The 55,573-nt window shown below is 62.1% G+C and carries 55 protein-coding genes and 7 tRNA genes (2 of these 62 only partly in view); 43 read left to right on the forward strand and 19 right to left on the reverse strand.

The genetic code is table 11. The features are described 5' to 3' along the window. The 4 genes from glp to ABDB81_RS02110 all read right to left on the reverse strand — a co-directional run. Positions 1–162 carry the beginning of a gephyrin-like molybdotransferase Glp gene (gene glp, locus ABDB81_RS02095; protein ID WP_160472723.1) on the reverse strand. 1,125 nt of this gene lie to the left of the window's left edge, so 162 of the gene's 1,287 nt are visible here — the first part of the coding sequence; the start codon lies at positions 160–162; its stop codon lies off the left edge, out of view. Between the two features lie 28 nt (positions 163–190). Then, positions 191–820, reverse strand: a complete 630-nt coding sequence (mobA, locus tag ABDB81_RS02100) for a molybdenum cofactor guanylyltransferase MobA (RefSeq protein WP_137923113.1) — start codon at positions 818–820, stop codon at positions 191–193. Between the two features lie 8 nt (positions 821–828). Then, positions 829–1,953, reverse strand: a complete 1,125-nt coding sequence (gene moaA, locus ABDB81_RS02105) for a GTP 3',8-cyclase MoaA (protein ID WP_346809566.1) — start codon at positions 1,951–1,953, stop codon at positions 829–831. Between the two features lie 227 nt (positions 1,954–2,180). After that, positions 2,181–5,294, reverse strand: coding sequence for an Rne/Rng family ribonuclease (locus ABDB81_RS02110; RefSeq protein ID WP_137923233.1), 3,114 nt, complete (start codon positions 5,292–5,294; stop codon positions 2,181–2,183). 979 nt (positions 5,295–6,273) lie between these two features. On the opposite strand from ABDB81_RS02110, the gene ABDB81_RS02115 reads away from it, so the two are divergent. Genes ABDB81_RS02115 through ABDB81_RS02130 form a run of 4 tightly spaced genes read left to right on the forward strand, consistent with a single transcriptional unit; the run spans position 6,274 to position 9,592 of the window. Beyond that, complete coding sequence (locus ABDB81_RS02115; RefSeq protein WP_346809685.1) at positions 6,274–7,275, forward strand: RluA family pseudouridine synthase; 1,002 nt, start codon at positions 6,274–6,276, stop codon at positions 7,273–7,275. A gap of 60 nt (positions 7,276–7,335) precedes the next feature. Continuing rightward, positions 7,336–7,995 carry an HAD-IA family hydrolase gene (locus ABDB81_RS02120; RefSeq protein WP_137923111.1) on the forward strand — a complete coding sequence of 220 codons (660 nt, stop codon included), beginning with the start codon at positions 7,336–7,338 and terminating at the stop codon, positions 7,993–7,995. Next, the gene (locus tag ABDB81_RS02125; RefSeq protein WP_137923110.1) at positions 7,988–8,371 is read left to right on the forward strand and encodes a Rieske 2Fe-2S domain-containing protein; all 384 of its coding nucleotides are present in this window, start codon (positions 7,988–7,990) and stop codon (positions 8,369–8,371) included. The genes ABDB81_RS02120 and ABDB81_RS02125 overlap by 8 nt, the downstream gene beginning before the upstream one ends. A 39-nt stretch (positions 8,372–8,410) precedes the next feature. Further along, positions 8,411–9,592, forward strand: coding sequence for a S49 family peptidase (locus ABDB81_RS02130; RefSeq protein ID WP_137923109.1), 1,182 nt, complete (start codon positions 8,411–8,413; stop codon positions 9,590–9,592). Positions 9,593–9,640: 48 nt separating this feature from the next. Here the strand turns inward: ABDB81_RS02130 and ABDB81_RS02135 are convergent, their stop codons facing one another. Continuing rightward, positions 9,641–10,372, reverse strand: coding sequence for an SAM-dependent methyltransferase (locus ABDB81_RS02135; RefSeq protein WP_137923108.1), 732 nt, complete (start codon positions 10,370–10,372; stop codon positions 9,641–9,643). 3 nt (positions 10,373–10,375) lie between these two features. Beyond that, on the reverse strand, positions 10,376–10,975 hold the full coding sequence (locus tag ABDB81_RS02140) for a Maf-like protein (RefSeq protein ID WP_137923107.1): 600 nt from the start codon (positions 10,973–10,975) through the stop codon (positions 10,376–10,378). Between the two features lie 165 nt (positions 10,976–11,140). Between ABDB81_RS02140 and ABDB81_RS02145 the strand changes: the two genes are divergently transcribed. The 21 genes from ABDB81_RS02145 to nagZ all read left to right on the forward strand — a co-directional run bounded on the left by ABDB81_RS02145 (position 11,141) and on the right by nagZ (position 30,642). Further along, complete coding sequence (locus ABDB81_RS02145) at positions 11,141–11,755, forward strand: DUF177 domain-containing protein (RefSeq protein ID WP_137923106.1); 615 nt, start codon at positions 11,141–11,143, stop codon at positions 11,753–11,755. A 121-nt stretch (positions 11,756–11,876) separates the two neighbouring features. Further along, positions 11,877–12,056 carry a 50S ribosomal protein L32 gene (gene rpmF, locus ABDB81_RS02150; RefSeq protein WP_008644820.1) on the forward strand — a complete coding sequence of 60 codons (180 nt, stop codon included), beginning with the start codon at positions 11,877–11,879 and terminating at the stop codon, positions 12,054–12,056. A 189-nt stretch (positions 12,057–12,245) separates the two neighbouring features. Then, positions 12,246–13,325 (forward strand): phosphate acyltransferase PlsX, encoded by a 1,080-nt coding sequence (plsX, locus tag ABDB81_RS02155; protein ID WP_346809569.1) that lies wholly within the window; start codon positions 12,246–12,248, stop codon positions 13,323–13,325. A 52-nt stretch (positions 13,326–13,377) separates the two neighbouring features. Then, positions 13,378–14,358: a beta-ketoacyl-ACP synthase III gene (locus tag ABDB81_RS02160; RefSeq protein WP_137923104.1), complete on the forward strand. Its 981-nt coding sequence runs from the start codon at positions 13,378–13,380 to the stop codon at positions 14,356–14,358. A gap of 73 nt (positions 14,359–14,431) precedes the next feature. Beyond that, positions 14,432–15,367 (forward strand): ACP S-malonyltransferase, encoded by a 936-nt coding sequence (gene fabD / locus ABDB81_RS02165; RefSeq protein WP_137923103.1) that lies wholly within the window; start codon positions 14,432–14,434, stop codon positions 15,365–15,367. Positions 15,368–15,387: 20 nt separating this feature from the next. Next, positions 15,388–16,137, forward strand: coding sequence for a 3-oxoacyl-ACP reductase FabG (gene fabG / locus ABDB81_RS02170; protein ID WP_346809571.1), 750 nt, complete (start codon positions 15,388–15,390; stop codon positions 16,135–16,137). Positions 16,138–16,305: 168 nt separating this feature from the next. Continuing rightward, positions 16,306–16,545, forward strand: coding sequence for an acyl carrier protein (gene acpP, locus ABDB81_RS02175; RefSeq protein WP_008644813.1), 240 nt, complete (start codon positions 16,306–16,308; stop codon positions 16,543–16,545). A gap of 217 nt (positions 16,546–16,762) precedes the next feature. Beyond that, positions 16,763–17,995 carry a beta-ketoacyl-ACP synthase II gene (gene fabF, locus ABDB81_RS02180; RefSeq protein ID WP_137923101.1) on the forward strand — a complete coding sequence of 411 codons (1,233 nt, stop codon included), beginning with the start codon at positions 16,763–16,765 and terminating at the stop codon, positions 17,993–17,995. 255 nt (positions 17,996–18,250) lie between these two features. Next, positions 18,251–18,850: an RNA polymerase sigma factor RpoE gene (gene rpoE / locus ABDB81_RS02185; protein WP_137923100.1), complete on the forward strand. Its 600-nt coding sequence runs from the start codon at positions 18,251–18,253 to the stop codon at positions 18,848–18,850. A 104-nt stretch (positions 18,851–18,954) separates the two neighbouring features. After that, the gene (locus ABDB81_RS02190) at positions 18,955–19,608 is read left to right on the forward strand and encodes an RseA family anti-sigma factor (RefSeq protein WP_137923099.1); all 654 of its coding nucleotides are present in this window, start codon (positions 18,955–18,957) and stop codon (positions 19,606–19,608) included. Positions 19,609–19,616: 8 nt separating this feature from the next. Beyond that, entirely contained in the window at positions 19,617–20,693 is a 1,077-nt protein-coding gene (locus ABDB81_RS02195; RefSeq protein ID WP_137923098.1) for a MucB/RseB C-terminal domain-containing protein, read from the forward strand. Between the two features lie 134 nt (positions 20,694–20,827). Continuing rightward, positions 20,828–22,315 (forward strand): DegQ family serine endoprotease, encoded by a 1,488-nt coding sequence (locus ABDB81_RS02200; protein ID WP_346809574.1) that lies wholly within the window; start codon positions 20,828–20,830, stop codon positions 22,313–22,315. A 249-nt stretch (positions 22,316–22,564) separates the two neighbouring features. Next, positions 22,565–24,358: a translation elongation factor 4 gene (gene lepA, locus ABDB81_RS02205; protein WP_137923096.1), complete on the forward strand. Its 1,794-nt coding sequence runs from the start codon at positions 22,565–22,567 to the stop codon at positions 24,356–24,358. A gap of 48 nt (positions 24,359–24,406) precedes the next feature. Beyond that, a complete protein-coding gene (lepB, locus tag ABDB81_RS02210; RefSeq protein ID WP_137923095.1) occupies positions 24,407–25,303 on the forward strand; it encodes a signal peptidase I in 897 nt (298 codons plus the stop codon). 51 nt (positions 25,304–25,354) lie between these two features. Further along, positions 25,355–25,753 (forward strand): DUF4845 domain-containing protein, encoded by a 399-nt coding sequence (locus ABDB81_RS02215; protein WP_346809577.1) that lies wholly within the window; start codon positions 25,355–25,357, stop codon positions 25,751–25,753. Between the two features lie 4 nt (positions 25,754–25,757). Continuing rightward, positions 25,758–26,528: a ribonuclease III gene (rnc, locus tag ABDB81_RS02220; RefSeq protein WP_137923094.1), complete on the forward strand. Its 771-nt coding sequence runs from the start codon at positions 25,758–25,760 to the stop codon at positions 26,526–26,528. Further along, on the forward strand, positions 26,525–27,463 hold the full coding sequence (gene era, locus ABDB81_RS02225; protein ID WP_137923093.1) for a GTPase Era: 939 nt from the start codon (positions 26,525–26,527) through the stop codon (positions 27,461–27,463). The genes rnc and era overlap by 4 nt, the downstream gene beginning before the upstream one ends. 5 nt (positions 27,464–27,468) lie before the next feature. Further along, a complete protein-coding gene (recO, locus tag ABDB81_RS02230; RefSeq protein WP_160472714.1) occupies positions 27,469–28,353 on the forward strand; it encodes a DNA repair protein RecO in 885 nt (294 codons plus the stop codon). 25 nt (positions 28,354–28,378) lie between these two features. Continuing rightward, entirely contained in the window at positions 28,379–29,161 is a 783-nt protein-coding gene (gene pdxJ / locus ABDB81_RS02235; protein WP_137923091.1) for a pyridoxine 5'-phosphate synthase, read from the forward strand. Continuing rightward, on the forward strand, positions 29,158–29,586 hold the full coding sequence (gene acpS, locus ABDB81_RS02240) for a holo-ACP synthase (RefSeq protein WP_137923090.1): 429 nt from the start codon (positions 29,158–29,160) through the stop codon (positions 29,584–29,586). The genes pdxJ and acpS overlap by 4 nt, the downstream gene beginning before the upstream one ends. A gap of 6 nt (positions 29,587–29,592) precedes the next feature. Beyond that, positions 29,593–30,642 carry a beta-N-acetylhexosaminidase gene (gene nagZ, locus ABDB81_RS02245; RefSeq protein ID WP_137923089.1) on the forward strand — a complete coding sequence of 350 codons (1,050 nt, stop codon included), beginning with the start codon at positions 29,593–29,595 and terminating at the stop codon, positions 30,640–30,642. Between the two features lie 78 nt (positions 30,643–30,720). Here the strand turns inward: nagZ and efp are convergent, their stop codons facing one another. Then, the gene (efp, locus tag ABDB81_RS02250) at positions 30,721–31,281 is read right to left on the reverse strand and encodes an elongation factor P (RefSeq protein WP_137923088.1); all 561 of its coding nucleotides are present in this window, start codon (positions 31,279–31,281) and stop codon (positions 30,721–30,723) included. A 129-nt stretch (positions 31,282–31,410) separates the two neighbouring features. Next, a complete protein-coding gene (gene earP, locus ABDB81_RS02255) occupies positions 31,411–32,565 on the reverse strand; it encodes an elongation factor P maturation arginine rhamnosyltransferase EarP (protein ID WP_137923230.1) in 1,155 nt (384 codons plus the stop codon). Positions 32,566–32,709: 144 nt separating this feature from the next. Between earP and uvrC the strand changes: the two genes are divergently transcribed. The 7 genes from uvrC to ABDB81_RS02290 all read left to right on the forward strand — a co-directional run bounded on the left by uvrC (position 32,710) and on the right by ABDB81_RS02290 (position 36,391). Further along, positions 32,710–34,761, forward strand: a complete 2,052-nt coding sequence (gene uvrC, locus ABDB81_RS02260) for an excinuclease ABC subunit UvrC (RefSeq protein ID WP_171020302.1) — start codon at positions 32,710–32,712, stop codon at positions 34,759–34,761. A gap of 138 nt (positions 34,762–34,899) precedes the next feature. Continuing rightward, positions 34,900–35,499 (forward strand): CDP-diacylglycerol--glycerol-3-phosphate 3-phosphatidyltransferase, encoded by a 600-nt coding sequence (gene pgsA, locus ABDB81_RS02265; RefSeq protein WP_137923087.1) that lies wholly within the window; start codon positions 34,900–34,902, stop codon positions 35,497–35,499. A 180-nt stretch (positions 35,500–35,679) separates the two neighbouring features. Further along, positions 35,680–35,755 (forward strand) — tRNA-Gly (locus tag ABDB81_RS02270). A gap of 77 nt (positions 35,756–35,832) precedes the next feature. Continuing rightward, positions 35,833–35,908 (forward strand) — tRNA-Gly (locus ABDB81_RS02275). Between the two features lie 77 nt (positions 35,909–35,985). Continuing rightward, positions 35,986–36,061, forward strand: a tRNA-Gly gene (locus ABDB81_RS02280). A gap of 77 nt (positions 36,062–36,138) precedes the next feature. Continuing rightward, positions 36,139–36,214 (forward strand) — tRNA-Gly (locus ABDB81_RS02285). Between the two features lie 103 nt (positions 36,215–36,317). Beyond that, positions 36,318–36,391 (forward strand) — tRNA-Cys (locus ABDB81_RS02290). A 71-nt stretch (positions 36,392–36,462) separates the two neighbouring features. Here ABDB81_RS02290 and ABDB81_RS02295 read toward each other — a convergent pair. Further along, entirely contained in the window at positions 36,463–37,380 is a 918-nt protein-coding gene (locus ABDB81_RS02295; RefSeq protein WP_346809580.1) for a LysR family transcriptional regulator, read from the reverse strand. 102 nt (positions 37,381–37,482) lie between these two features. Between ABDB81_RS02295 and ABDB81_RS02300 the strand changes: the two genes are divergently transcribed. Continuing rightward, the gene (locus tag ABDB81_RS02300) at positions 37,483–38,574 is read left to right on the forward strand and encodes a putative sulfate exporter family transporter (protein ID WP_137923085.1); all 1,092 of its coding nucleotides are present in this window, start codon (positions 37,483–37,485) and stop codon (positions 38,572–38,574) included. A gap of 29 nt (positions 38,575–38,603) precedes the next feature. On the opposite strand, the gene ABDB81_RS02305 is transcribed toward ABDB81_RS02300, so the two are convergent. Then, positions 38,604–38,690 (reverse strand) — tRNA-Leu (locus ABDB81_RS02305). A gap of 195 nt (positions 38,691–38,885) precedes the next feature. Between ABDB81_RS02305 and ABDB81_RS02310 the strand changes: the two genes are divergently transcribed. From ABDB81_RS02310 to ABDB81_RS02325, 4 genes are all read left to right on the forward strand, one after another. Then, entirely contained in the window at positions 38,886–39,245 is a 360-nt protein-coding gene (locus ABDB81_RS02310; RefSeq protein WP_160472713.1) for a hypothetical protein, read from the forward strand. Continuing rightward, positions 39,226–39,423: a hypothetical protein gene (locus tag ABDB81_RS02315; protein WP_137923083.1), complete on the forward strand. Its 198-nt coding sequence runs from the start codon at positions 39,226–39,228 to the stop codon at positions 39,421–39,423. The genes ABDB81_RS02310 and ABDB81_RS02315 overlap by 20 nt, the downstream gene beginning before the upstream one ends. Before the next feature lie 142 nt (positions 39,424–39,565). Then, positions 39,566–39,796 (forward strand): hypothetical protein, encoded by a 231-nt coding sequence (locus tag ABDB81_RS02320; RefSeq protein ID WP_137923082.1) that lies wholly within the window; start codon positions 39,566–39,568, stop codon positions 39,794–39,796. Between the two features lie 180 nt (positions 39,797–39,976). Next, the gene (locus ABDB81_RS02325) at positions 39,977–40,384 is read left to right on the forward strand and encodes a heme-binding protein (protein WP_137923081.1); all 408 of its coding nucleotides are present in this window, start codon (positions 39,977–39,979) and stop codon (positions 40,382–40,384) included. A gap of 234 nt (positions 40,385–40,618) precedes the next feature. On the opposite strand, the gene ABDB81_RS02330 is transcribed toward ABDB81_RS02325, so the two are convergent. The 4 genes from ABDB81_RS02330 to ABDB81_RS02345 all read right to left on the reverse strand — a co-directional run bounded on the left by ABDB81_RS02330 (position 40,619) and on the right by ABDB81_RS02345 (position 43,084). After that, positions 40,619–40,942 carry a hemin uptake protein HemP gene (locus ABDB81_RS02330; protein ID WP_346809583.1) on the reverse strand — a complete coding sequence of 108 codons (324 nt, stop codon included), beginning with the start codon at positions 40,940–40,942 and terminating at the stop codon, positions 40,619–40,621. 255 nt (positions 40,943–41,197) lie between these two features. Continuing rightward, entirely contained in the window at positions 41,198–41,611 is a 414-nt protein-coding gene (locus ABDB81_RS02335; protein WP_137923079.1) for a biopolymer transporter ExbD, read from the reverse strand. Positions 41,612–41,637: 26 nt separating this feature from the next. Continuing rightward, positions 41,638–42,375, reverse strand: a complete 738-nt coding sequence (locus tag ABDB81_RS02340) for a MotA/TolQ/ExbB proton channel family protein (RefSeq protein WP_137923078.1) — start codon at positions 42,373–42,375, stop codon at positions 41,638–41,640. Between the two features lie 52 nt (positions 42,376–42,427). Continuing rightward, positions 42,428–43,084, reverse strand: a complete 657-nt coding sequence (locus tag ABDB81_RS02345) for an energy transducer TonB (protein WP_160472712.1) — start codon at positions 43,082–43,084, stop codon at positions 42,428–42,430. 490 nt (positions 43,085–43,574) lie between these two features. On the opposite strand from ABDB81_RS02345, the gene ABDB81_RS02350 reads away from it, so the two are divergent. Continuing rightward, positions 43,575–45,854: an ATP-binding protein gene (locus ABDB81_RS02350; RefSeq protein WP_237380311.1), complete on the forward strand. Its 2,280-nt coding sequence runs from the start codon at positions 43,575–43,577 to the stop codon at positions 45,852–45,854. Positions 45,855–45,858: 4 nt separating this feature from the next. Here the strand turns inward: ABDB81_RS02350 and murI are convergent, their stop codons facing one another. The 3 genes from murI to ABDB81_RS02365 all read right to left on the reverse strand — a co-directional run bounded on the left by murI (position 45,859) and on the right by ABDB81_RS02365 (position 49,102). Beyond that, on the reverse strand, positions 45,859–46,674 hold the full coding sequence (murI, locus tag ABDB81_RS02355) for a glutamate racemase (RefSeq protein ID WP_346809586.1): 816 nt from the start codon (positions 46,672–46,674) through the stop codon (positions 45,859–45,861). 163 nt (positions 46,675–46,837) lie between these two features. Then, positions 46,838–48,361: a fumarate hydratase gene (locus ABDB81_RS02360; protein WP_346809587.1), complete on the reverse strand. Its 1,524-nt coding sequence runs from the start codon at positions 48,359–48,361 to the stop codon at positions 46,838–46,840. 144 nt (positions 48,362–48,505) lie between these two features. After that, the gene (locus tag ABDB81_RS02365; RefSeq protein ID WP_346809589.1) at positions 48,506–49,102 is read right to left on the reverse strand and encodes a TIGR00645 family protein; all 597 of its coding nucleotides are present in this window, start codon (positions 49,100–49,102) and stop codon (positions 48,506–48,508) included. A 356-nt stretch (positions 49,103–49,458) separates the two neighbouring features. On the opposite strand from ABDB81_RS02365, the gene acs reads away from it, so the two are divergent. The 4 genes from acs (at position 49,459) to ABDB81_RS02385 (ending at position 54,269) form a co-directional block, all read left to right on the forward strand. Further along, complete coding sequence (acs, locus tag ABDB81_RS02370) at positions 49,459–51,441, forward strand: acetate--CoA ligase (RefSeq protein ID WP_346809591.1); 1,983 nt, start codon at positions 49,459–49,461, stop codon at positions 51,439–51,441. A gap of 109 nt (positions 51,442–51,550) precedes the next feature. Continuing rightward, positions 51,551–53,602, forward strand: a complete 2,052-nt coding sequence (locus ABDB81_RS02375; RefSeq protein WP_160472706.1) for a sodium:solute symporter family protein — start codon at positions 51,551–51,553, stop codon at positions 53,600–53,602. A gap of 51 nt (positions 53,603–53,653) precedes the next feature. Further along, positions 53,654–53,744, forward strand: a tRNA-Ser gene (locus ABDB81_RS02380). 321 nt (positions 53,745–54,065) lie between these two features. Then, on the forward strand, positions 54,066–54,269 hold the full coding sequence (locus ABDB81_RS02385) for a hypothetical protein (protein ID WP_137927867.1): 204 nt from the start codon (positions 54,066–54,068) through the stop codon (positions 54,267–54,269). Positions 54,270–54,283: 14 nt separating this feature from the next. Here ABDB81_RS02385 and ABDB81_RS02390 read toward each other — a convergent pair whose 3' ends face one another. Continuing rightward, positions 54,284–54,838, reverse strand: a complete 555-nt coding sequence (locus ABDB81_RS02390; protein ID WP_137927866.1) for a hypothetical protein — start codon at positions 54,836–54,838, stop codon at positions 54,284–54,286. 154 nt (positions 54,839–54,992) lie between these two features. On the opposite strand from ABDB81_RS02390, the gene ABDB81_RS02395 reads away from it, so the two are divergent. Further along, the gene (locus ABDB81_RS02395; protein ID WP_255459328.1) at positions 54,993–55,118 is read left to right on the forward strand and encodes a hypothetical protein; all 126 of its coding nucleotides are present in this window, start codon (positions 54,993–54,995) and stop codon (positions 55,116–55,118) included. A 14-nt stretch (positions 55,119–55,132) separates the two neighbouring features. Here ABDB81_RS02395 and ABDB81_RS02400 read toward each other — a convergent pair whose 3' ends face one another. After that, positions 55,133–55,573, reverse strand: partial view of a GGDEF domain-containing protein gene (locus tag ABDB81_RS02400; protein ID WP_137927875.1) — the 3' portion only. 273 nt of this gene lie beyond the right edge of the window; 441 of the gene's 714 nt are visible here — the last part of the coding sequence; its start codon lies off the right edge, out of view; its stop codon occupies positions 55,133–55,135.

A 55,573-nucleotide genomic window follows, 5' to 3' on the forward strand; every position in this document is an offset into this window, starting at 1 on the left:
GTCGTTGGCCAGCACACGCGACAACGCCGAGCGGATCGGCAATTGCTCGATGCCGCGCACGGGCTCGATCACATCCGCAATGATGGCGTTGGCCTGGGTGACGGGTAGCGCCGTGGGGTCGTAGTCAGACTGGCAAGAGATGACGGATTGCAGGGAAGGCATGGTGGATGGCGTAGATTTGCGCCGCGGCTCAGGGCCGGGGCGCCGGCTCGCGAGGGCGGCTTGAGGTTTCGTGCGCGCGCAGTTCGTCGAGTGTGTTGATGTTCGCGAACGCAGATGCGTCCTCGAACGGCACCTGCGCCAGATGCTGCGCGGTCAACCACGTTTCTATCTTGCGATGTCCCGCATCGACATAGGTGCGCAGACTGGCGGCGGCGCTCACTGGCATCAGGCAGAACACAGGCTGCAGACGGTGGCGGCCATCGGCTTCCTTGACCAAGGGGATCGCCATGTCGGCGCCTTCCATGTCAATGGCACGGGCCAGGCGCTCGACCAGATCAAGCGGCAGGAACGGGGTATCGCACGGTGCGGTGACCATCCAGCCCGTCTTGCATTGGGCCAGGGCGGCGAGCATGCCGGCCAGCGGCCCGGGAAAATCCGGGATGTCGTCTTGGATCACCGGAATGCCGAACGTCGCATAGATCTCGGCATTGCGGTTCGCGCTGATCAATTGCGCACCTGTTTGCGGCGCCAGCCGTGCGATCGTGTGCCGGACCATCGGTCGGCCGAGGAATGGCTGCAGTCCCTTGTCCGTGCCGCCCATGCGGCTGCCGCGCCCACCGGCGAGGATCAGGCCCGTGATGTCATCCCGCTCGATCATCCGCCGACTCATCCACCGATGTACGACATTTCGATCTTCCGCTCGGCCCGCGCAGCACGTACTGCGGGGTTGCTGCGTTGTTCTGAATAGTTGTCGGTGCGCCCCTGCCAGACCTGGGCGATGGCGTTGCCGATTTCGAGGTCGCTGTGTCCGCCGCGCAGCAACGCGCGCAGGTCATAGCCCTCGGTCGCAAACAGGCAGAGATACAGCCGGCCTTCGGTGGACAAGCGAATGCGGCTGCAATCGCCGCAAAACGCATGTGTAACGCTCGAAATCACGCCGATCTCGCCGCCGCCATCGCGATAGCGCCAGCGCTCGGCCGTCTCGCCCGAGTAGTTGGCCGTCAGGGCTTCAAGCGGAAAGACCTCGTCGATCCGGCGCACGATCTCGGCGGAGGGCAGGACCTCGTCCATCTGCCAGTGATTGCTGGCGCCTACATCCATGAATTCGATGAATCGGACGATGATGCCGCTGTTTCGGAAATGGCGCGCAATTGGCACGATCTCCTGATCGTTGGTGCCGCGCTTGACCACCATGTTGACCTTGATCGGCGCGAGTCCAACGGACTGCGCCACCTCGATGCCGTGCAACACATCGCGCACGGCGAAGTCCACATCGTTCATCTTGCGGAACGTGGTGTCGTCGATGGCGTCAAGGCTGACCGTGACACGGCTCAGGCCCGCGTCTCGCAACGACTGCGCCTTGCGCGCGAGCAGCGAGGCATTGGTGGTCAGCGTCAGGTCCAGCGGCTTGCCGGAGGGCGTCTCGATGCGCGCGAGCATCTCCACAAGACGCTCGATGTTCTTGCGCAGCAGCGGCTCGCCGCCAGTCAGCCGGATCTTCTCGACACCCTGGGCGACAAACAGCCGTGCGGCGCGCTCGATTTCCTCGAAGCTCAGTAGTTCGGAATGCGGCAGGAAGGTGTAGTCCTTGTCGAACACTTCCTTCGGCATACAGTAGACGCAACGAAAATTGCAGCGATCTGTCACCGAGATACGCAGGTCATGCAGTGGCCGGCCACGCGTATCCGCGACGAGCCCGGTCGGTGCAGACAGGCGCAAAGGGATGCTCGGCACCATCGACTTGTATCGGTGGTCGCGCATGTCGAAAATCGGAATGACAGTGTCGGTCATGGCTGGTCTGGCCGCTGCCGTCAGGGAGTGGGGACCCGGCTGGTTGCGGTGCGGCGTCTGCCGCCATTCTAGCCGCAAGCCGAAGGACGACGCGCGCGCTTGTCTCATCTGCAATACAGTTTGCAGGTGGGCATGGGGATACAGCGCCGGGATGCCGCCCATCACCTGGGTCACCAACGAAAAAGGGGACGGCATTGCCGTCCCCTCGTCACAACGTGCGCCGCAGCTTATTGCTGTTGCTGCTGTTGTTGCTGCGCCGTATCGCGTTGCTGGCCGCCGGTTTCCACCAGGACCATCGGACCTTCCGGCAGCGGCGGCAGCGGCTTGCGCTCGCGCACCACCCGTGCAGCCGGGGCGACGCGTGCGGCGGCTTCCTGCGCTGCAGCATGTTTGCTGGAGTCCGTTTCGACCCACTGCAGGCCTGCAGCCTCAAGCATCGGCTCCAGTGCGACATCCGTCTTCGGCGTTGCCTGAACTGCTGCAGGTGCTGCAGCGGCCACCACGGCGGCTTCCACAGCCGGAACCGGGGCAGGCGCCACATCAGCCGTCACGATGACTTGCTCAGGGACGACCGGTGCCGTAGCAACCGCCGGAGCCTCGACTGCCGGAGCCGCTACCGGTGCGGGTGCAACATACGCCGGCGCAGGCGGCACCACGGCTTCCGCCTGGGGCGTTGCAACGGCTGCGAACACGGGCTCGGCAACCGGCGCCTGGACAACTGGCTCGGCGCGAGCCACGGGAGCGGACTCTACGTGCTGGGTCGGCGAGGCAACCTGAGGTGCCGGGGCTGCCGCCGATGCCGGCGTTGTCACCGGCTCCGAATCGGACTCCGATTCCGTCACGCCGCTGCTGACTTCCGCCAGATTGGCCTCATTGACTTCAAGGTTCTGCGCGCCATCTTCGCGTTCGCGACGATAACGATTGCGACCACGACGGTTACGGCGACGACGTTCTTCGCCTTCCGTACCTTCCGCACCTTCGAATGCTGCCTCGGTGCCCTCGGCACCTGCCGGGATGTCGGTTGCAGCGCTGTCGGTATTGACGGCGTAGGCCGGCGCAGCCTGGGCGGCTTCGAACGCGGTCTGCTGTGCAGCCTGGCCTTCGGTCAGCGTTTCGTCGGTCTCGCGACCTTCGGCCCGTTCACGCTGGCGTTCGCGCTGGCGCTCGCGGCGTTCCTGGTTGCGTTCGCGACGACCTTCCTGACGGCCTTCGGTGCGCTCGCCCTGAACCACGGCCGGAGTGGCCTGGCCTTCACGCGGTGCGCGCGGCTGGCGTTCGCCACGCGGTTCGCGCGGTTCACGGGCCTCGCGCGGCTCACGTGCTTCACGCGGTTCGCGTTGTTCACGTGACTCGCGTTGCTCGCGCTGTTCACCGCGCTGCTGATCGGAGCGCTCGCCACGCTGGCCGCGACCCTGGCGTTCGCCACGCTCGCCTCGGTCACCGCGCTCGCCGCGCTGTTCACCACCGCGCTCGCCACGGGCCTGGCGGCCTTCGCCGCGCTCACCACGCTGGCCACGGCCTTGACGGCCTTCGCCGCGTGCCGGCGATTCAACTGCCGGTTTGACCGGCTCTGCCACGGGAGCAGGTGCCGGCGTTGCGCCGAACAGACTCTTGAGCCAGCCGATGATGCCGCCGCCCGTGACGGGCTGCGTAGCCGGCGTCGGGCGTGCTGCTGCATCGGGCTTTGGCGCACGTTCCGCGCGCGGTACCGAGACCGGGGCCGGAGCGTCAGGCGTGATGCCCTTGACGGCCGCTTCCTGGCGCGGACGTGCATCTTCCTTCTTGCGGCTGCTGTAGCTCGTGTCGGCTTCGAGTTCCTTCGCAGCCGCTTCCGCCATGCGATAGCTGGCGGTGGAGTCTTCCAGGCGCGGATCGTCGTGGCGCAGGCGTTCGAGCTTGTAGTGCGGCGTTTCCAGATGCTTGTTCGGGATCAGCAGCACATTGACCTTGAAGCGCAGTTCGATCAGGTTGATGTCCTGACGCTTCTCGTTCAACAGGAAAGCGGCCACTTCCACCGGCACCTGGCAGTGAATGGCGGCCGTGTTTTCCTTCATCGCCTCTTCCTGGATGATGCGCAGCACCTGCAGGGCGGACGATTCGGTATCGCGGATGTGACCTGTTCCATTGCAGCGCGGGCAGGTGATGTGCGAGCCTTCCGACAGCGAAGGACGCAGGCGCTGGCGCGACAGTTCCATCAGACCGAAGCGGCTGATCTTGCCCATCTGCACGCGGGCGCGGTCGTGGCGCAGGGCGTCCTTCAGACGCGTTTCCACGTCCTTCTGGGCCTTGCCGGACTCCATGTCGATGAAGTCGATCACGATCAGGCCGCCCAGGTCGCGCAGGCGCAGCTGGCGGGCAATCTCGTCGGCGGCTTCCAGGTTCGTGCGCAGCGCGGTTTCCTCGATGTCCGCACCCTTGGTGGCGCGGGCCGAGTTCACGTCAACCGACACGAGGGCTTCGGTATGGTCGATCACGATGGCACCGCCAGAGGGCAGCATCACCATGCGCGAGTACGCCGATTCGATCTGGTGCTCGATCTGGAAACGCGAGAAGAGGGGCACGTCGTCCCGGTACTTCTTCACGCGGTTCATGTTGTCGGGCATCACCACGCTCATGAACGCGCGGGCCTGCTCGTGGATTTCGTCGGTGTCGATCAGGATTTCGCCAATGTCGGGCTGGAAGTAATCCCGGATGGCGCGGATGACAAGGCTGGACTCCAGATAGATCAGCAGCGGCGCCTTGTTGTCACCGGCGGCGCCGTCGATGGCCTTCCACAGTTGCAGCAGGTAGTTCAGATCCCATTGCAGCTCTTCGGCGGCACGGCCGATACCGGCGGTGCGCGCGATGATGCTCATGCCTTCCGGCACCTGGAGTTGCGCCATGGTCTCGCGCAGTTCCTGGCGATCCTCGCCCTCGATGCGGCGCGATACGCCGCCGCCACGCGGGTTGTTCGGCATCAGCACCAGGTAGCGGCCGGCGAGCGAGATGAACGTCGTCAGGGCAGCGCCCTTGTTGCCGCGTTCTTCCTTCTCCACCTGGACGATCAGTTCCTGGCCTTCGTGCAGCGCATCCTGGATGCGCGCATTGCGCACGTCCACGCCGTCCTTGAAGAAGGCACGAGCCACTTCCTTGAACGGCAGGAAGCCGTGGCGCTCTTCGCCGTAGTTGACGAAGCACGCCTCGAGCGACGGCTCGATGCGGGTGATGACACCCTTGTAGATGTTGCCCTTGCGCTGTTCGCGCCCGGCAGTCTCGATGTCGATGTCGATCAGTTTCTGACCATCAACGATGGCGACGCGCAGTTCTTCCTGTTGCGTCGCGTTGAACAGCATGCGTTTCATCGCAATACCTCGCTCCAGTGTCGCGGGAGATCGATGGGTCATGAGGGGATCATGCCCGCGACGGTCCAGGGAGCACGCGAGGAAAGAGAGCGAGGTCGGGAGAATTGCCGGAATTGCCGGCGCGCAATGCACGCGGCCGGCTGGGCGCGGGTGAAAGGAGAGGCTGTGGGCGTTCTGGCTCCCGCAAACGATGCGGGCGGTCCGCCGGATCGGGAGAGGGCAAATGGGCCTGCTCCTGATGCAACGGCTTCTGGCGGATGCCGGCGGGGCGGGCGACGGGAAGGTGTCCGTGCCAGTGGCACAGGTCTACGCTACCAATCGCTGCCGGGCCGGGATGGCCAGGACGCGTCAAAGAGCAACTTATCCGGACGCGGCAAGGCTTGCCGAGTCAATCCGACCTGTACCGCGTTCGGGCGCGCCGCTGCTTCTTGGCGTTCTGCGTCCGGGCGCCAGTGCCGCCTTGCCGGATGACGGCAAAGGGCGGCAAGTCGCGGCCGATACTTCAGGTCGGGTGACAGGGTTACCTGCCGGGGCCGGCACCGATTCCCGGTGCGGGCGGTCTTCTCTCACCGTTGCGGATGCCATGCTGCGGCATCCGCATTGAATTCTTTTCTGCCTGAACACTCTGTTTCCACGTGTCGGCCGGCTTTTGCCGAAGGCGCCTCTGGGCGACTTCCTGCGCGCCAGCGCAACGCGTGCGTGCTGCTGTTTGCCACCATTTGCCCGTCTGGCGCCTTGCGGGGTACGCAACATGCGGGAGACGGGCCGGGTCGATGGCAACCCGAAGTGTAAAATGCGGAATCTTGCGCGGATACTGGTGAGACTACCCAAGACAAGGCTTGGTGTTTCTCGCACATTCCGTACCGGCCTGCCGCAAACCTGGCAGGTACATACGATCCGGATTCGCGCCAAACATCGCTTACACAAAGTCGCGCGTTGCCGGTCCTTGGCCAGCAACAGCCGGGAAATTATATTGAAAATGAATGAGTTACGCCATCAAATTGAAACGGAGCCGCAATCGCGTCCCGCCGCGCTCCAGGTGGCGTATGTCACGATCGATGAAAGCGCCGATGGGCAGCGCATCGACAACTTCCTGCTGAAGATCGCCAAGGGGGTACCGAAGAGCCACATCTATCGGGTGCTGCGCTCCGGCGAGGTACGCGTCAACAAGGGGCGCATAGATGCAACCTATCGGTTGCAGATTGGCGATGTGGTGCGGATTCCACCGATGCGCGTGGCGGAGAAGGCCGCAGACACGGGCCAGCACGTGCCGGCTGGCGAGTTTCCGGTGTTGTTCGAAGATACCCACCTCTTGGTCATTGACAAGCCGGCTGGCGTGGCGGTGCATGGCGGATCGGGCGTGGCGTTCGGTGTTATCGAGCAGTTGCGCCGGGCGCGACCCGAAGCGAAGTTCCTCGAACTGGTTCATCGGCTGGATCGCGAGACATCTGGCGTGCTGGTGCTCGCCAAGAAGCGGTCAGCGCTGGTGAACCTGCACGAGCAGATCCGTGGCAACGGCATGGACAAACGGTACTTCGCCTGCGTTGCCGGCGAATTCCAGAACGCACGGCAACATGTAAAACTCCCTCTATATAAATACAGCACTGCGGACGGAGAGCGTCGGGTCAGGGTGCAGGCCGATGGCTTGGCGTCACACACGGTGTTCAACCGGGTGAAGTCGTTCGAGGGTTACACGCTGCTGGAAGCAGAGCTGAAGACCGGCCGAACGCACCAGATTCGTGTCCATCTGCAGTCCATCGGCTTTCCGATCGTTGGCGACGACAAGTACGGTGACTTTGCGCTGAACAAGGCACTTTCACGCAGCGGTGTTCGTCCCGGCATCAAGCGAATGTTCCTGCACGCCCACCGCCTGACGCTTACGCATCCGAGTACGGGCGAGCCAATGACCGTCTCGGCGCCGTTGCCCGCCGAATGTGTTGATTTTCTGCAACAATTGAAGCAGATCGACGGCGCGGCCTGACGGCTGGGGCGCACCGTCCAACATCCTTCTGCACACTTTCCGCATCGACCAAGGACCGCAATGGCCAGGCAGCGCTACGACCTGATCGTTTTCGACTGGGATGGAACCCTGATGGATTCCACGCCCACCATCACCAAGTGCATTCAGTTGGCCAGCCGTGACCTGGGGCTGCCAGTGCCCGACGACAGCGCGGCCAGCCATGTGATCGGACTCGGTCTCAAGGACGCGCTGTCGTACGCAGTGCCATCGCTCGATCCCACTGACTATCCGCGTCTGGCCGAACGCTATCGCTTTCACTTCCTGACCCGCGACGCTGAACTCGTGCTGTTTCCAGGCGTACGGGAAATGCTCGAAGCGTTGCACGCGGAGCACTATTTCCTCGGTGTGGCCACCGGCAAGACCCGCGTGGGCCTGGAGCGCGCGCTGGCCAGCACCGGCCTGGGCAAGCTGTTCGATGCCACGCGCTGTGCCGATGAAACATTCTCGAAGCCGCACCCGGCGATGTTGCACGAGCTGACCCGAGAACTGGGCCAGGACATCGAGCGCACGGTCATGATCGGCGATACGACACACGATCTGCAGATGGCCGCCAATGCTGGCGCGCAAGGGCTTGGCGTCTGCTATGGTGCGCATCCCGCCGATTCGCTGCGTGCGATGTCGCCGGTGCATTGCGCTACGTCAATTGCCGATTTGCACGATTGGTTGCTCGCGAATGCCTGAAGGACTGTTTGCGCCTCGCCGGCTGTGCGCGGCGAAAGCCCTGGCCGAAGGCGGTGTGGGCGTGCGCTTCACGGTGCGGCTCAACGCGCGTGAGGTCGGTGCGTTTGTGGTGCGCTACGACGGCGTTGCCCATGGCTACCTGAACCAGTGTGCCCATGTCCCCATGGAGCTGGACTGGCAGGAGGGACAGTTTTTCGACAGTGCGGGCATATACTTGATGTGCGCGACACATGGCGCGACCTACGCGCCAGACACCGGCCTTTGCGTAGGCGGCCCTTGCCGGGGCGCCGCGCTGGCCAAGCTTCATATCGAGGAACGCGAGGGTGCAGTCTACTGGCACCCCGAGGCTCCCTTTCTGCCGCCCGACGCCAGTTGAAGCCGGGCGGTTTTCCGTCAGACGCCTGAGTCTATTTGCATGACAGAACAGCAAAAACCGCCATCATCCGATTCCTCCGATCTTTCGGGTCAACCATCGGGTCAAGCCGGGCAACATCCCGAGGGATCCCCCGCCAGCGAAAGACTGGAGACCGTACGCCGCGCCGACTATCCGCTGGAGCAGGAACTGCAGGACAGCGAGGCAGCGGCCCGGCGCGAAGCCGATGATCGGCGCGCGCGCATGGCAGGCAAGGGCGGTGTTCCGGTGGGTTCCGGCAGTGGCGGTGGTTGGGAGCGCGATGTGCTCGAAAAAGTGTTGATGGCCACGCTGCGCGAGCAGCGCGCGGCCCGTCGCTGGAAGATTTTCTTCCGGCTGGTGACTCTGGCCATCCTCGCGGTGATCGTCTTCGCCGTCTTCGATTTCAAGGGCGATGGGCTGGCCAGTACCTCGGGCCGGCACACGGCGATGGTCACGCTGGAGGGTGAAATCGCGGCCGGCACCCCTGCCAGCGCGGAGTCCATCAATGCATCGCTGCAGGCGGCGTTCGCCGATACCAACGCGGCAGGCGTCATCCTCAAGATCAATTCGCCGGGCGGTTCGCCGGTGCAGGCCGGCATCATCAACGACGAGATTGCTCGCCTGCGCAAGACCTATCCGGACAAGCCGTTCTACGTGGTTGTCGAGGAGATCTGCGCGTCGGGTGGCTATTACGTGGCAGCGGCGGCTGACAAGATCTATGTCGACAAGGCCAGCATCGTTGGCTCCATCGGCGTGCTGATGGATGGGTTCGGTTTCACCGGTCTCATGGACAAGCTCGGCGTGGAGCGCCGGCTGTACACGGCAGGTTCAAACAAGGGCATGCTCGATCCGTTCTCGCCGCAGGTGCCGCGTCAGAAAGCCTATGCGGAGTCGATGCTCAAGGAAATTCACCAACAGTTCATCAACGTGGTGAAGGAAGGGCGCGGCGATCGGCTCAAGGACGATCCGGAACTGTTTTCGGGATTGTTCTGGTCCGGCGAACGGGCCGTCGAACTGGGCTTGGCCGATGGTCTGGGTAGCGCGGACTACGTAGCGCGCGATGTGCTCAAAGCCGAGGACATCGTTGACTACACGGTCAAGGAAAACGTTGCAGAACGTGTGGCCAAGCGGTTTGGTGCGGCAATGGGTTCGGCAGCGATGAAGGTGATGCTCCTGAATTCGTCCGCGCCGTCGGTACGGTAAGTGGGCAAGCCCTCCCCGGCAATTGGGGAGGGCGGTGAGAGTGCGGACTTACTGCGCCAGCAGCGAGAAGATCGCGGGCCGTTTGTGCAGCGACAGGCGCTCGGGTCGCCAGGCCGAGATCGGCAGCGTGACGATGGCTTCCGTTGGCAAGGTCAGGTCCACGGCGATCGACAGCAATGTCGTGCCCGCGCAATGCTGGCGCAGCGCATCGAGTAGCGCGCCGTTCCGGTAGGGCGTTTCGATCCACACCTGTGTCTGACGTGCCTTGCGCGAGTGATGTTCGAGTTCGCGCAGCTTCTTGATGCGCTCGCCAGCGTCCACCGGCAGATAGCCGTTGAATGCGAAGCTCTGGCCATTGAGTCCGGAGGCCATGACTGCGAGCAATATCGAGCTTGGCCCAACCAGGGGCCGCACCGTGACGCCAACCGTGTGGGCCAGCCGGACGAGGTCCGCACCGGGATCGGCCACGGCCGGCACGCCCGCTTCGGACAGCAAGCCGCCATCGCGGCCGTCTGCAATCGGATCGAGCAACGCGGCCAGTTCCTTTGCCTTCGTATTGACGTTGAGTTCGCGAATCTCGATCTGCTGGATTGGATGCGTCAGCGGGCTGGTCTCGCCCAGTTTCTTCAGGAACGCGCGCGCGGTTTTGGCATTTTCTGCGACAAGGTAGTCCAGCCGTGTGGCGACTTGCTGGACGCCCACCGGAATGACATCGGCCAGGGGGTCGGCTTCGTCGCGCTTGCCCAGCGTATTGGGAATCAGATATAGCGTGCCGGCCATTGCTCAGGCTCCAAAGAAGGGGTATCGGGTCTGGCGCAGCATGCCGGTCAGCGCGATCAGCGGCAGGCCAATCAACGCCGTGGGGTCATCGGATTCCACGCGGGACAGCAACGCGATGCCTAGCCCTTCGGCCTTGGCGCTACCGGCGCAATCGTAGGGCGTCTCGATGCGCAGGTAGGCATCGAGTTCGGCGTCGGAGAGATCGCGGAACGTGGCGCGGGTTTGTACATCGGCCAGTTGTGCCACGCCGCTGCGGCTATCCAGCAGGCACAGCGCCGAATGGAACGTCACGGTGCGGCCGCGCATCAGTTGGAGTTGCGCCAGCGCATTCTCATGGTTGCCGGGCTTGCCGATCTGCATGTCGTCGAGCGTGCAGACCTGATCCGAGCCAATGACCAAGGCGCCGGGATGGCGCGCGGCAATGGCCTCGGCTTTCAGTCGTGACAGCCGGAGCGCCGTGGCTTCCGGTCGCTCGCCGGCCAGTGGTGCTTCGTCAATATCGGGCGTGGCGGTCTGAAAAGGTATGCGCAGGCGCGCCAGCAACTCCCGGCGGTATGGGGAACTGGAGCCAAGGATCAGCGTAGGTAAATTGTCGGAGGACATGTCAGGCCAGGCTCAGGTCGGTTTCGTTTTGTATACTTTGACGGGTTGGCTGTTTACGCCGTATAATCGCGCGTTTGGCTGCACAGGCGCATTCGTTATCGAGCATTCTCGATAACCGCTGCCGGCGAGTTGTGGCAAACAAGGCATTTTCCCAATTCCGTCTGTATGAGTCAGCCGACCCAGCCTGCGGCGTCCGCCGCGGCCTTCGATTTGCATGAAACCGATCTCTTCGCCTTTTGCCGCAAGGGTGGCAACGTGGTGGGAGACTTGGCTGTGCGCGATTTGCCGCGCATCTTAGCCGAGACGGCTGCCGATGCGCCAGCGTCGGCCCGGGACGAAACGTTCCGGTACACGCTGACTGGGTTTGCGAAGGATGAGGCGGCAGAGCCGGGCATGGCGGCTACGCAGCGGCTGTACGTCGACGTGACGGTAAGCGGACGTGTGTGGCTGGATTGCCAGCGATGCCTGCAGGTGTACGCCGAACCGGTGGCCACGGACATGCGGTTCGAGGTCGTGTCCACCGAGGAAGCGGCGGAAGAGGCATCGATGGATGATGATGAGGTCGATGTCATTGTCGGCTCGAAGAAATTCTCGGTGCTTGAACTATTGGAAGACGAGGTGCTGCTGGCATTGCCGACAGCCCCCAAGCATGTGACCTGTCCGACCGTTCACGACTCGCTCGTGACCGGCGCGGACGGTGAGGTGGAGCCTGAGGCGCCACCAGAAGAAAAGCGGCCATCGCCCTTTGCGGCGCTGGCTGGCCTGAAGACGAAGCACTGATGCCGCATGGTGCGGCCGGAAGTTCGTTTTCACGGTAGCAGGTCAAGCACCCAGCCGGGCCCCGGCTACGCCTTGCGCAGGGTGCGTGTGTTAATATCGCAAAATTCTCGAAGGAGTCATCATGGCTGTTCAACAGAACAAGAAGTCGCCGTCCAAGCGCGGCATGCATCGTTCGCACGACCACCTGTCGGTCGCACCGCTGGCCGTCGAGCCGACCACCGGCGAAACGCACCTGCGTCACCACGTGAGCCCGAACGGCTACTATCGTGGTCGCAAGGTCATCAAGACCAAGAACGACTGACCAGGTCGTCAGGCGTGACCCTGTGTCTCGCTCGCGCACGTTGTCAGGTGTAAGACAGGAAAGCGGCAAGCTCGTTGCCGCTTTTTTGTTGGGCGCTCGGCGCTCGCACGACGGCGTATCCGCGCGTCCGGCTGCTTGTGTTCCCGACCGATGCGGCGGGTGCCGACGCGCTTTCCGTATCAGGAAACAATGACGATCAAGCTCGCTATCGACTGCATGGGCGGCGATCACGGAGTGTCCGTGACGGTGCCGGCGGCGATCAGTTTTCTATCCAGTCACGACGATGCCGAAATGATCCTGGTCGGCCTGCCCGACGCTATCGGTGCGCAGCTCAAGAAGCTGAACGCTGTGGATCATCCGCGAGTCACCATCGTCCCGGCTACCGAGATCATCACCATGGATGATCCGGTGGAGGTGGCGCTGCGCAAGAAGAGAGACTCTTCGATGCGCGTGGCCGTGACGCAAGTCAAGGAAGGCACCGCAGGCGCCTGCATCTCGGCCGGCAATACCGGCGCGCTGATGGCGGTCTCGCGCTATGTGCTGAAAACGCTCGAAGGCATCGAGCGGCCGGCCATCGCCACCACGATTCCGAACGAACAAGGCTGGGGTACCACGGTGCTGGACCTTGGCGCCAATGCCGATTGCGAGCCGGAGCATTTGCTGCAGTTCGCCCGGATGGCCGAGGCCATGGTGTCCGTGGTGGACCACAAGGACCATCCGACCGTGGGGCTGCTCAATATCGGCGAGGAAGTGATCAAGGGCAACGAGGTGGTCAAGGCTGCCGGCGAACTGCTGCGCGCTTCCGAACTGAATTTCTATGGCAACGTGGAAGGCAACGACATCTTCAAGGGCACGACCGATATCGTGGTCTGCGACGGGTTTGTCGGCAACGTGGCGCTCAAGAGTACCGAGGGCCTGGCCAAGATGATCGGCAGCATGATCAAGGAAGAATTCACGCGGTCGTGGTTCACCAAGTTGCTGGCAGGTGTGGCGATGCCCGTGCTGTCGCGGCTGGCGCGTCGCCTGGATCCCGCCCGCTACAACGGCGCTTCGCTGTTGGGCCTGCGCGGGCTGGTGATCAAGAGCCACGGTTCCGCCGATGCCCATTCCTTTGAGTGGGCTATCAAACGCGGGTATGATGCCGCCAGAAATGGCGTCATCGAACGCATAGCGAAGGCTTTCGCCAACAAGTCCGGTGCCTCAGGCGCCGCGGCGGGCGGGCCAGAGAACGACGCACCGGACCCACATTCCGATACACGTGCCGCCTGAAGCCGATCGGCCGCTGCGGGCAGGCGGCCGGGCACCACGATCCGACACTCTCATGACCAAGTACGCAAAAATCATCGGTACGGGGAGCTATCTGCCCCCGCGGCGCGTGACGAATCACGAGCTGGCTGTGCAGCTGGCCGAAAAGGGTATTGAAACGAGCGACGAGTGGATCGTCTCGCGCAGCGGCATCTCGGCACGCCATTGGGCCGAGACCGACGTTACGTCGAGTGACCTGGCTGTCAAAGCGGCTGAGCAGGCGATTGCTGCGGCCGGTATCGACCGCCAGGATATCGACCTGATCATCGTCGCCACGTCGACACCCGATTTCGTGTTCCCCAGCACCGCCTGCCTCGTGCAGCAGAAGCTCGGCATCACGAACCATTGCGCGGCGTTCGACCTGCAGGCTGTGTGCTCGGGCTTTGTCTATGCCATGTCGACGGCGGACAAGTTCATCCGCAGCGGCTCGCACAAGAACGTGCTGGTGATCGGTTCGGAAGTATTCTCGCGCATCCTCGATTTCAACGATCGCACCACCTGCGTGTTGTTCGGTGACGGTGCAGGCGCAGTGGTACTCTCGGCGTCCGACGAACCGGGGATCCTGTCGTCGGCCATGCATTCGGACGGCAGTCATGTGGATATTCTCTGCGTGCCGGGCAATGTGTCGGGTGGCGCGATTGCAGGCAATGCCTTCCTGCACATGGATGGTCAGGCTGTGTTCAAGCTGGCCGTGACGGTGCTGGACAAGGTGGCACGCGAAGCCATCGCGGCCGCCGAGCTGCAAGCCGACGATATCGACTGGCTGGTGCCGCACCAGGCCAATATCCGCATCATGCAGGGCACGGCCAGGAAGCTCGGGCTGCCGGCCGAACGCATGGTGTCCACGGTGCAGGAGCACGGCAACACGTCGGCGGCTTCGATTCCGCTGGCGCTCGATGTGGCTGTCCGCGATGGCCGTATCAAGCCGGGACAGACCGTGCTGCTGGAAGGCGTCGGTGGCGGTTTCACCTGGGGCGCGGTACTGCTGCGCATGTAATATGCGGCCGGCATGATGTTCCAGGTGAACGATGTGCCGCCCCGACAAGATGAATAGCTAGGACTGGATCCCGATGAAATTCGCATTCGTATTCCCCGGCCAGGGTTCGCAGGCAGTTGGCATGCTGAACGCGTTCGCAGACAACGCCGTGGTGCGCGCCACGCTCGAGGAAGCTTCCACCGCGCTGGGCCAGGATATCGGCAAGCTGATCGCCGAAGGTCCGGCCGAAGAACTGAACCTGACGACGAACACACAGCCGGTGATGCTGACCGCCGCCGTGGCCGTGTACCGGGCCTGGCTGGATGCGGGCGGTGCCGTGCCGGCGCTGGTTGCAGGCCACAGCCTGGGTGAATATTCGGCCCTGGTTGCTGCAGGTGTCATTCCGTTTGCAGACGCCGTGCCGCTGGTCCGTTTCCGCGCACAGGCCATGCAAGAAGCCGTGCCGGTGGGCGAGGGCGGCATGGCCGCGATTCTCGGTCTCTCCGACGATGATGTCCGTGCTGCATGCGCAGAAGCTGCAGCCGCAGGTGCCGGCGTAGTGGAAGCCGTGAACTTCAACGCGCCGTCCCAGGTGGTGATCGCCGGGCACAAGGGAGCCGTCGAAAAGGCTTGCGAGATTGCCAAGAGCAAGGGCGCCAAGCGCGCACTGCCACTGCCGGTCTCTGCGCCGTTCCACTCGTCGCTGCTCAAGCCGGCTTCCGATCGCCTTCGCGAACGCATGGCTGGCCTGACATTCGCCACCCCGTCGATTCCGCTCGTGAACAACGTCGATGTTGCCATCGTCAACGATCCGGCACAGATCAAGGATGCGCTGGTCCGCCAGGCGGCCGCGCCGGTGCGCTGGGTCGAGTGCGTGCAGAAGTTCGCTGCCGAAGGTGTGACGCACGTCATCGAATGTGGCCCGGGTAAAGTGCTGGCAGGTATGACCAAGCGCATCGACAGCACCCTTGTTGGTGGTGCAATCTTCGATCCGGCGTCGCTGCAGGAAACGCTGTCGCTGTTGAAGTAAGAACAAGGAACGGACGCAACATGAGCAAGACTCTGGAAAATCAGGTCGCGCTGGTGACCGGTGCATCGCGCGGCATTGGCCGGGCGATCGCGCTCGAACTCGCACGTCAGGGTGCAACGGTGATCGGTACGGCCACGAGTGAATCGGGTGCTACTGCCATTGGCGAATACCTGGCGGCCGATGGCCTGAAAGGCCGTGGCGTGGTGCTGAACGTCAACGACGCCGCGCGTTGTGACGCGGTGATCGAAGAGATTGTGAAGACGCATGGCGGCCTGGCGGTACTGGTGAACAACGCCGGTATTACGCAGGACCAACTGGCCATGCGCATGAAGGACGACGACTGGACGGCGGTTATCGATACGAACCTGACGGCGGTGTTCCGTCTGGCCCGTGCCGTGCTGCGTCCGATGATGAAGGCCCGCGGTGGCCGCATCATCAACATCACGTCGGTGGTGGGCTCGACGGGCAACCCGGGCCAGATGAACTACGCGGCCTCAAAGGCTGGCGTCGAAGGCATGACGCGTGCGCTGGCCGCCGAGATTGGCAGCCGGAATATCACCGTCAATTGCGTGGCGCCTGGTTTCATCGATACCGACATGACTAAGGTATTGTCGGAAGAGCAGCATGCGGCACTGAAAACCCGCATTCCGCTGGGCCGACTTGGACAGCCGGAAGACATCGCGAATGCGGTGGCCTTCCTGGCAGGTCCGCAGGCCGCCTATGTCACGGGCACTACGCTGCACGTGAATGGCGGCATGTATATGAATTGATTGCGGAATCCGGTCCGGTTTCGAGGGAGAAGCCGAAAGAAGCCGGCCAAAGCTGTCGTTTTTCAAACCAATCGGGCGCGAATCTTGCAAAGCTAGTCAGGCAGATTTTTTGCGGTACAAACCTGCTAAAATGCGCCCACTTTTTGTCGAACTTCCCTGGAGGGTTACATGGACAATATCGAACAACGCGTCAAGAAAATCGTGGCTGAACAGCTTGGCGTGGCCGAGGCAGATATCAAGAACGAATCGTCGTTCGTGAATGACCTCGGTGCAGACTCGCTGGACACGGTTGAACTCGTGATGGCGTTGGAAGATGAATTCGGCATGGAAATTCCTGATGAGGAAGCCGAAAAGATCACGACCGTGCAACAAGCTATCGACTACGCTACCGCGCACGTCAAGGCTTAAGCCGTCGTCATCGAATTCCGAGCCACAGAAGGCGCACGGGCGGGGCCGTTACGGTCCTGTCGTGATGTTTTCTGTGGCTTTCGTCTGTTTGAAGAAGTTGAGCTGTAAAAGATCCCCAGCCAGATGGAGCCGCGCGAGATGCCAGTCATCCTAACGGCAGGTTTGGCCAGATCCTGAGTCATTGCAGTTCCGCTTCACACACTCGTGGGAAAACATAGTGAGCCGTCGTCGCGTCGTCGTCACTGGGCTTGGCCTTGTGTCTCCGGTCGGAAACACGGTTGCCGAAGGCTGGGCTAACCTGGTTGCCGGCAAGTCCGGCATTGCCACCATTACCAAATTCGATCACTCCGCTCTGGCAGTTCATTTTGCCGGCGAAGTGAAGGGCTTTAACGCCGAGGACTATATCCCGGCGAAGGAAGCCCGCCACATGGATACGTTTATCCATTTCGGCATTGCAGCCGGGTCTCAGGCGCTGAAGGATAGCGGCCTGGAGATTACTGAAGAGAATGCGGACCGTATCGGCGTGCTCGTCGGTTCGGGTATCGGCGGCCTGCCGATGATCGAGGAAACACAGATCGAGCTGTCGAACCGTGGTCCGCGCCGTATTTCGCCGTTCTTCGTGCCGGGCTCGATCATCAACATGATTTCGGGCCATCTGTCGATCATCCACGGCATGAAGGGACCGAACCTTGCCGCCGTGACGGCCTGCACGACTGGCCTGCACAGCATCGGACTGGCTGCGCGCCTGATCCAGGCTGGCGACGCCGATGCCATGCTTGCTGGTGGTGCGGAGTCGACCGTGTCGCCGCTCGGTATCGGCGGTTTCGCCGCTGCGCGTGCACTATCGACGCGTAACGACGATCCGGCCACGGCTTCGCGTCCGTGGGACAAGGATCGCGACGGCTTTGTGCTGGGCGAAGGCGCCGGCGTGATGATGCTCGAGGAGTACGAATCGGCCAAGGCACGTGGCGCCCGCATCTACGCTGAACTCGTTGGCTTCGGCATGAGTGGCGATGCGTTCCACATGACGGCGCCGAGCACCGACGGCCCGCGCCGTTGCATGGCAGCTGCCATCAAGAATGCCGCTATCAACGTCGACGAGGTGAACTACCTCAATGCACACGGTACGTCGACGCCGCTGGGCGACAAGAACGAAAGCGAAGCCATCAAGCTCGCCTTTGGCGATCATGCCTACAAGATGGTTGTCAATTCGACCAAGTCGATGACGGGCCACTTGCTGGGTGGCGCTGGTGGGCTGGAGTCGGTCTTCACGGTGCTGGCGATCCACAATCAGGTTTCGCCGCCGACGATCAACATCTTCAATCAGGATCCCGAGTGCGACCTGGACTACGTGGCCAACACGGCGCGTGATATGAAGATCGACGTCGCAGTGAAGAACAACTTCGGCTTCGGCGGCACCAACGGCACGCTCGTGTTCCGCCGCATCTGATCCGTCGCGACGACATTGCCAGAGCACCGGGGCTTTCCGCAGGGATTCGCCCCGGTTTCTCTTTGCGGCGGTGCGATGGCAGCGTTGATCGGGTTGCACGCGGTGCAACCGGGTTGGAATGCGCGGGAACCAATTTGCGTAGTTGCGGTCACAGAATGCGCTCTGCGATACCCGCGCATGGACCGATCGTAGGTAAAATACAACGCTTGTCGTTACGACGAAACCAAGAGATACACTGCAGCAGGTGAACCATTCGTGAGCGAACGCGAAGCCGATCAGCTTCTTGTTGAACGCGTCCAGCAGGGCGACAAACGGGCCTTTGAATTGCTGGTGGTGAAGTACCACCGCAAGATCATTCGCCTGATTTCGCGCCTTGTCCGTGACCCCGCCGAGGTGGAGGATGTGGCGCAGGATGCCTTTATCAAGGCGTACCGCGCCTTGCCCCAGTTCCGGGGGGAATCCGCCTTCTACACATGGCTGTACCGTATCGCGGTCAACACTGCAAAGAACTACCTGGCCACCCAGGGACGACGCCCCGAAGCGTCCAGCGACATCGATGCCGAAGAGGCTGAAACTTTTGCGGACGGTGAGCAACTAAGGGATATCAATACGCCGGAGTCCATGCTCCATACGCGCCAGGTTGCCGATACGGTGAACCGCGCAATGGAAGCGCTGCCGGAAGAATTACGCACTGCCATCACGCTGCGCGAAATCGAAGGTCTCAGCTATGAGGAGATCGCGGAGGCGATGGGGTGCCCGATCGGGACGGTGCGCTCGCGGATTTTCCGGGCGCGCGAAGCGATCGCAGATAAATTGCGGCCCCTGCTGGGAACGGCGGAGGGCAAGCGGTGGTAGTGAGAATGTCGTGCAGCCAGCGTTGCAGCCTATTCCTGCATCGATAAACGACAGCAGTAGTGACGGGATTTATCGGTGTTCAATGGAATTTCTTGGGGTTGGAAATGGGTCAGGCTCATAAGCAGTCGGTTCATGTAGTGGAAGCAGCGGAGCAGGTCTCCGTCCTGATGGATGGCGAACTCGGTGCGCATGAAGTCGATGCGGCGCTGGGCATTGCCAAGGGCGAAGCCGGCATGGCCGACTGGTCAATGTACCAGTTGATCGGTGATACGCTGCGTTCCGAGGATCTGGCGCACGCCGGGTCCACTGGTGACTTTCTCTCGCGTTTCTCCGCCCAGCTCGAAGCCGAGCCGCACGTGTTGGTGCCGGCGGTTGCCGCTGCAGGGCGACACCGCATGCTGGTGCGTCCGTCGTGGGTGCGCCGTGTCGTGCCGGGCACGGCAATCGCCGCGGCTGTGGCGGCCGTCAGCTGGGTTGTCGTACCGCAAATGCGTGGCACGACCGACGGCGGTGCGCCGGATGCCATCGTGGCCCGCGTCGACCAGCAGCCTGGTGCAACCGTGAAGGCGGGCGCACCTGCCGTCAATGCAGGCGGGATCGTCACCGTGTCTGCAGACAGCGCCCAGATGATTCGCGATCCGCGCCTTGATGAGTACCTGCGCGCGCACCGCACGTCCGTGGCAACCGATGCCTTTGTGCCGACCATGCGCACAGTGGCCAACGGTGCCAATTTCTCCCAGGATAATTCGCAGGAATAATGCCGGACATGCAGAAAGGACGGTCGTCCGCCAACGCAGCGGGCGTGCGCGGAAAGAGGGGCCTGAGCAGGTCCTTTTTTCTGGCCCTGTGCCTGACCGCTGCCGCCGCAACGGCGCAGCCGTCTGAAAATACGTTGAACCGGCGCGATGCCACCGCGTGGCTGAACAAGATTCACCGCGCGGCGCAGCGTGAGAATTATGTCGGCACGCTGATCTACCAACGCGGTAGCGTCATGCATGCTTCGCGCATCCAGCATTACAGCGATCTCACGAATAACGAATACGAGCGGCTGGAAACGCTGGATGGCAAGCCGCGCGAGGTGCTGCGACAGAACGATGTCGTACACAGCCTGATTCCCGAGGCCAAGCTGGTAGTCATCGAGAAGCAGGAAGCCAAGGATCGCTTCCCTGCGTTGCTGGCCACGACCAAGAGCGATGTGCTCGATCTCTACGACATGCGCAAGCTCGCGGCCGAGCGTGTGGCTGGCGTTGAGTGCGAAGTGTTCGCGCTGGAGCCGCATGACACGGCGCGTTACGCCGTACGGCTGTGGGCCGACAAGAACTCGGGTCTTCTGATGCGTGCCCAGACGCTGGGCGAGGGTGGCAAGGTGCTCGAGCAGGTTGCCTTCTCGCAGGTGGACATTGGTGTGCCGTCCGACAAGCAGCGGATTCTTGGTGCCATCAAGGGCGCCAGCTCCTGGAATCGCTACGAGGTCACCTACCAGCCGGCCAATATCGCCGACGAGGGGTGGTCGATCAACACCCCACTCAAGGGCTTCCAGAAGATTCGCGAAGTTCGTCGTCCGCTGGGAGAGTTGCGTGCGCCGACGCCGGGCAGCAAGTCCGGTGCGATGTTCGAGGTGTTGCAGGTGGTCTATAGCGACGGCCTCACCGGCCTGTCCGTTTTCATCGAACCCGTTTCGGAACAGCGCGCGCGTCGTGAAGGTGTGGCGTCCCTGGGTGCCACGCAAGTCGTGGTGCGGCGGGTGAATGATTTCTGGGTAACTGTGGTGGGAGAGGTGCCCGCCGCGACGGTGAAGCAATTCGCGGCCGGCGTGGAGTATCGCCCGCCCAAGGTACACTGACCAGAATCTGGCTTGGCTGCGAAGGGCAACGCACTCTTCGCCGGCCTGCCAGGCAGCAGGGCTCGCAGGCACTTCCGCGTGAAGTCTCCTCGCGACGCAACCGTTTCTCGCTGATTTTCCCGGGAGTTCGTTTCATGATTTCCAGATCCCCAGCTGTGGCGCGGGCCATGGTCATGTGCGCCATGCTTGCGCTCGGACCAGCCATTTCCGAGGTCGGGCACGCGCAGGCGGCAGCCTCGAACTACAACCTGCCTGATTTCACGGACCTGGTGGAAAAGGCGAGTCCCGCCGTGGTCAATATCCGCACGACCGAGCGCGTGCGCTCGCGCGGCGGCAATACCCCGGAAGATGATGAGATGGCGGAGTTCTTCCGCCGCTTCTTTGGCGTACCGATGCCAGGCGCGCCGACGCCGCCGCGTCGTGGCCAGCCGCCCCAGGGGCAGGGCGAAGAGCAAAGCCGTGGCGTGGGGTCCGGGTTTATCACGAGCCAGGATGGCTACGTGATGACCAACGCCCACGTGGTGGCAGACGCCGAGACCATCTATGTCACGCTGCCGGACAAGCGCGAATTCAAGGCCAAGCTGATCGGTTCCGACAAGCGTACTGACGTTGCCCTGCTGAAGATCGAAGCAACGGGATTGCCGCGGCTGACGCTCGGCGACTCCGACAAGATTCGGCCAGGTGAGTGGGTACTCGCCATTGGTTCGCCGTTTGGGCTGGATAACAGCGTGACTGCCGGCATCGTGTCGGCCAAGGGCCGTGATACGGGCGACTATCTGCCGTTCATCCAGACCGATGTCGCAGTGAACCCCGGCAACTCGGGCGGTCCGCTGATCAACCTGCGCGGCGAAGTCATCGGCATCAATTCGCAGATCTACAGCCGCAGCGGTGGCTACATGGGCATTTCCTTCGCGATTCCGATTGACGAGGCCCTGCGCGTGACCGAGCAACTCAAGGTCAGTGGCAAGGTGACACGTGGCCGGATCGCCGTGGCGATCGGCGACGTGACCAAGGAAGTGGCGGATTCGCTGGGCCTGGGGCGGGCGCGTGGCGCGCTTGTCGGCAGTGTCGAGCCGGGTGGGCCTGCCGAGAAGGCGGGCATTGAAGCCGGTGACATCATCCTGAAGTTCAACGGCCGCGATATCGAAAAGGCTTCGGATCTCCCGCGCATGGTCGGCGATACCAAGCCCGGGACGCGGGTGCCGCTGCAGGTATGGCGCAAGGGCCAGACGCGCGACGTGCAGATCACGGTGACCGAACTCGAGCCCGATGCCGCGCGAACTGCGGCGCGCAAAGGGGACAAGCGTGGCAATAGCGCCGAGGAGCAGCAGTCGGCAAGGCCGAATGCTCTCGGCTTGATCGTCAATGACATTGCCGAAACCCGTCTGCGCGAGTTGAAGATCAAGGGCGGTGTCGAAGTGGAATCCGCGGACGGTCCTGCTGCCCGTGCCGGAATTCGTCCGGGCGACATCATCTTGCGGCTCGGCGATGCCGATGTAGCGAATACCCGCCAGTTCAACGACATGGTCAAGAACCTGGACAAGAACAAGATGGCGGCGGTGTTCGTACGTCGGGGAGATGCCACCCAGGTGCTGACGTTGCGTCCGAGCCAGACTCGCTGATCGCCTGGACGTTTCCCTCAGTGCCAGGATGCGCCGGACCTCCGTCCGGCGCATCTCGTTCCGATAGGTGCTTCACCCGGCACGTCCACGTTACGGTGGACGCGCGCGGGGTGATCATTTCGTGCGCCGGAAGTCCTTGAAAATACGGTAAAATCGCGGATTGGCGCAATTCCTGCGCTCCACCTTCCTGCCGCGCCCGCCGTCCTCCGTGACACCGCCGGGCACCGCCTGCGTTTCCCAGAAGACTAGATGGACCATATTCGTAATTTCTCGATCATCGCCCACATCGACCACGGCAAATCCACGCTGGCCGATCGGATCATTCAGCGCTGTGGGGGGCTGTCGGATCGGGAGATGGAAGCACAGGTGCTCGACTCGATGGATATCGAGAAGGAGCGCGGCATCACGATCAAGGCACAGACCGCGGCGTTGAGCTACAAGGCGCGCGATGGCAAGGTCTACAACCTGAACCTGATCGACACCCCGGGACACGTGGACTTCAGCTACGAAGTCAGCCGTTCTCTGTCGGCGTGCGAAGGCGCGCTGCTGGTGGTGGACGCGTCGCAGGGCGTGGAAGCCCAGACCGTCGCCAATTGCTACACGGCCATCGAACTGGGCGTGGAAGTGGTGCCCGTGCTCAACAAGATCGACCTGCCGTCGGCGGACCCCGATAACGCGAAGCAGGAAATCGAGGATGTCATCGGCATCGATGCCAGCGAGGCTACGCTGTGCTCGGCCAAGACTGGGCTCGGCGTGGAAGACGTGATCGAGGCGATGATTGCGCAGGTGCCGCCGCCCAAGGGCGATCCGGCTGCACCGCTCCAGGCGTTGATTATCGACTCGTGGTTCGACAACTACGTGGGTGTCGTGATGCTTGTGCGCGTGGTCAACGGCACGCTGCGTCCCAAGGACAAGATCCTGCTGATGGCAACCGGCGCACAACACCTGACCGAACAGGTGGGCGTGTTCTCGCCGAAGTCTGTCCAGCGTGACGAACTGACCGCCGGCCAGGTGGGCTTTGTCATTGCCGGCATCAAGGAACTGAAGGCCGCCAAGGTCGGTGACACGATCACCACGCTGGCACGCCGCGCGGAGGCGCCGCTGCCCGGTTTCAAGGAAGTGAAACCGCAGGTGTTCGCCGGTCTTTATCCGGTGGAAGCGAACCAGTACGAGGCGCTGCGCGAATCGCTGGAAAAGCTGCGATTGAACGATGCCTCGTTGATGTTCGAGCCGGAAGTTTCGCAGGCACTCGGTTTCGGGTTCCGCTGCGGCTTCCTTGGCCTGCTGCACATGGAAATCGTGCAGGAGCGCCTGGAGCGCGAATTCGACATGGACCTGATTACAACCGCGCCAACCGTGGTTTATCAGGTGCAGATGCGCGATGGTTCGGTGGTGACCGTCGAGAATCCGGCCAAGATGCCGGATACGACCCGGATCGACGCCATCCTCGAGCCGATCGTGACGGTGAATCTGTACATGCCACAGGAATATGTGGGCTCTGTGATCACGCTGTGTACGCAGAAGCGTGGCTCGCAGATCAACATGAGCTACCACGGCAAACAGGTGCAACTGACGTACGAAATTCCGATGGCGGAAATCGTGCTCGATTTCTTCGATCGCTTGAAGTCGGTGTCGCGCGGGTATGCGTCGATGGACTACGAGTTCAAGGAATACCGCCCGTCCGACGTGGTCAAGGTGGATATCCTGATCAACGGCGACAAGGTCGATGCGCTGTCCGTGATCGTCCACCGTTCGAATTCGCAATATCGCGGTCGCGAGGTCGCGGCCAAGATGCGAGAGATCATTCCGCGGCAAATGTACGACGTGGCCATTCAGGCGGCCATCGGCGTGAATATCATCGCCCGTGAAAACGTGAAGGCACTGCGCAAGAACGTGCTGGCCAAGTGCTACGGCGGCGATATTTCGCGTAAGAAGAAGCTGCTGGAAAAGCAGAAGGCCGGCAAGAAGCGCATGAAGCAGGTGGGGACTGTGGAAATCCCGCAGGAGGCTTTCCTGGCCATTCTGCAGGTGGACGATAAATAAGCGCGCGTTTCCGGCGAATACAACAACACGACATCACTCCGAGCCGTCATGAATTTTGCACTGATCCTTTTTGTGCTGGTGGTCATTACGGGCATTGCCTGGGTTGCCGACAAGCTGGTATTCGAACGTCAACGCCGCAGCACGGCCCAACTGGCGCTCGCGGAGTTCGATGCGCAGCGGCAGTTGCAGGCGGCAACGGGCAGCCCGGAGATTGATCGGTCGCGTGCCAAGCTTGCCGAAGAGAAGCTGCGGCAGCCGTGGTGGCTCGAATATTCGGCCAGTTTCTTTCCGGTCATCCTGGCAGTGTTCGTGCTGCGCTCGTTCGTGGTGGAGCCGTTCAAGATTCCGTCCGGCTCGATGATTCCCACGCTGTTGATCGGTGACTTCATCCTGGTCAACAAGTACAACTACGGCATTCGTCTGCCCGTGGTGAACAAGAAGGTCATTGACATTGGCGAACCGCAGCGCGGCGACGTGATGGTGTTCCGTTATCCGAAAGATGAGTCGCTCGACTACATCAAGCGTGTGATCGGCGTGCCGGGCGACGTGGTGCGTTACGAGAACAAGAAGCTCACGATCAACGGCAAGCCAGCGGAGTACACGCAGTTGCCCGATTATCTCGACGAGGAGCGGTTGTCATATTCCAGGCACTTCCTCGAGACGCTGCCAGGCGGCGTCCAGCACGGGATTCTTAACGATGCTGACCGGCCCGCGTTTATCGCTGGCGCCGATCCGGATTTTCCGTTCCGCGATAACTGCACTTACAATCAGCTGGGGCTGACCTGCAAGGTGCCGGAAGGCCACTATTTCGTCATGGGGGACAACCGTGACAACAGCCTGGATTCCCGGTATTGGGGATTCGTGCCTGACAAGAACATCGTCGGCCGCGCATTCATGATCTGGATGAATCTGGGCAATTTCGGGCGCGTGGGGTCGTTCAAGTAAGTCCTGGCAGTCTCACGCAGCGCAAAACACTCAAAAACGAGGGCAGCGCAGATGGGTCAAGAAATTTGGTTTCGGGGAAGCCGGGGTTGTGCCCGTGCTGGCGTGACGAAAAAATCACGTGGCTTTTCGATGGGATCGCTGCTGGTGATTCTCCTCCTCATCATCGCGGTGGCAATCCCCGCGCTGAAGTCGATACCCAGCGTGATGGAATATTTTTCGGTCAAGCGTGCGGTGAATTACGCACGGGACAATTCCAGCAACCGCAAGGAACTGGCCGCGAGCTTCGACAAGCAAGCCTCGATCGACGATATCCGGTCGATCCATGGTGAAGATCTGGATATTACGGAAGACGATACCGGGCGGATTCGCTCGATTGGATTCGAGTACCGGACCGAGGTGAAAATCTACGGTCCATTAAGCTTTTTGATTACCTATTCGGGAACGCAGTAACGACATGACCTTCGACGCCTTGCAGCAACGTCTCGGCTACCGATTCAGCAAGCCCGAATTGCTGCAGCAGGCGCTCACGCATCGCAGCCATAGCGCCAATCACAACGAGCGCCTGGAGTTCCTGGGCGATTCGGTGCTGAATTGCGCCGTGGCCGACATGCTGTACGGCATGTTCGGCAAGTTGGACGAAGGCGATCTGTCGCGCGTGCGGGCCAACTTGGTCAAGCAACAGGCGCTCTACGAGATTGCGCAGATGCTCCAACTCTCAGAGGTGCTGCGTCTGGGCGAGGGTGAGTTGAAGAGCGGCGGTTTCCGCCGCCCATCGATTCTCGCCGATGCGCTTGAGGCGATTGTCGGTGCGGTGTTCCTGGACGCGGGATTCGATGCCGCCCGCGCATTGATCCGCAAGTTGTATATCCCGATTCTGGAGCAGGTGGATCCGCGCACACTGGGCAAGGACGCCAAGACGCTGCTCCAGGAGTACCTGCAGGGCCACAAGATCGCCCTGCCGCAGTACAACGTCATCGCCACGCACGGTGCGGCTCACAGCCAGCAATTTGAAGTCGAGTGCATCGTGCCTAAACTGGAGGTGCGCGTGTTTGGCACCGGCGCCTCGCGGCGTGCGGCCGAACAGGCGGCGGCCAAGCTGGCGCTGGACGAAGTCCAGAAGCTCGTGCCCCAGTTGCTCAAGCGCAGCCGCGCCGAGCGTACGGGCAAGACACGCAAGCAGCCGGTGCCCCCGGATCCCCAGTTGTCTCTCAGGTTGAAGGAATGACCGATTCTCTCCCTCCGTCGCAGCAAGCGGCGGACACTTCCGGTGCCCCGGCATTTCGTTGCGGCACCGTGGCCATCGTTGGCCGTCCCAATGTCGGCAAGTCCACGCTGATGAATGCGCTGGTCGGCCAGAAAGTCAGTATCACGTCGCGCAAGGCGCAGACAACGCGCCATCGGATAGTGGGTATCCAGACCACGGACGACGCACAGTTCGTGTTTGTTGATACGCCAGGTTTTCAGACTCGCCATGCCAGCGCGCTGAACCGCACGCTCAATCGTGCTGTTACGTCGACGCTCTCGTCGGTGGATCTGGTGCTGTTCGTTGTGGAAGCCGGGTATTTCGGCGCCGATGATGAAAAGGTGCTGTCGCTGCTGCCGAAGAACACGCCGGTGCTGCTGGTGTGCAACAAGCTCGATCGGATCGGCGAAGGCCGCACCGAAGTGATGATGCCGTTCCTGGAGCAGATGGGGCAGCGCTTCCCGTTCACGGAAGTGGTGCCGATGTCGGCCAAGACACACGATCACATCGAGCGCTTGCTGGCCATCATCCGTCCTTATCTGCTCGAAGGCGAGCCGATGTACGACGTGGATGCCATGACCGACCGGAGCGAGCGCTTCCTGGCATCGGAAATCATCCGCGAGAAGGTGTTCCGCTGGACGGGCGACGAACTCCCTTACACAAGCACGGTGATCATCGACAAGTTCGAGACCGAAGGGCGCCTGCGTCGGATTTTCGCGACGATCCTTGTCGAGCGCGACGCGCACAAGGCCATGATCATCGGTAACAAGGGTGCCAAGCTCAAGCAGATCTCCACCGAGGCACGCCTTGACATGGAAAAGTTGTTCGACGGCAAGGTCTACCTGGAAATGTGGATCAAGGTAAAGAGCGGCTGGGCCGATAACGAAGCCGGGTTGCGGGCCTACGGCTACGAGTGAGCAAGATGCCTGACGTGCGCCGCGCCGCCGTGCCGCGGGCGCGCAGTGCCGATCCCATTGCCGAGGAGGCTGCCGAGGTGCTGGAGTCCGGCGTAGGCGGAGCCTTGAGTCCGGCGGTCGTGGCTGGCCGGGAAATGATGGATCGCGCCATGCGCATCGTGCCGGCCCGCTCGGAATTGCGGGTCAGCAACGAGGCCGGATTTGTGCTGCACGCGTATCCGTATCGCGAGACAAGCCTGATCCTTGATGTGTTCACGCGTGACCATGGACGCATGGCGATGGTGGCCAAGGGCGCCAAGCGTCCGCATTCGGCGTTGCGCCCGGTGCTCCAGCATTTTCATCCAATCTCGATGTCGTGGACCGGGCGCGGCGAGGTCAAGACCCTCACGAAGGCCGAGTACGTGGGCGGCATGTTGCCGCTGGCGGGCGATGCCCTGCTGTCAGGTTTCTATCTCAACGAATTGCTATTGCGATTCTGCCCTCGCGAGGATTCGCATCCCGCACTGTTCAAGCACTACATGATCACGCTGACGCGGCTGGCGCATGGCGAATCGGCCAGCCTCGTGCTGCGCAGCTTCGAGCGTGTGTTGCTGCAGGAAACCGGTTTCGCCGTGGCGTTTGACCAGTGCGTGAAGAGTGGCGAGCGTGTGCAGGCAGGGTTCGACTACGTCTACCAGCCTGAACGGGGCGTGCGGCGTGCGCATGCAAGCGATCCGTCGAGCTGGCCGGTGGTGGCGGGCCAGACATTGCTCGACATGGCGCAGGACGATTACTCGCGCGCGCAGACCGCAGCGCAAAGCCGCGCGCTGATGCGGTTTCTTCTGCATTATTATCTGCAGGGCGAGCCGCTCAAGACGCGCCAGATCCTGATTGATCTGCAATACCTTTGATATTCATTTTTTCGAGCAAGCCGGCATGATCTTCCACGCGAATCCCGGGGTCATCGACCTGGGCATCAATATCGATCACGTTGCCACGCTGCGCAATGCGCGCGGCACGGTCTATCCCGATCCGATCCAGGCTGCGCTGCAAGCCGAAGAAGCTGGCGCGGACCTGATCACCCTGCATCTGCGCGAGGATCGCCGGCATATCCGCGACGCCGATGTGTTCGCGCTGCGCCCGAAGCTGGCCACGCGCATGAACCTGGAGTGCGCCGTCACCTCGGAGATGCTCGACATTGCCTGTCAGGTCAAGCCGCAGGACGTCTGCCTCGTGCCCGAGAAGCGCGAGGAAGTGACCACGGAAGGCGGACTCGATGTGAAGGGCCACTTCGAACAGGTCAGCGCGGCATGTCGCCAACTGGCCGATGCGGGTATCCGCGTTTCGCTGTTCATCGATGCGGACCCGGAGCAGATTGCCGCTGCCGCTGCGTGCAAGGCGCCGGTGATCGAGATTCACACGGGCCGATACGCGGAGGCTCACACGCCCGAAGTGCAGGATGTGGAGTTCCGTCGCGTCGCCGAAGCCGTGAATGCGGGGCAGAAGCATGGCCTGATCGTTAACGCAGGGCATGGTCTGCACTACACCAACGTTCAGCCGATCGCGGCGCTGCCTGGCATCAAGGAGCTGAACATTGGTCATGCAGTGGTTGCCCATGCCGTATTTGTCGGCTGGCAGAATGCCGTGCGCGAGATGAAGGCGATCATGGTGGCTGCTCGCCTGGGTACGCGCTATCCGGTGCCGGGGCAAGCCGCGTGATCTACGGTGTCGGCACCGACATCATTCAGATTGATCGCGTGCAGGGCGTAATGGAGCGCACGCGCGGTCGATTTGCCGAGAAGGTGCTCGGCCCACGCGAACTCAAGGTCTATCACGCACGCAAGGCGCGCTCGGAGAAGCGCGGCCTGGCCTTTTTGGCCACGCGCTTCGCTGCCAAGGAGGCGTTTTCCAAGGCCATCGGCCTCGGTATGCGCTGGCCGATGACGTGGCGCGCGATGGAGCTGCTGAACCTGCCCTCGGGCGAGCCCACGCCGCAATGCACGGGCGAATTGGCCGACTGGGTGCGGGAACGCGGCTTGACCATCCGTGTCAGTGTCAGTGACGAAAAAGACTATGCGGTCGCGTTTGCGATCGCGGAGCAGACCAGCGTGTCCGGTCTGTTGCCTGAAACCGCCTCGAACTGAATCGATATGAACAAGAAAGTGACTGGCAAGCATCCGGGCCCGGTAGTGCTCGACGTGGTGGGAAAGAAGCTCAATGCCGAGGACGCACGACGCATCGCACACCCGCTGACCGGCGGCGTCATCCTGTTTGCGCGCAATTTCGAATCGCGCGCACAGTTGACTGCGCTGACGCGCGCGATTCGTAACGTCCGGGACGATGTGCTGATCTGTATCGACCATGAAGGTGGTCGCGTGCAACGTGCGAAGACCGATGGATTCACGCACCTCCCGGCCATGGCGAAGCTCGGCCAGCTATGGGACCGCGATGTGCTTCTGGCCACCAAGGCCGCTATCGCCTGCGGGTATGTACTTGCAGCCGAACTGCGCGCCTGCGACATTGACCTGAGCTTCACGCCCGTGCTCGATCTCGATTTTGGCCGTAGTGGCGTGATCGGAGATCGCGCGTTCCATGCGGATCCGCGCGTGGTCACCATGCTGGCCAACCACCTGACGCATGGCCTGCTGCTTGCTGGCATGGCCAACTGCGGCAAGCACTTCCCTGGACACGGTTACGTGGAGGCGGATTCGCATGTGGCTGTGCCGGTCGACGAGCGTCCGCTTGAGGAGATCCTGGCACACGACGCCCGTCCCTATGACTGGATGGGTCCGGCGCTGGCTTCGGTCATGCCGGCGCATGTCATTTATCCGAAGGTCGATCCCAACCCCGCCGGCTTCTCGCGTTTCTGGCTGCAGGACATCCTGCGTGCGCAGCTTGGTTTCGAAGGTGTGATTTTCAGCGACGACCTCAGCATGGAAGGTGCCAGTGTGGCCGGCAGCGTTACGCAGGGCGCGCGCGCCGCGCTAGATGCCGGCTGCGATATGGTGTTGATCTGCAACAACCCCGATAAGGCCGACCAACTGCTGACGGAGTTGGATACGCCGGCCAGCAAGGCATCGCAGCGCCGCATTCGGAAGCTGTTCGGTCGACGCAAGCCGCTGGACTGGAACAAGCTCGAGCAAGAGGGCGAGTACCGGGCGTCCTTGCGGTTGTTGAAGGAGTTGGCGCTGATCGCCTGAGGCACTCAGGCGAAGTTGCGCAGAAGAACAAAAAGGGCAGCCGAAGCTGCCCTTTTTTATCGCGTGGCGCCGTGAAGCTTAGTTGGCGCGGCTGCGGTATTCGCCGGTGCGCGTATCGATTTCGATCTTGTCACCGATGTTGCAGAACAGCGGCACTTGCAGTTCGAAACCGGTATTGATCTTGGCGCCCTTGAGCACCTTGCCCGACGACGTATCGCCCTTGACGGCCGGCTCGGTATAGATGATCTCGCGGACCAGCGTGGTCGGCATTTCCACCGAGATGGCCTTCTCGTTGTAGAAGACGACTTCAACAGCCATGCCGTCTTCGAGGTAGTTCAGCGCGTCACCCATGCTGTCCTTCTCGACTTCGAACTGGTTGTAGTCGGCGTCCATGAAGACGTACATCGGATCCGCGAAGTACGAGTACGTGCATTCGCGGCGGTCGAGCATGACCACTTCAAACTTGTCGTCGGCCTTGAAAACGGACTCGCCCGGGGCTTCCGTCAGCAGGTTCTTGTACTTCATCTTGACGACGGCGGCGTTACGGCCCGACTTGTTGTATTCGGCCTTCTGAACCACCATCGGGTCGGAACCGATCATGAACACGTTGCCGACGCGGAGTTCCTGTGCGATTTTCATCTGAACTGTCTTCCTGAAAAAATTTGGTCCGGGTTCGATATAAGCCCGGAAAAGCGGTGTGGCGAAGGCGCGCAGCCGGCAGTTTGTTCTTGGCCTTGAAACTTGGGGCCCGCCATCAAAATCAACCGGCTATTTTACCCGATTTTCGCTGAAGTCCACCAGATTCGCAGCCAGATCGCCCAGGTGCTGCAACTGCCGCTGCCAGCGGTCCATCCCGGCGGTCAGCGCCGGCAGTTGTGCATAAAGCGCCGCCCAGTCCGGGGTTCCACCGTAGCCGTTCCATGTGTGCCAGAACTCGCGCAATGCGGCGGAGGCGTCCGGCGCAACACCGGCGCGAGCGAAACGCGTCAGCCAGGCGTCGAGCTTGATGTGGTGCGCATCGTCGTCTTGCGGGTAGATGTGCCAGACCAACGGCCGGGCAGCCCAGTGGGCGCGCACGAAGGAATCCTCGCCACGCACGAAGTTGATGTCGCAGGCCCACAGCAATTCGTCGTAGTGTTCCTGGCGCACAAAAGGGATGCCGTGCAGTACAAGGTTTCCGCGACGATGCGAGGTGCCGGGCTGCATCGATGCACCAAGCCACGCTTCGATCTGCGTCGCGGCGAGGCCTTGTGGCACGAAGCAGTCGATGGATAAATCGCCGTGCTGCCATTGGTCGAGCAGCGCAGGGGTGGCAGGATTGGCGTAGGCGAACAGGCTGATTTTCAACGCATCCGGCGTGGGCTTTACGCCCAACCGGTGCCATAGTGCGGCGTGGGCGGCGGGGCTGGTACGAAACGCATCGCGCGAAGCGCCAATCATCGATTCTCGCAGCAAGCCACCGGTACCGCGGGCAAAGCCTGGAAAGAAGAAATACTTCGTCAGCGGCAGGCGCGGGTGCGGTGACGCCATCGCATGATGCTCCGCCACCCAGTCTTCCGCGCTCATGTATTCAAGGTTCAGCCATACGGGTTTGCGCGGCGCTGCGGCCATGGCTTGCAGGAACGGGGCCGGCAAGTGGCAGGCAAAGGCTTCGATCACGACATCGTGCGGCATGGGGGCGTCAAACGGCGCGTCGGCGCTGGCGGGCTGCCAGGTGCGGATGTCAACGCCCGCCAGCCGTTGCCGTTCGGCCGTCGGGTCGAGTTCAGGAGCCAGTCTCGCGAAGCTGTGGAGGTCATCTACCCAGAGCCTGACGGTATGGCCGTGCTCCTGCGCAAGCTGGCGGGCAAGTCGCCAGCAGACACCAATATCGCCGTAGTTGTCGACGATGGTGCAGAAGATATCCCAGGAACGGATTGGCATGGCGGTGAGGGCGATCCCCTTGGGAAAAGTCTCGGGGAAGAATTGCTCTAAACTTGCGATTCTAGGCCAGCACCGTGGTTTGGCGTCGCATTTTGGCGGCGTGGTCCGGCGCAGCAAGGCACTTATATTCGTCCCACAATCCCGATGCCCGAGCAGGAATCCGCTTCCCCGATTGACCCGGCGCCTTCGCCGACAGACTCTGTTTCGGAGCCGCTGCAGCCACGGCAGGCATCCGAGCCACCGGATGTACCCGAGTTCGATCCACGCCCGATCCTGGCGCGCATGCCCGGATTGCCTGGCGTCTACCGCTATATCGATGCCGACGGTAACGTGCTCTACGTGGGCAAGGCGCGGGACCTGAAGAAGCGCGTATCCAGCTACTTCAACAAGACACAGTTATCGCCGCGCATCGCGATGATGGTGGGCAAGATCGCCCGTATCGAGACGACTGTGGTGCGTACCGAGGCTGAAGCGCTCTTGCTTGAGAACAATCTCATCAAGGCGCTGGCGCCTCGTTACAACATCCTGTTTCGGGACGACAAGTCTTATCCATTCCTGAAGCTGACCGGGCACAAGTTCCCGCGCATGGCCTACTACCGTGGTGCCACCGATCGCAAGCACCAGTACTTCGGCCCGTTCCCGAGCGCCCACGCGGTTCGGGAGAGCATGCAGATCCTGCAGAAGGTATTCCAGTTGCGTACCTGTGAGGATTCGGTGTTCAACAACCGCACGCGCCCGTGCCTCCTGCACCAGATCCATCGCTGCACGGCGCCATGTGTGGACGCAATCAGCGCGGAGGACTACGCACGCGATGTTGGCAATGCCGCGCGGTTCCTGCAGGGCAACGAAACCGAGGTGCTTGAAGCGCTGCAGTCCAAGATGGAATCGCACGCGGTGCAACTGGAATTCGAGCAGGCGGCCGCGGTGCGCGACCAGATCGGTGCGCTCTCCACCGTGCTCAAGCGCCAAGCGGTGGAAGAGGTTGGCCAGGCCCGTGACATTGACATCCTGGCCGTGGCGGTCCAGGGCGGCCGCGCTTGCGTAAACCTGGCGATGGTGCGCGGCGGTCGGCATCTGGGCGACAAGGCCTATTTCCCCGCTCACGCCGACGAAGCGGCGATGATCGTCGAGGAAAGCGACGATGCCGGTGGCGAGGGAGAGGCCGGAGCCATGCCGGGAGATGGTGTGCTCACCGTCGATCGGATTGCCGCGCGTGTGCTGTCGGCCTTCATGATTCAGCATTACCTGGATCAGACCGCGCCGCCCATTGTCGTAGTCAGTCACCTGCCTGCGGATAGTGCCGTCGTGGAGGCCCTTTCGATGCAGGCAGGCCGCAAGGTGGCGCTGGTACGGCAGCCGCAAGGTCAGCGCAGGATCTGGCTCGAAATGGCGATACAGGGTGCCGACCTCGCGCTGGCACGCCGTTTGGCTGAACAAGGCAGTCAGGAGGCGCGCACACGGGCGCTGGCCGAGACCATCAGTCTCGACATGGAGGACCTTTCGATGCTGCGCATCGAGTGCTTCGACATCAGTCACACGGCAGGCGAAGCAACTCAGGCATCGTGCGTGGTGTTCCACCACCATGAGATGCAGAATGGCGAGTACCGTCGCTTCAATATTGTCGATATCACCCCGGGCGATGACTACGCAGCAATGCGGCAGGTGCTGACCCGTCGTTACCAGAAGCTTGTCGAACAGATTCAGGAAGAGGGTGGCGACCCCGGCGACGTAGGGGCCGAAGGGGTACCGAGGATGCCGCGTGTGGTGCTGATCGACGGCGGCAAGGGGCAGGTGGAGGTGGCGCGGCAGGTGTTCGAGGAACTTGGCCTCGACATCGGCCTGCTGGTCGGTGTGGCGAAGGGGGAGGGTCGCAAGGTCGGGCTGGAGACGCTAATCTTTGCCGATGGGCGACCATCGCTGGAACTTGGGCAAGGGAGTGCTGCGCTGATGCTTGTGGCGCAGATCCGCGACGAGGCGCACCGCTTTGCGATCACCGGCATGCGGGCGAAGCGGGCCAAGGCGCGTACGACATCGCGACTCGAGGAAATCGAGGGCATCGGGGCGCGCCGCCGCCAGAAACTGTTGACGCGTTTCGGCGGCTTGCGTGGCGTGATGGCAGCGAGTATCGACGAGCTGGCGAGCGTGGATGGCATCTCGCGCACGCTGGCCGAGGAAATCTATCGGCAGCTTCATTGATCGACGCCGGGTAGGGGTTGCGCCTTGGCAATTGTGCGGCTTCCGCCCAAAATTATCGGGTTTGATCCGAAATAGGCGACAATCGCCCATCCGATATCGGAGGCTCGGCTGATTCGCGCCTCCCAGACCCCCTCGCACATGCCATTGAATATTCCCATCCTGCTGACCTGGCTCCGCGTGGCCATGATTCCGCTTGTCGTCGGGGTCTACTACCTGCCGGAAGCCTGGTTGCCGATGCATACCAAGAACGTGACGGCGGCGTCCTTCTTCATCATCGCGGCGGCGACGGACTGGCTCGACGGCTTCCTGGCCAGGCGCTGGAACCAGACTTCATCCTTCGGCGCCTTCCTGGATCCGGTGGCGGACAAGCTTATGGTCACCGCCGCGCTGCTCTCGCTGCTGGCACTGGGTCGAGTGGCCGATCTGATCGCGCTGGTGATCATCGGCCGTGAGATTACGATTTCGGCGCTGCGTGAATGGATGGCGCAGATTGGCGCGTCCAAGAGCGTCGCCGTCAACTTTTTGGGCAAACTCAAGACCACGGTGCAGATGGTTGCCATTCCCCTGCTACTGTTTAACGATTCGTTGATGGGCATCGACGCGTCAGTGCTCGGCGGCTGGATGATTTACCTGGCTGCGGTGCTCACGCTATGGTCAATGATTTACTACATGAAGCTGGCTTGGCCGCAGATCCGCGAGCGCAGCGATGCACTGACCAGCGCCCGCACGCAAAAATGAAAATCCCTGCAAAAAGTTGTTGACGAGCCGGTTCGTCTTTTGCAATAATCTCGTTCTCGCTGCTGACGACAGAAGCGAAGGCAGCAAGATAAGCAGGACTTAGTGCGAATTGCCAGCATAAAGCTGCGTAGTTAAAAGAAGTTGCGCGATAGTCTGCTTTTCGGTAGTATGCAGGACCCTGCGGGAGTAGCTCAGTTGGTAGAGCGCAACCTTGCCAAGGTTGAGGTCGCGAGTTCGAGACTCGTCTCCCGCTCCAGGTTAATGGCATCTGGTGATTCGGATTCGTCGGATCGGCAGATTGGCGGCATCGCTGCCACGCAGTAAAAGTTGTATGCGGGAGTAGCTCAGTTGGTAGAGCGCAACCTTGCCAAGGTTGAGGTCGCGAGTTCGAGACTCGTCTCCCGCTCCAGGTTAATGGCATCTGGTGATTCGGATTCGTCGGATCGGCAGATTGGCGGCATCGCTGCCACGCAGTAAAAGTTGTATGCGGGAGTAGCTCAGTTGGTAGAGCGCAACCTTGCCAAGGTTGAGGTCGCGAGTTCGAGACTCGTCTCCCGCTCCAGGTTAATGGCATCTGGTGATTCGGATTCGTCGGATCGGCAGATTGGCGGCATCGCTGCCACGCAGTAAAAGTTGTATGCGGGAGTAGCTCAGTTGGTAGAGCGCAACCTTGCCAAGGTTGAGGTCGCGAGTTCGAGACTCGTCTCCCGCTCCACATCCCAAAGGGAAGCAGTGCTTCCCTTTTTCTTTCCCGGGATTGTCTCCGCGTTGCACAGGATGTGCGCAGCGAATACGGATACAATTCAGGATCGTCACCTGGCGGGGTGGCAGAGTGGTTATGCAGCGGCCTGCAAAGCCGTGTACGCCGGTTCGATTCCGACCTCCGCCTCCAGTATCAGCAAGACGGCGCCCGATGTGGCGCCGTTTTTGTTTTCCTCGCTTCCCGCATACCTTTTCAACAGTTCACGGTGCCAACGTTGGCGCGGCACCTCGCAAGTATTCGGTGAAAGCGAGCAGACCCTGCGTTGGGAACTTGTCCTGATGGACTACCAATTGCAGCGGTCGAATCACGCGAGGCAGGCCCTGGCGCAGGGCGACTAACAGGCCGCGCTCGATCTCGTCGCGCACAACGTGCAAGGAGAGGCAACTGACGCCAAAGCCGCTCATCACCGCACGCTTGATCGCCTCCGCATTCCCCAGCTCAAGGGCAAATCGAAGGGTGCCTAGCGCTGGCACGAGGCGGGCCTCGATGATCTCCCTGGTCCCCGATCCAGGTTCCCGCACGATCCAGTCAGCCTCTCGCAGCATCTCGTGCAGCGCCTCGGTCTGACGGGCTACCGTTGCCAGCGGATGGCCAGGACCGACGATCACCACCATCTCGTCGTCGCACCAATGCACGCTGCGCAGGTCGCGTTCGTGGCTGGTTCCCTCGATCAGTCCGATATCGGCGTCGAATTGCATCAGCGCATTCAGAACGTCCTGGGTATTTCCAATCCGTAAGTCCAGCGTGCACGGACCAGCCTGCGCATTGCGAAAGCCCGCCAGCAGCGCGGGCAGGATATAGCTGCCGATCGTATTGCTGGCGGCGATACGGAGCTGCACGCCGCTTGCCGAGGCAAAGCGTTCCAGTTCATGCGCCTGATCCAGCAGGGACAGCGCGCGTGGGAAAAATTGCCGCCCCGCCTCGTTAATGGACAGGCGACGCGCCACGCGGTCGAACAATGCGCCGTTTAGTGCGCGCTCTAGTTCGGCGAGCGATGCACTGACGGCGGACTGCGACATCGCTAGCGCGTTGGCTGCGGCCATGGTGCTTCCATGCTGTGCGACGGCGACGAAGACCTGAAGCTGGCGGAGTGTGAGACGAAGTGGACGCTGATCCATGATCTATCGATAAAACTGTTTACGCATAACGATATTACCCGTTTTACGGGTTGATCACGGATGCGTACGCTTCGGTCATTCAACAAGAACGCCGTCGCTGCCATGTCCACGACTCCTGCCCCGCACACAGTAGCCACCTCTCTTGCCCCGTCCGCGATCACGTTGTGGCGCAAGAGACTGCTGACACTCATTCCCCTCGGGGCAATCGCGTGGTTGGCACAGGTGCTCGCGGATCATCCGGCGATTTCGCAATACGGGCTGTCGGCGCTGACGCTGGCCATGTGTGCAGGCATGGTGGCGGCAAACACCATGCCGAAGCACTGGCTGACGCCGTTGGCGCCCGGCATGCAGGTCGCCCGACATCATTTGTTGCGGCTCGGCGTGGCGCTCTACGGCCTGCGTCTGACGTTTGGCGCGATTGCGGCGCTTGGTGTCGGCGGGGTAGCGGTGCCGCTGATGATGTTGGTCGCGACGCTGCTCTTTGGTACTTGGGTGGGGTCGAGTTTCTTCGGCCTGAGTCGTCGCGAGGCTATTCTGGTCAGTGCGGGAAGTGCCGTGTGTGGTGCGGCGGCTGCGATTGCCGTGGCTTCGGTGGTCCGCACCGACGATCGGCAGACTGCCGTGGCCGTGGCGACAGTCGTCCTGTTTGGCACTGCCGGCATGCTGCTGTACCCGTGGATCCATGAACTGTTGACGCAACACTGGCACGTGGCTGTCAGCGATCGCGCCTTCGGGATCTTCACAGGCGCCACGCTACATGAAGTGGCCCAGGTCATCGCATCGGGGAAGATGATCAATGACGCCACGGCTGATGCGGCGGTGGTCGCCAAGATGGTGCGCGTGCTGGCGCTTGGCCCCTTGTTGCTGATCATGGCCCTGTGGCCGCGTACAAGCTGGTCGCAGGAAGCAGGTGGCCATCGCAATCTGCGCGGGCTGCTGCGCTCGGTACCGTGGTTTGCCGTGGGCTTCGTTGCCGTGATGGCGCTGAACTCGGCTGCCCTGGTGCCGTCAGAGTGGAAGCCTGCGCTGGTGGCCTTCGACAACTGGCTGCTGGCCTGCGCGATGCTCGCGATCGGCCTGCATACTCGCATTAGCGATCTGCTACGCGCTGGACGCAAGCCGCTGGCGCTTGCCGGCCTGTTGTTCGTCTTCCTGATGGGTGCGGGCGCAGTGCTCTGCGCATGGCTGGTGTGACTGGCCGAGGAGAGGGAAGGGGAGGGAAGTGGTGCGGCCGACGGGGGTCGAACCCGTAAGCCCGTAAGAGCGGCAGATTTTAAGTCTGCTGAGTCTACCAATTTCTCCACGGCCGCACGGCAAGCCCGGTATTGTGGTGGCTTCGCCCTTGGGAAGCAAGCCGAAACCTCGCCCAGGCGTCGCGACAAGCTCACTGTTCGATGTGATCTCGCTGTTACTGGCGGTAACAATGTCGATACCTCCGTTTCACCTCAAAGACGGGGGCCTCGTACAATAGCGATATCAGAATCCCTGACAGTAGAGGCACGATCATGAAACGTTGGTTGTTCGCAGCATTCGGTGTGGCCGCCGCGCTGGCGTCGGGCGCTGCAATGGCGCGTGTGAACGTTGACGTCGCGATCGGCGTCCCGGGCGTCGTGGTAGGCGGGCCTGCCTACTACCCGCCAGCACCCGCGTACTATGCGCCTCCGCCCCCGGTGGTGGTTGCACCGGCACCGGTCTACTATGGCCCGCCCCCAGTGGTGGTTCGCCCTGCGCCGGTCTATTACGGTCCGCGTTATTACGGCGGTGGTCCGCGCTACTACGGTCCTCGGCCCTACTACGGTCCTGGCTGGCATGGTCGGGGTCATGGTCACGGCCATGGACATGGTCATGGCCACGGTCATCGCTAATACAGGTCTGACCGGTTTCGAACCTTTCACACCTCGCTTAGATTTGATGAAAGAGCCCCTGTCGGGGCTTTTTCTATTTCTTTTCTCTGAAAAAGCGCCGCTTCGTGGATTCCTACATGCCGTGTTTGGACGTCTGAGTTGTCAGTTCCCCACTCAATTCGTCGCTCAAAGTTTTTGACGCTACGCGTCAAGGGGACTCAACGTTCTCCGAGGGTTTCTCCCTAATATGGAAGAGATGCCGCCGCCCCCACAGCAGCGATACGAGATACAACTGGCTGATGGCGCGGCGATTGTCCGAAACTCGCAAGAAGGGGAATCATATGACCGTCAAATCTCGCATTGCTACGCTCGCCGTTATCGGCGCACTTTCTGGGTTGTCGGCTTCGGCGTTTGCCGCACCGGTCAAATACGATGTTTACAGCGGTGGCCAGCGCGTTGCGGATTCGCGTGACACCTACACCGACGGTGCGCGTGCCGTCGATAAGCGCGACGTATTCCTGGATGGCGCCCGGGTGAATGACAGGCGCGACGCGTTCTCGGACGGTGCGTGAATTGCCGGCGCCGGACAGTATTCGAAAAGACCCGCAAACGCGGGTCTTTTCATTTGGACGGAAGCAGTCAAGCGGTATGCAGGTGAAGGACTTTCAACTGCCGTGCGAAGTGCTTTCGCATTTTCGCGAGAAGCTCGCGCGATATACTGCGACCTCAACCCTGAACCGATGGAGAGAGGTATGCAGCAAAAAACCGTAATGACGGCAGATGACGTGAAGAAAGTACTGGTTGCTGCCGAGGCAGAAGCCAAGGCCAATAACTGGGCCGTCACGATTGTTGTCGTCGACGACGGTGGTCATCCGCTCGGCATGCAGCGTCTGGACGGCGTGGCACCGATCTCCGCCTACATCGCCACGGAAAAGGCGCGTACGGCGTCGCTGGGTCGCCGCGAGTCGAAGATCTACGAAGACATGATCAATAACGGCCGCTACTCGTTCATGACCGCGCCGGTGTTGCACGGCATGCTGGAAGGCGGCGTGCCTATCGTTGCGAACAATCAGGTGGTGGGCGCAGTGGGTGTCTCCGGCGTGAAGTCCACTGAAGACGCGCAGATCGCACGCGCGGGCATCGCTGCCCTGGGTCTATGATCTTCCGGCCGTCAGCGGTCATCAGAAGTAAAAAGCCCCGCAGGCGCAATGCCTGCGGGGCGGTATAAAAAGGTGGCATGGCTGGCATCGGGCGGTGGGGCAAGGGGTTTGGAATCCTGCCGTACCGCTTGAATCCGATCGTCTGGCTACTGCCTAACACCCATCGAAGGGTGGTCCCCACAAAAGTCGTTAGAGCCGGTCCGTCCCTGCTCGTTGCAATCGGGCCGGCGCAGATTACTTGGTCAGAATCAGCTTGCCATAGCGCGTCACGCGCAGTGTGTAGACATCGCCGTTATGCAGGATCGGCAGCGTCGTGGCGCCTTGCATGATGGCTTCCAGCGGCATTGCTGGTGTGTCGGTATTGTTGGCAGGCGCTTGGCGCATCAGGGCCTCAAGGCGTGCGGGCAGCGCAGCGACCACTGACTTGACCGATTCCAGTGCGGAGGGAGCAGCAGATACCTCGCGACGCGCCTGCGGTGCAACTTCCACGCGGCGCAGGGAAAGGCGGCGGCGCGTGACTTCACGCGGTTGCGACAGCGGCAGGCTCAGAGTGCTCATGGTCTTCTCCGTTCGAAGCTTTCAGTGGGTTGGTGGATTCACCGGATCACTGGGTGTCAGGGTTGCGATTCGCCACAGCGGCTGGGCAAATCACGATGGAAATGATCATAAATGAGAATTGTTATCATTACAAGGGGGCGATGCGTGAAGTTTGCATGTCGTTACATCTGTGAGGGCATCGGTACTTCGCGCCCATGAAAAAGGGCACCCGCCAGGGGTGCCCTCTTACAACCGAGCCAAGTGTTGCCGAAAGAATCAGCGCTTCGGTTCGGTGATGAAGCCGATCTTGCCGAGTCCGCCATGCTGGGCGGCGGCCATCACCTCGGCCACCTTCTCGTACTTGACGTCGCGGTCGGCGCGAAGATGCAGCTCGGGTTGCGGCTGGAGCAGCGCGGCTTCTGCAATGCGCTGCTCCAGTTGGGCCGGATCCACTTCTTCCTGATTCCAGAACACCTTGCCCTGCGCATCGACGGAGACGTTGATGTTCACGGGCTTGGTGTCGTTGGGCTGGTTAGTCGCCCGCGGCAGGTCGATCTTGACCGCGTGGTTGATGACGGGAATCGTGATGATAAAGATGATCAGCAGCACCAGCATGACGTCGACCAGCGGCGTCATGTTGATCTCGCTCATCACTTCATCATCGTCACCGTCGAGTGTGCCGAATGCCATGATGCGTTTCCTTCAGCGCGCTGCGCTTAGTTCTTGACCGCCAGCCGCACCGAAGCGTCGTCGGCGGCAGCGCGGGCAGCGGAGGTAGCCGGACGCAGACGCGCGCCGGTCACGAAGTAGGCGTGCAGGTCGTGCGCAAAGCGGTTCAGCTTGCTGATCACGCCTTTGTTGCCACGGCTCAGGGCGTTGTAGCCCAGCACTGCGGGAATTGCCACTGCCAGGCCGAAGGCGGTCATGATCAGCGCTTCGCCCACCGGGCCAGCCACCTTGTCGATGGTCGGAACGCCCGAGGCGCCGATACCGATCAGGGCGTGGTAGATGCCCCAGACCGTACCGAACAGGCCGACGAACGGTGCGGTAGAACCGACCGACGCCAGGATAGCCAGGCCGGATTGCATCCGCGACACGGCTTCGTCGATCGCGCTCTTCAGCGAACGGGTCAGCCAGTCAGACATATCGAGCGCGTCGTGCAGTTGCGGTGCACTGGCGCGATGGTGTTGCGCGGCTTCCTTGCCGGTCAGGGCAAGGGTGCGGAAGGGGTTGGCGTCGCTCGCGCCGAGCGTGTCCAGGGCGTGATCGAAATCGTCCGAGTGCCAGAAGCGCTTCTCGGCGCCGTGCGCCATCTTCTTGAGGCGGACCAGATCCCACGCCTTGGTGAGAATCACGATCCACGACAACAGCGACATCACCAGCAGAATGATGGCGGTCGCGCGCATGACGAAATCGCCTTGCGCCCATACGTGTGAGAGTCCGAGGTCCTGCATGGTGGTTCCTGAAAAAGTCAGTGTTTAGGTATGTCGGAAATTTCCGGGGGAATTAGTTCAGCTCGAACTTGATCGGCTGCTGCGCCGTCACAGCCAGCGCACGGCCGTTTTCTGTGTAGGGCTTGCAGCGGATGTTCTTCGCCGCAGTCACCGCTGCCTCGTCAAGCCGTTCGGAGCCGCTGGACTTCGACACCACGGCCTTGATGACCTTGCCCGCTTCGTCAAAGTTCAGGCGTACCACCGCCGTGCCGGTTTCACCCATGCGCTGCGACTGGCGCGGATACACGGGGCTGGGCTGCGAACAGGCCATTTCGCCGATGCCTACGGCACGCGGGGCAGCATTCGATGGGGCGGCCGGTGCGGGTGGCTCGGGTGCGGGCGGTGCGGGTGGCGCAGGCGGTGCCTCGATCGCGGTCGGCGACGGCGGCAGCGATGCCACCGGTTCGGGCGTCGGCTGCGGCTTGGGCGGCGTCGGGCGCGGCGTCACCATCTTGACCTGCTTGGGAGGGGTAGGCTGAGGTTTGGGGGGCGTAGGCGCCGGGGGTTCCGGCGCCTTGGGCGGTTCCATGGGGATGATGCGGGCCATGATCTCGGGAGCGATGACTGCCTCCGTCAATTTGCGTCCCAGCCCGCTCTGAATCAGATATAGCAGGCCGGCATGGAACAGCAGGACTGCAACGGTGATCTTTAAGAATCGTTGATCGAACATGAGGAAAACGGCGGGTCCACCCCGCATGGGGCGCAGTTACTTGCGGTAGAAGAGGATCAACGAGATGCCACATCCGACCAGCAGGCTCAATAGCAGTTCCATGATGATAACGCTCCAGAAAGTACATCCGACGAAACGGGGTCCAACGGGGAGCGCCACTCTTGGGTAGCGTGCATCAGCGGGGTAGTATAAACGATAATGATTCTTATTTGTTGCACATCGTGCAATGCGCTAAGAATCATTAAATGAATTCTTTCCGTTGAGGTCTGCGCCTGCAACATCACAATTGTCCGTGTCCGGTGACGTTGGAATCGCTGCCCTGCATAACATGTCCGATACCCGGGTGAGAAAAACCGCGCTACGATAAACAGAAAACTCCCCATTAGCGGCAGACAAGGCATAGGCAGGCGTGCCCCGCGGTCCGGACGCCAGCCCTGTGCGAAGGGACTCAGCCATGGACTTCAACCGTTTCGCTGAAGACGACCGCACGATGGACGACCGCAGCACATTGCTTCGCGCGACGGCCGGTGTGCCGGGCACGTCTGCGCTGGACTGGATGTGCGCCCAGTTTGCGCTGCGCGTGGTCTGCGCGCTCGGCCCGCGGTTCAATCTCCGCAGCAATATCAATGACGTGCTGACCGTCAGCGCGCAGGAAATGGTCTGGCCTTATGGCGTGGTGCTGCGCGTGCAGCGGTTCCTGTCCGCACGATGCGCCGACATGCCGGCGTGGAAGGGTGCTTCGCGCCTGACGCCCGAGGCATTCCTGGAGCGCCACGGCCAATGGAACAGCGCCTTCGATGAAAGTGCGCTGTTTTACTATCTCGACGAATACGTAAAGCACCAGGCCAAGGACATGTTCGCGGTGTTCGCGGCCTCGTCTGCGGCGATTGCTGCCCGGCTCGATGGCGAGCGTGTGCTGCTGGTTCGCAATATCGACATGCTCAGCCACGTGCTGAACCTGCCCGATCATGAGCGCAAGCTGCTGCTCTATGCGGCGTTGGCCAAGTACAAGCGCGACCTGCGCGCGGTGATGGTCGATTGCAAGGTGGCGCACAGCCAGGAAGCGTTCCAGATTCTTGGTGGTCTGACGGGCGCGAGCCCTGCCGACATCGCGGCATCGTTGCGTCCCGGCTCGCGGTTGGAGACGCTGAACCTGATCGAACAGCCCTTGCCCGAGAACAGCGTGACGGACCTGGGCGACCTGATGCGCCTGTCCGACCGTTTGCTTCATGTGTTACTCGGCAACTATGCGAGCGAGGCCGAGATGATGGCCGTCTTCACGCGTCCGGCGGCACCCCCGACGCTGGGCGTGAGCGACTATCCGCATGTAGAGACCGATGCGCGCTATCTCACCGCGCTGCTTGGCAATGCCACGCGCCAGACCGCATTGGGTGTGAACGTGCTGATCTACGGGCCACCCGGCACGGGCAAGACCGAGTTCGCGCGGCTGCTGGCGCGCGAGGCAGGCTGTGAACTCTATGAGGTGGACTGTCTCGACCGGGATGGCAACAGCCTGTCGGGGCGGGATCGCTATCGCTCGCTGCAGGTCTCGCAGGCATTCTTGCGCGGTCGGCCGCGTACGGCGTTGTTGTTCGATGAGGTCGAGGACGTTTTTCCGGGCAGCGCGCGGGAGCTGATGAGCCTGTTCGGGCAGGAAGATACGCGGGCATCGGTCAACGGCAAGGCTTGGGTTAACCAGACGCTGGAGCAGAACCCGGTGCCCGTGATCTGGATTTCGAACTCGATCCGTCAGATCGACCCGGCCTATCTGCGGCGCTTCCAGTTTCACCTCGAACTCAAGATTCCCCCGCCGCTGGTGCGCGAGAACATCATTCGCAAGCATCTGGGCAGTCTGGATGTGGGCGATGCGTTCGTGGCATCGCTGGCCGCGCGCAAGACGCTGACCCCAGCACAGGTGCAGTCGGCCGCCCGCTTCGTCGAACTGGCGCGGCCCGATGTCGATGAGCCGGTGGAAGCGCTGATCCTGCGGCAACTGGAGCATGCCGATCGTGCCATGGGATTGCGTCCCGAGGCCGAGGCGCGGCCGGTGGTCACGCACTACAGGCTTGACAATCTCAACCTGGAAACGCGCTACGCAGTGGACAAGATCGTGCAGGCGCTGGGTGCCCGCCAGCGTGGCACGCTATGTTTCTATGGCCCGCCCGGAACGGGCAAGACCGCGCTGGCCGAGCATATCGCCGCCGCGCTCGATCTGCCGCTGATGATCCGGCGCGCCTCGGACCTCATGAGCAAGTACGTGGGCGAGACCGAACAGCAGATCGCCGCGATGTTCGCGCGGGCCGAGGAAGATGGAGCGGTGCTGCTGCTCGACGAGGCCGACAGCTTCATGCAGAGCCGGCAGCAGGCCGTGCGCAACTACGAGGTCTCGGAAGTCAACGAGATGCTGCAGGGCATGGAGCGCTTCAACGGCATCTTCGTCTGCACCACCAATCTGTTCGATCGGATCGACGAGGCGGCGCTGCGGCGTTTCTCGTTCAAGATCCGCTTCCTCGCGTTGAAGCCCGACCAGCGAGCGACAATGTTCGTCGACGAAGCGCTCGATGGCGACGCCACGCGCATGACCGATGCCATCCGCCGCGATCTCGATGCGATGGACTGCCTGACACCCGGCGATTTCGCCACGGTCAAGCGGCAGTCTGTCGTGCTGGGGGAAGGGCTGACACCCGACGAATTCCTGGCGCAGTTGCGGCAGGAGCATGCTGTCAAGCCCGAGGTCCGGCATCACCGAACCGTGGGATTCACACAATAGTCCGTCAGGCGGGAAGCGCTGGCGCCGGTTCGATGGCGACCGTTTCTGCACGGGCATCCACATGCAGTAAAGCTGCGGCCATGTCGTGCAGGTGTGCGGCATCCTTTGTCGACAGATAGCGGATGTCGGGTGAGCCATCGGGACTGGCCGCAAGGTCGAACTCGACGAGCTTGCGTGCGAGCTGGCGTGCGATAGCCAAGCCGGTATCGATCAGCGCGAGCCGGTTGCCGACCATGTTTTGGATCGTGTCGGCAAGAAAAGGATAGTGCGTGCAGCCGAGGACCAGCGTGTCGGCACCGGCATCCAGCATCGGCTGAAGATAAGTGTCGAGCTTTTCGCGAATCGCAGGGCCAGAGATATCGCCCTGTTCGATCAGGCTCACGAGGCCGTGCCCTGCCGTGCAGAGGTAGCGGCTCTCCCCATCGAGTGAACCTAGCAGCCGATTGAACTTGGTGCTCTTGAGCGTATTGGCCGTTGCCAGTACGCCAACCACCTTGCTTCGGCTCGATGCCGCAGCGGGTTTCAATCCCGGCTCCACGCCGATGATCGGCACCTGCAATCGTTCCCGGAGGGTTTGCACCGCGTGCATGGTCGCCGTATTGCAGGCGATAACGAGTGCCTTGCAACCCTGTGCCACCAGCCACTCGCACACCTGCAGCGTGCGGGCTTCGACAAACGCTTCGGGCTTTTCGCCATAGGGCGCGTAGCGGGAATCGGCGAAGTAGATCAGCGGCTCATGCGGCAGCATCGCGCGGACTTCGCGCAGGACCGACAGGCCACCGAGGCCGGAGTCGAAGATGCCGATGGGGGAGGGGTTCACGAGGTGGGAGGGGTGAGGGGTTTTCTCCCCTCTCCCGCGAAGTGGGGGAGGGGCGGGGGAAAGGGTGGGCAGTTCAAATAGCCATCGCGGCAAGCAGAACCTCCAGCCCTCTCCCCCAACCCCTCTCCCGCAGGGCGGGAGAGGGGAGCACTACCAAGACAGCTTAGGCCGCAGCGACCGGAATCTTGCCGATCTTGGCTTGCCATTCCGCCGGGCCGGTCTTGTGAACCGAGGTGCCCGAGCTGTCCACGGCGACCGTGACCGGCATGTCCTTGACGTCGAACTCGTAGATCGCTTCCATGCCCAGGTCTTCGAACGCCAGCACCTTGGCACCGTGGATCGCCTTCGACACCAGATACGCGGCGCCGCCGACAGCCATCAGGTAAGCCGACTTGTGTTTCTGGATCGATTCGATCGCCACGGGGCCGCGCTCGGCCTTGCCGATCATCGCGATCAGGCCGGTCTGCGACAGCATCGTCTCGGTGAACTTGTCCATGCGGGTAGCGGTGGTCGGGCCAGCCGGGCCAACCACTTCGTCACGCACCGGATCTACCGGACCCACGTAGTAGATCACGCGATTCGTGAAGTCGATCGGCAACTTCTCACCCTTGGCCAGCATGTCGGCGATGCGCTTGTGCGCGGCGTCGCGGCCGGTCAGCATCTTGCCGTTGAGCAGCAGGGTCTGGCCCGGCTTCCATGCAGCCACCTGTTCCGGCGTCAGCGTGTTCAGGTCCACGCGTTGCGACTTCTCGGTGTCAGGTGCCCATTCCACCTTCGGCCAGGCGTTCAGGTCCGGAGCTTCCAGTACGGCGGGGCCGCTGCCATCCAGCACGAAATGCACGTGGCGCGTGGCGGCGCAGTTCGGGATCATCGCCACAGGCTTCGACGCGGCGTGCGTCGGCGAGGCCATGATCTTGATGTCGAGCACGGTGGCCAGGCCGCCCAGGCCCTGCGCGCCGATACCGAGCGCGTTGACCTTCTCGTACAGCTCGACGCGCATTTCCTCGATCCAGTCCTTCGGACCACGGGCGATGATGTCCTGGATGTCGATGTGCTCCATCAACGATTCCTTGGCCATGACCATCGCCTTCTCGGCGGTGCCGCCGATGCCGATGCCGAGCATGCCCGGCGGGCACCAGCCGGCGCCCATCGTCGGCACGGTCTTCAGCACCCAGTCAACGATGGAGTCGGACGGGTTCAGCATGACGAACTTCGACTTGTTCTCGGAGCCGCCGCCCTTGGCCGCCACCTGGATGTCCACGGTGTTGCCCGGCACGATCTCGTAGTGGATCACGGCCGGCGTGTTGTCCTTCGTGTTCTTGCGAGCGCCTTCGGGCGGGCTGACGATCGAGGCGCGCAGCACGTTGTCCGGGTGCGTGTAACCGCGGCGCACGCCTTCGTTGATCATGTCGGTCAGGCCCATCGTGGCGCCGTCCCAGCGCACATCCATGCCCACCTTGACGAAGATCGTGACGATGCCGGTGTCCTGGCACAGCGGACGCTTGCCTTCGGCGCACATGCGGCTGTTGGTCAGGATCTGTGCAATCGCATCCTTGGCGGCCGGACTCTGTTCCAGCTCGTAGGCACGGCCCAGGCTGGTGATGTAGTCCATCGGGTGGTAATAGCTGATGTACTGCAGCGAGTCGGCGACGCTCTGGATGAGGTCTTCTTGCTTGATGACTGTCATTTTTGTGGGGGAGGGCAGCGGTGAAACACAGCCCGGGATGATACCCCATGGCGACGACGGCTGTATGGCATGCATACAGCCGTCGACAGCTTTGGTCGGGTATTTGTGCGGGGCGAGGAAGTCACCCCGGCGACGTAGGAATGTTCAGTGTGTCTGTTGCGCCGCACCATCGGTGGCGGTGTGTCCATTTCCCTGGCTGGGCGCTGGATGCGGCCCGTGGGAAACCATGCGGTCTACCCAGGCCATGGCCAGCGCCGAGGCCAAGAACGCCACGTGGATGATCACTTGCCACATGATCGTATGGGTGCTGCGCTGGTCTGCATCGATGAAGGTCTTCAGCAGGTGGATCGACGAAATGCCGATCAGCGCCATCGACAGCTTGACCTTGAGAACCCCGGCGTTGACGTGGTCGAGCCACTCGGGCTCGTCAGGATGGTTGTCGATGCCAAGGCGCGACACAAAGGTTTCGTAGCCGCCCACGATCACCATGATCAGAAGGTTCGAGATCATCACGACGTCGATCAGGCCCAGCACCACCAGCATGATCTTGGTCTCGTCATAGGTGGTCACATGCGACAGCAGGTGCCAGACCTCGACGAGGAAGTGGTAGACGTAGACGCCCTGCGCGACGATCAGGCCGAGGTAGAGCGGCAGTTGCAGCCAGCGCGAGGCGAAGATGATGCGCGGAATCGGACGGAGGGGGCGATACGAAGGTTGCGGACGGTAGGGGGTGTCGGCCATGGGCGTGCGGATCGGTGTGAATGTCAGCAGACAATTGAAACGGGTCCAGATTGTACCGTGCGTCTTATGACATTGAATGCGCACGCTAGTAACCGAACGTCACCGCGGCGCGTGCCAAAAGGCGATTGCCCTGTTCGGGTATTGCAGGCACCGTGTAGATAGCTGTGCTAAGTTAGTAGTGCCGACTGCACTTGTGCCCCCAGTCTCCCGCGTCTGGCCCCGCTTCTGCTGTTGCAACGCACCACGCGTGTCGCGTGTGGGTTGGCGTTCGACTGTCAGGCCTGACCGTCAGGTTTAAGTAAGGCGCCGGGCGTACCTTGCACGCAAAGCAGTCATAAAGCCAACAGGAGACAACCATGTCCGCCATCGAGTCGGTGATGCAGGAGCATCGCGTTTTCAATCCCCCCGAAGCCTTTGCGAAGGATGCGGCCATTCCCAGCATGGACGCGTACAACGCCTTGTGCGCCGAGGCCGAGAAGGATTACGAAGGATTCTGGGCGCGCCATGCCCGCGAGCTGCTGCACTGGGACAAGCCGTTCACCAAGGTGCTCGACGAGAGCAACGCGCCGTTCTACAAGTGGTTCGACGACGGCGAGCTCAATGTCTCCTACAACTGTCTCGAACGGAATATCGACAAGGGTCTTGGCGACAAGACCGCAATCGTGTTCGAGGCCGACGACGGCACCGTCACGCACGTCAGCTACAAGGACATGCTGGCCAAGGTCAGCCGCTTTGCCAATGGCATGAAGGCCCTCGGCATCAAGAAGGGCGACCGCGTGGTCATCTACATGCCGATGTCCGTGGAAGGCGTCGTGGCCATGCAGGCGTGCGCACGTATCGGCGCCACGCACTCGGTGGTGTTCGGCGGCTTCTCGGCGAAGTCATTGCAGGAACGTCTGGTGGACGTGGGCGCCGTGGCGCTGATCACGGCCGATGAACAGATGCGTGGCGGTAAGGCGCTGCCGCTGAAGGCCATTGCCGACGAGGCGCTCGCGCTGGGCGGCTGCGAAGCCGTGAAGCACGTGGTCGTCTATCGCCGCACCGGCAATAACGTGGCCTGGACCGAAGGCCGCGACCGCTGGATGGAGGATGTCTCCGCCGGCCAGCCCGACTATTGCGAGCCGCAGCCGGTGGGTGCCGAGCATCCGCTGTTCGTGCTCTACACCTCGGGTTCCACGGGCAAGCCGAAGGGTGTGCAGCACAGCTCGGGCGGTTTCCTGCTGTGGGCACTGATGACGATGCGCTGGACGTTCGACATCAAGCCCAATGACCTGTTCTGGTGTACCGCCGATATCGGCTGGGTCACCGGCCATACCTATATTGCCTACGGCCCGCTGGCGGCTGGCGCCACGCAGGTAGTGTTCGAAGGGATTCCGACCTTCCCGAATGCCGGCCGGTTCTGGGAAATGATCCAGCGCCACAAGGTCAGCATTTTCTACACGGCGCCCACGGCAATCCGCTCGCTGATCAAGGCGGCCGAGGCGGACGAGAAAATCCATCCGAAACAGTACGACCTGTCCAGCCTGCGATTGCTGGGCACGGTAGGTGAGCCGATCAACCCCGAAGCGTGGATGTGGTACTACAAGAACATCGGCGGCGAGCGTTGCCCGATCGTCGATACGTTCTGGCAGACCGAGACCGGCGGCCACGTGATCACGCCGCTGCCGGGCGCCACGCCGCTGGTGCCGGGTTCGTGCACGCTGCCGCTGCCCGGCATCATGGCAGCCATCGTCGACGAGACCGGGCAGGACGTGCCGAACGGTAGCGGTGGCATCCTGGTGATCAAGCGTCCGTGGCCGTCGATGATCCGCACGATCTGGGGCGATCCGGAGCGTTTCAAGAAGAGCTACTTCCCGGAAGAACTCGGCGGCACGCTATACCTGGCCGGTGATGGTTCGATCCGCGACAAGGAAACGGGCTACTTCACGATCATGGGCCGCATCGACGACGTGCTGAACGTGTCAGGCCACCGCATGGGCACGATGGAGATCGAGTCGGCGCTGGTGTCCAATCCGATCGTGGCCGAGGCCGCCGTGGTGGGTCGTCCGGACGATACGACGGGCGAGGCCATCTGTGCGTTCGTGGTGCTCAAGCGCTCGCGTCCGACCGGTGACGAAGCCACCAAGATCGCGGCCGAACTGCGCAACTGGGTGGGCAAGGAGATCGGTCCGATCGCCAAGCCCAAGGACATCCGTTTCGGCGACAATCTGCCGAAGACCCGCTCGGGCAAGATCATGCGCCGTCTGCTGCGTTCGCTGGCCAAGAACGAGGAAATCACGCAGGACACCTCGACGCTGGAGAATCCGGCTATTCTCGAACAGTTGAAGCAGACGCAGTAAGCTGCTGCGCGCGTGACCGATTCGCGCTGTGCCCGTTCCGGCGTTGCCCGGGGCGGGCATTTTCATTCCATCGCCTTGCGCTGCCGCTTCCTACGTTGATGCGTCATTGATGCCAGATACCCAGTCGCGTTTCCGCAACCGGTTGATGCTGTACTACGGCCTCTTCACGCTGGGCCTGTTCGCGTTCGTCGGCATGATGGGGTTGCTGGAGCATTCCAATGCAGATGCGTTGTGGCTCGGCTATGTTTTCCTGTTCGTCACGATTGCGATCTATGCGTGCATCGGGCTGATCTGCCGCACGTCGGATCTCAATGAGTACTACGTGGCGGGGCGGCGCGTGCCGGCGATGTTCAACGGCATGGCGATTGCTGCGGACTGGATGAGCGCGGCGTCGTTCATCGGGCTGGCCGGCATTATCTTTGCCTCGGGCTACGAGGGGCTGGCCTATGTCATGGGGTGGACGGGCGGCTACTGTCTGGTGGCGTTCCTGCTGGCGCCATACCTTCGCAAGTACGGCGGCTACACGATTCCCGATTTTCTCGCCGCACGCTACGGCAATGGCCGGCCGGGCGGCAACATCCCGGTGCGCGCGATTGCCGTGCTGGCCGCGTCGCTGTGTTCATTCGTCTATCTCGTGGCGCAGATCCAGGGCGTGGGACTGATCGTCACGCGTTTTATCGGCGTGGAGTTTGCGGTCGGCGTGTTCTTCGGCTTGGCGGGCATCCTCGTCTGCTCGTTCCTGGGCGGGATGCGTGCGGTGACCTGGACGCAGGTGGCGCAGTACATCATGTTGATCGTGGCGTTTCTACTGGCCGTGTCGTTGATCGCATGGAAGCATCATCAGCAGGTGCTGCCGCAGATAGGTTATGGAGGGCTGCTGAACCAGATCGAAGCGGCGGAGCAGCGGCTGGAGAAAGACCCGGCGGAGCGGCAGGTGCGCGAGATGTTCCTGAAGCAGGCCGTGGACCTGCAGGATCGCATCGCACGGTTGCCGCAGTCGTTCATCGAGGACCGCAACGCGCTGGACGCGCGCCTGCTCGAACTCCGTGCGCGCAATGCGCCGCTACGCGAGATCAAGACTGTGGAGCGGGAGCGGCAGGCATTTCCGGTGGATGCAGCCGATGCCCAGCAGCAATGGAGCCAGATGCGCGCCGAGGCACTGAGCCGAAGCCAGCCATCGACACCATCGGCGGAACCCTATCCGGCTGCCAGCGAGCAGGAACGCGACACCCGCCGGCTTAATTTCGTATTGCTGGTGTTTTGCCTGATGGTGGGTACGGCGAGCCTGCCGCACATCCTGACGCGGCTCTATACGACACCTTCGGTCAAGGAAACGCGCAACTCGGTGGCCTGGGCCGTGTTCTTCATCGCACTGCTCTATGTCTCGGCGCCGACCCTCGCGGTGCTCGTCAAGGCGGAGTTCTTCCAGCATCTGGTGGGAACATCCTATGCCGACTTGCCGCAGTGGGTGGTGCAATGGCGCAAGGTCGACCCGCCGGTTTTTGGCATTCGCGATATCAACGGCGATGGCATCGTGCAGTGGGCCGAAATCCTGATCCAGCCCGACATGATCGTGCTGGCCGCCCCGGAAATTGCGGGGCTGCCTTATGTGATCTCCGGCCTCGTCGCCGCAGGCGCGCTGGCTGCCGCGCTGTCTACTGCCGATGGGCTGCTGCTGACCATCGCCAACGCGCTTTCACATGACGTCTACTATCACATGATCGACCGGCAGGCGAGCCACCAGCGCCGCGTGACCACGGCCAAGATCGTACTGCTGGCCGTGGCGTTATTTGCCTCGTACGTCACCTCGCTGCGCCCCGGCAATATCCTGTTCCTCGTTGGCGCGGCGTTCTCGCTGGCGGCGTCGAGTTTCTTCCCGGTGCTGGTGCTGGCAATTTTCTGGCGCCGCACGACGGCAGCCGGCGCCGTGGCCGGCATGGCAACCGGACTCTCCGTTGCGGTCTACTACATCTTCGTCAACTATCCGTTCTTCACTCGCATGACGGGCATTTTCGGCAACCGCTGGTTTGGTGTGGACCCTATAGCGTCAGGTGCGTTCGGCGTGCCAGCCGGTTTTGCCGCTGCGATTCTGGTAAGCCTGATCACGCCACGCAACGCGCCGGTGATCGACAGGCTCGTGAATTATTTGCGGAAGGGGTGAGGTCCGTTCTCTGGACACCCGTCCGGATCCTGTTATAATCGCCGACTTCCCGGAGAGATGGATGAGTGGTTGAAGTCGCACGCCTGGAAAGCGTGTATAGGTTAATAGCCTATCAGGGGTTCGAATCCCCTTCTCTCCGCCAGAATACAAATGCCCGCGCAAGCGGGCATTTTCACATCCGGAGAGAAGCAAGCCAACAGTTTGGCTTGCGTAGGGGAGTCGAAGGGATTGGCTTGCAAGCCAATCCGCGGCCTGCGCCCGGGTAGGCGAATCCCTTCTCTCCGCCAGAATACGAACGCCCGCGCAAGCGGGCGTTTTCGTTTCCATTCGTCGCGCGATGACTGCGCCGTCCGAAATTGTGAGGTTTACGCCCGGCCCCCTGGCGCCTATAACGGCAAGGTGCCCCGGAAGACACGGGTATCCGTACCACATCGTCTCGTAGCGCATTCTGGGAGGGCAAGACATGCCGTACCGCAAGATTGCTGGTGTCGTGATGGTGTTGCTCCTGACTGGTTGCCTGTCTCGCCAGACGAATCATCTCCTGCCTCCGGCGCCCGAGCCGCCGCGTATGTCGACGCAGCAGAATGCCAACGAGAAGGATGGCATGGGCGTGATGGCGCCTGCCGGCAGTACGTCGATACGAGCAGGGGATACGCCCGTCCGCTAGTGGGAGGGTAAGCGCTACGGCAGTGGTGGCCTGGTCTCATCGATTGTCTCGCGGTCAAATCCGAACAGGATCTGCCAGGGAGTCACTCGGGATACTGCGGAATTCCGGCCGGATTCGAATGCGCTGAGTATGTTCGAAGACATTGCGGCGTTCAGCGATGCCAGACCGATGATCGTTCCGCATGCCGCGAACCAGATGTTCCACTTCAGGGACCGGAAGTCCTTGCGAAGTTCCGCCATCTCGTTCTTGATAGCCTGGAAATCGGCTCTCCACTGCGCTCTCTCGTGTTTCTGGTTTTCGATGTCGGCCGCCAGATTGTCGCGGTGCTCCTGATGCTTGCGATCGTTCTCGGCCTTCCATTCCGCCAACGTCGCACGGAATTCGGCTTCACGCCGCTCATCATCCGCCCGCTCCTTGGCCCGCCGTCGTTCATACGAGTCGTTCCACTGCCGCCTTAATTCGGCCTCGGCCTCATACCTTTCCCTGGTCAAGGCCGAGAAGTGCGCCATCTGGATATCGAATTCGTTGCGGGTGACCGGACCGCTGCGTGTCCGTCTTCGTCTTTGCATACCTGATCCTCGTGAAAGAAGTGGTTCAGGTAAGACTGTCCACGGAACGGCAGTGGAGGGACATAAGACGATTCGCAAAATGCGGATGGATTGACTACGCTGAAACTGACTACGCCTCAGATCACGCGTTAAAACCACACTCACGGAGTCACGCATGTCGAAGGAAAGCTCGGGCATTGCCTTTCCCACCCTGATTGCGTTTGCCGTGGCCGGCATGGCGCTGACGGCGTCGATCGTGCTGGCGTACTACGCCACGCATCCGAACCGCATCGAACGGTAGGGCCAGGAAGGAGGTCAGGCGGCGGCCTGCTCCACGCGGTTGCGGCCGCCGCGCTTGGCCATGTAGAGCGCTTCGTCGGCGCGACCGTAGGCATGGGCGAAGGTGCGGCCCTGGGCGGACCAGCTCACGCCGAAGCTGGCGGTGATGGTCCGGTCCACTGGCGCGGCGCAGCGATAGCTGGCAATAGCCTCGCGCATCCGTTCGGCCAGGGCCATGGCGTCCGGCAGGGCGACGTCGGGCAGCAGCGCCGCGAATTCCTCGCCACCCACGCGGCCGATGGCACCTTCCGCGCAGATCGTGTCCTTGAGGCACGCGGTCACGCCGCAGATCACGGCATCTCCCACGGGGTGGCCGAAATCGTCGTTGAGCCGTTTGAAATGATCGATGTCGAGGACGATCAGCGCCAGGCTTCCGCGCGCCAGTGCGGCGGTGGCGAGGTCGATCACGGCGCCGCG

The organism is Cupriavidus sp. DL-D2 (assembly GCF_039710735.1).
In the GTDB taxonomy this organism is placed as follows: Bacteria; Pseudomonadota; Gammaproteobacteria; order Burkholderiales; family Burkholderiaceae; genus Cupriavidus.

Bases quoted from the DNA above. Each gene is read 5' to 3' on its own strand.
- mobA (WP_137923113.1), bottom strand. From the start codon at position 820: ATGATCGAGCGGGATGACATCACGGGCCTGATCCTCGCCGGTGGGCGC.
- moaA (WP_346809566.1), bottom strand. From the start codon at position 1,953: ATGACCGACACTGTCATTCCGATTTTCGACATGCGCGACCACCGATAC.
- ABDB81_RS02110 (WP_137923233.1), bottom strand. From the start codon at position 5,294: ATGAAACGCATGCTGTTCAACGCGACGCAACAGGAAGAACTGCGCGTC.
- ABDB81_RS02115 (WP_346809685.1), top strand. From the start codon at position 6,274: ATGAATGAGTTACGCCATCAAATTGAAACGGAGCCGCAATCGCGTCCC.
- ABDB81_RS02120 (WP_137923111.1), top strand. From the start codon at position 7,336: ATGGCCAGGCAGCGCTACGACCTGATCGTTTTCGACTGGGATGGAACC.
- ABDB81_RS02125 (WP_137923110.1), top strand. From the start codon at position 7,988: ATGCCTGAAGGACTGTTTGCGCCTCGCCGGCTGTGCGCGGCGAAAGCC.
- ABDB81_RS02130 (WP_137923109.1), top strand. From the start codon at position 8,411: ATGACAGAACAGCAAAAACCGCCATCATCCGATTCCTCCGATCTTTCG.
- ABDB81_RS02135 (WP_137923108.1), bottom strand. From the start codon at position 10,372: ATGGCCGGCACGCTATATCTGATTCCCAATACGCTGGGCAAGCGCGAC.
- ABDB81_RS02140 (WP_137923107.1), bottom strand. From the start codon at position 10,975: ATGTCCTCCGACAATTTACCTACGCTGATCCTTGGCTCCAGTTCCCCA.
- ABDB81_RS02145 (WP_137923106.1), top strand. From the start codon at position 11,141: ATGAGTCAGCCGACCCAGCCTGCGGCGTCCGCCGCGGCCTTCGATTTG.
- rpmF (WP_008644820.1), top strand. From the start codon at position 11,877: ATGGCTGTTCAACAGAACAAGAAGTCGCCGTCCAAGCGCGGCATGCAT.
- plsX (WP_346809569.1), top strand. From the start codon at position 12,246: ATGACGATCAAGCTCGCTATCGACTGCATGGGCGGCGATCACGGAGTG.
- ABDB81_RS02160 (WP_137923104.1), top strand. From the start codon at position 13,378: ATGACCAAGTACGCAAAAATCATCGGTACGGGGAGCTATCTGCCCCCG.
- fabD (WP_137923103.1), top strand. From the start codon at position 14,432: ATGAAATTCGCATTCGTATTCCCCGGCCAGGGTTCGCAGGCAGTTGGC.
- fabG (WP_346809571.1), top strand. From the start codon at position 15,388: ATGAGCAAGACTCTGGAAAATCAGGTCGCGCTGGTGACCGGTGCATCG.
- acpP (WP_008644813.1), top strand. From the start codon at position 16,306: ATGGACAATATCGAACAACGCGTCAAGAAAATCGTGGCTGAACAGCTT.
- ABDB81_RS02190 (WP_137923099.1), top strand. From the start codon at position 18,955: ATGGGTCAGGCTCATAAGCAGTCGGTTCATGTAGTGGAAGCAGCGGAG.
- ABDB81_RS02195 (WP_137923098.1), top strand. From the start codon at position 19,617: ATGCAGAAAGGACGGTCGTCCGCCAACGCAGCGGGCGTGCGCGGAAAG.
- ABDB81_RS02200 (WP_346809574.1), top strand. From the start codon at position 20,828: ATGATTTCCAGATCCCCAGCTGTGGCGCGGGCCATGGTCATGTGCGCC.
- lepA (WP_137923096.1), top strand. From the start codon at position 22,565: ATGGACCATATTCGTAATTTCTCGATCATCGCCCACATCGACCACGGC.
- lepB (WP_137923095.1), top strand. From the start codon at position 24,407: ATGAATTTTGCACTGATCCTTTTTGTGCTGGTGGTCATTACGGGCATT.
- ABDB81_RS02215 (WP_346809577.1), top strand. From the start codon at position 25,355: ATGGGTCAAGAAATTTGGTTTCGGGGAAGCCGGGGTTGTGCCCGTGCT.
- rnc (WP_137923094.1), top strand. From the start codon at position 25,758: ATGACCTTCGACGCCTTGCAGCAACGTCTCGGCTACCGATTCAGCAAG.
- era (WP_137923093.1), top strand. From the start codon at position 26,525: ATGACCGATTCTCTCCCTCCGTCGCAGCAAGCGGCGGACACTTCCGGT.
- recO (WP_160472714.1), top strand. From the start codon at position 27,469: ATGCCTGACGTGCGCCGCGCCGCCGTGCCGCGGGCGCGCAGTGCCGAT.
- pdxJ (WP_137923091.1), top strand. From the start codon at position 28,379: ATGATCTTCCACGCGAATCCCGGGGTCATCGACCTGGGCATCAATATC.
- nagZ (WP_137923089.1), top strand. From the start codon at position 29,593: ATGAACAAGAAAGTGACTGGCAAGCATCCGGGCCCGGTAGTGCTCGAC.
- efp (WP_137923088.1), bottom strand. From the start codon at position 31,281: ATGAAAATCGCACAGGAACTCCGCGTCGGCAACGTGTTCATGATCGGT.
- earP (WP_137923230.1), bottom strand. From the start codon at position 32,565: ATGCCAATCCGTTCCTGGGATATCTTCTGCACCATCGTCGACAACTAC.
- uvrC (WP_171020302.1), top strand. From the start codon at position 32,710: ATGCCCGAGCAGGAATCCGCTTCCCCGATTGACCCGGCGCCTTCGCCG.
- pgsA (WP_137923087.1), top strand. From the start codon at position 34,900: ATGCCATTGAATATTCCCATCCTGCTGACCTGGCTCCGCGTGGCCATG.
- ABDB81_RS02295 (WP_346809580.1), bottom strand. From the start codon at position 37,380: ATGGATCAGCGTCCACTTCGTCTCACACTCCGCCAGCTTCAGGTCTTC.
- ABDB81_RS02300 (WP_137923085.1), top strand. From the start codon at position 37,483: ATGTCCACGACTCCTGCCCCGCACACAGTAGCCACCTCTCTTGCCCCG.
- ABDB81_RS02310 (WP_160472713.1), top strand. From the start codon at position 38,886: ATGAAACGTTGGTTGTTCGCAGCATTCGGTGTGGCCGCCGCGCTGGCG.
- ABDB81_RS02315 (WP_137923083.1), top strand. From the start codon at position 39,226: ATGGCCACGGTCATCGCTAATACAGGTCTGACCGGTTTCGAACCTTTC.
- ABDB81_RS02320 (WP_137923082.1), top strand. From the start codon at position 39,566: ATGACCGTCAAATCTCGCATTGCTACGCTCGCCGTTATCGGCGCACTT.
- ABDB81_RS02325 (WP_137923081.1), top strand. From the start codon at position 39,977: ATGCAGCAAAAAACCGTAATGACGGCAGATGACGTGAAGAAAGTACTG.
- ABDB81_RS02330 (WP_346809583.1), bottom strand. From the start codon at position 40,942: ATGAGCACTCTGAGCCTGCCGCTGTCGCAACCGCGTGAAGTCACGCGC.
- ABDB81_RS02335 (WP_137923079.1), bottom strand. From the start codon at position 41,611: ATGGCATTCGGCACACTCGACGGTGACGATGATGAAGTGATGAGCGAG.
- ABDB81_RS02340 (WP_137923078.1), bottom strand. From the start codon at position 42,375: ATGCAGGACCTCGGACTCTCACACGTATGGGCGCAAGGCGATTTCGTC.
- ABDB81_RS02345 (WP_160472712.1), bottom strand. From the start codon at position 43,084: ATGTTCGATCAACGATTCTTAAAGATCACCGTTGCAGTCCTGCTGTTC.
- ABDB81_RS02350 (WP_237380311.1), top strand. From the start codon at position 43,575: ATGGACGACCGCAGCACATTGCTTCGCGCGACGGCCGGTGTGCCGGGC.
- ABDB81_RS02360 (WP_346809587.1), bottom strand. From the start codon at position 48,361: ATGACAGTCATCAAGCAAGAAGACCTCATCCAGAGCGTCGCCGACTCG.
- ABDB81_RS02365 (WP_346809589.1), bottom strand. From the start codon at position 49,102: ATGGCCGACACCCCCTACCGTCCGCAACCTTCGTATCGCCCCCTCCGT.
- acs (WP_346809591.1), top strand. From the start codon at position 49,459: ATGTCCGCCATCGAGTCGGTGATGCAGGAGCATCGCGTTTTCAATCCC.
- ABDB81_RS02375 (WP_160472706.1), top strand. From the start codon at position 51,551: ATGCCAGATACCCAGTCGCGTTTCCGCAACCGGTTGATGCTGTACTAC.
- ABDB81_RS02385 (WP_137927867.1), top strand. From the start codon at position 54,066: ATGCCGTACCGCAAGATTGCTGGTGTCGTGATGGTGTTGCTCCTGACT.
- ABDB81_RS02390 (WP_137927866.1), bottom strand. From the start codon at position 54,838: ATGCAAAGACGAAGACGGACACGCAGCGGTCCGGTCACCCGCAACGAA.
- ABDB81_RS02395 (WP_255459328.1), top strand. From the start codon at position 54,993: ATGTCGAAGGAAAGCTCGGGCATTGCCTTTCCCACCCTGATTGCGTTT.